The organism is Corynebacterium sp. TAE3-ERU12 (assembly GCF_019209905.1).
GTDB lineage: Bacteria > Actinomycetota > Actinomycetes > Mycobacteriales > Mycobacteriaceae > Corynebacterium.
This window is the reverse complement of record NZ_JAHUTM010000004.1, coordinates 1-57,671: the sequence shown is the minus strand read 5'-3', so window position 1 is coordinate 57,671 and position 57,671 is coordinate 1. Positions and strand designations below refer to the sequence as shown.

The following is a 57,671-nucleotide window of genomic DNA, read 5'->3' as shown; positions in this document are numbered from 1 at the left end:
TCAGGGCAAGCTCCTGCGGAATCTCCGGATTCGGGTTCGCCAAGGAGAACAAGAACGGGTCCTTATCCATAACCCGGATATCCTCCTCACCCAGGTGGCCGGCGGACACACCAATGAAGGTATCCGCGCCCTCCAAGGCGGTACGGATCTCGCCCTTCAGGCCCTTCGGATTCGTGATCTCGGCGATGGCCTGCTTCGACTCATTCATCGGGGAACGGCCCTGGTGAATAATGCCGCGCGAATCGCACAAGACGATATTGCGCACACCAGCGGCCAACAACATCCGGGCAGTAGCCATACCAGCGGCACCGGCACCAGAGATCACAACCTTGAGATCCTCCAGGTGCTTACCAGTCAACTTGCAGGCATTACGCAGCCCAGCGGTGATCACAATGGCAGTGCCGTGCTGGTCATCATGGAAAATCGGGATATCAAGCATCTCGTCGAGACGACGCTCAATCTCGAAGCAGCGCGGAGCAGCAATATCTTCGAGGTTGATGCCACCAAACGAAGGAGCCAGACGAGCAATAGTTTCAACCAACTCGTCAGTATCAGTAGTGTCCAAAGCCAGCGGGATGGCGTTAATACCAGCGAAGCGACCAAAGAGCTGCGCTTTACCCTCCATGACCGGCATACCGGCCTTCGGGCCGATATCGCCCAGACCCAGCACAGCAGTGCCATCAGTAATGATGGCCACGTTATGCCCAGTCCAGGTGTACTTACGGGCCAGCGACTCATCCTCATGGATGGCCTCACACACCCGGGCAACACCAGGGGTATAGGCAATGGAGAGGTCCCGCGTCGAATCCAGCGGCAAAGTGGAGGCAGTAATGAGCTTGCCGCCCTCATGTGCGCGGAAGATCTCCTCGTCGGTGATGGCGCCTGCCTTGGCGGTAGTCATTCGTATGCTCCGATTCCAGCCAACCGCTGACCCAATAGGGCCTTAGCCCAGACCCCAGGCAAACAGCGGCGGCGAGATAAAAGTTGATGAGTAGTTATAACTGTTGCACACCATCGTAGCGGCCCACAGACAACCGCCAGGTGGGGCTTAATCGAACGGCCACCACGGGATGTCATCACCCGGGAACGGTGGTGGCAGCAACGGCGGCGGGTTATCACCGTCAGGAGCCGGCGGCGGCGCAGGCTGCGGGTTGGGCTGCGGAGCCGGATTCGGGGCCGGGTTCGGGGCCGGCTGCGGATTACCGTCGGCAGGCCCATTACTACCCGCACCCGGCTGAGCGGGTTGCGGCACACGCGCCCTGCCACCAGAGGACCGTGCCGGAGACGTAGGTGTAGAGGTCGATACCGTCGTAGTCGTCGTAGTGGCCGTTGAAGTGCGCGTCACCGTCTTCCGCTTAGGATCAGCCGAATCCGACGACTGCGAGCTATCCGTGCCGGAGGCGTCATCGTCGGCAAGCGCAAACCAGCCGATACCAATCCCGCCAGCAACAACCAATGCCGCACACACCGGGATGATGATGCCCCAATGTCGGTGCAAAATTGCCGCTGGCGCATCCGGATCACGCTGCGCCCGGACCTCACGGAACTGATGACGCAGCCACCATAACGGCGGAACCAACAAACCCACCGTCACAAACACCGCAGGCAGCCACACCTTCGCCCCCATCACCAGGGGCAACGCCAAAGCCAGCACACCGAGAATAAGACTCAACCCGACAGCAATCTTCTTCTGCGGACGCACACGCTCACGATAAGCGCCCACATTATTCGGCAACTCAACCTTCGGCGTCACCAGCGGGCGGCCCTCAGCGTCGGTAAGCACACCAGGAGCATGCTTCGCGGCAGCGTGGCGGCCAGTCGAACGTGGCTTCGCCGACCGGTGCTGAAAAAGCTTGCGCAGACGATTCGCCACCTGGTTACGCCTCCCTGGATCTATATTCCCCAGTGATCATAAGCGGTTATTAGTTGGTTCGGGCCAACATGGGGCAGATAACGAAAAGCCCTGTTGAGAGGGGGATGGCGACGAGTTGGCGGCGGGTGTGTGGGGCTTTGGCGGCTTCGGTGGCGGTGGGTGTGGACGGCGGGTGCGGGGCTTCGGTGGTGTGCGCGCAAACCCGTACCAATTGCGCAGATCCGTGCGAAATTTCGTACGGATCTGCGCAATTGGTACGGATCTGCCAGAGGAGGCGGTTATGACAGATGAAGCGGAGGAGGCGAAGAGCAGTCCAATTACCCCGCCCACATGAGCTAAGCCCTCCCAGCTCCAAGCGCGCGGCCGGCAACAAGGCGTAGGCCTACCGCATACAGCACAGTTTCAACGACACCTACGGGAACCGCCCGGCCACATCGGCAGTCGGGGCGGATGTGCGGGAATTTAGGGCTAAGAGCGCCTCATGCGACCATAGGGGCGGCGCTGCGCAGACCATTGTCTGACCTGTTTGGCAGGCCAAACGCTAAGACTGCCGAACTTCACAGTCGAAGCTGGTGCTTGTCCACGGGAGACATACGAGCTCCAGCTGCTTTTCGTGATCTGGCAATACTCAGCGCACTGAGTGGCTGTCCAGTATGTATCGCCGGTATCGGAGTCGATGATTTCCAGATTCATCGACGCTCCCGACGGTCTCGGCTGTACCCAGCTATCAGTAACGCGGGAATCCATATCGGGGATGCCCCGAAGGCGGCTACCGCCAGCCCGACGGTGCCTAGTATGGCTGTCCAACGCATGTGTTTTCCTTTCATTTGTGTGAGTTGTGGAGTTACCCTGGGGAGGGCTCTTCCCGGCCAATTGGGATGGTCGGGAAGGGCTTTCCATTATTCCTTATCGTCCTTGTTCTTAGCCCTACGCACCACGTCTGCCCGTACCTAATAATTCCAGGTCGGGGGCAACGGCGTCCGCTCCACCACGCCACCCGTGCCGTCTACACCGCAACTGGAAGCTGAACCAGCCCGCGGCATAAGGCATGGATGCGCGGCGATCCCAGTGAACCAGCGGAGCAACGCGACTACCCCGGGCATGGACTGGCTACCGCGTCCGGGTGGCTGCTCGGGCAGGGTACGTAGCCGGGTTGTCGGTGGTGGAAACGTCCGTGGTCTTCCGTTTCACTTCGGGCAACGGAAGGCCACGAAGGTTTGTCAACATCGGGCATCGTTGCGTGCCTGTCGCATGCCCAGCGGTCCCATTTGGTGGCGACGAAAGCTCATCGCCGCAGAAAACGCCAAAAACCCCAACTACCAGGTGTTTCGCCAGGTAGTTGGGGGTTTGTATTTGGTGCCCCTGGTGAGCCTCGAACTCACCAATCGCAAAGCCCTGAACAGGGAAAACCTAGGAAATTCGGCGTATTTGGCTCACTTTTGGCTCACCTAGTTCTGAGTGCAGGTTGTCCATCGTGTCCGCAACGCAGTCCAGATCGTCGTCGAACAGGTCCGCGTACACGTCCAACGTCATCGCGGCACTGGAGTGCCCCAACTGTCGCTGCACCACCTTCACGTTCGCCCCTGAACCGACGAGCAGGCCCGCGGCGACGTGCCGCAAACCGTGCGGCGTGATTGCGGGGAAATCGGGCTCACGCGCCTGCATCCTGTTCCGCGCTTCGAAGAACCATGAACCGGTGGTAGGCGGCGGTAGTGGTGTGCCGTCGGGGCGGTGCCAGACCCATTCCGTCCTGTCGCGGTCCTCGAGAAGCGGGCGCAGCATGTTGCACACGAACCGTGGCATAGCCACGCTGCGGCGCTCATGCGTCTTGGGTGTGCCTACTTCGATGCGTGAACCGACCTGGACAGCGGCCCGGTTGACGTGGATTCTACGGGCGTCGAGGTCGATGTCCTCTACGCGCAGGCCTGCGAGCTCGCTCCACCGCAACCCGGTGGTGGCAAGAACCCACACGATTTCCCCGTAGTGTGAGCATTCCTCGGTGAAGCTTCGGACTTGGTCCATGGAGAGGTAGACGTGCTTCGGCCGGGGCTTGCGTGGTAGCCGCACGCCGCGGGCGGGGTTGAGGGCGATGCGTTTGTCCGCGACTGCTGCATCAAGGACTTGTGCGAGCACCTGGTGGTTCCTGCGCACGGTTGATGCAGACCCTGGCTGGAGGGCGACCCATTCTTGAACGTCAGTCTGGGTGATGTCGTCAAGGCGGCGGTCACCCCACGCTGGGCGGACGTGGTTGTTCCAGGCGATGCGTGTGACCCGCAGGCTTGACGGCTTGAGGTGGGTTTGCGCGGCCAGCCACCGTTCTCCGATTTCGCCGACGGTGGCGCGGCCGTCTGCCGGGTCGACCCATGCGCCATGCCGGCGCGCATGGCCCTGTTCCTCGACCCACGCTTGCGCTTCAGCTTTGGTGCGGAACCCTCGGGTGCGGGTGCGCCTCCCGTCGGGCCTGGTCCATTGCGCCTGCCACCTGCGGCCGGACTTGGTTGTGTACGCCGTGATGCTAGCCATTGGGGGTCCTCACACTGCCCAGAAGTCATGGGGGCTTGCAATAACTGGGGGCGTTACTGCTGTCATTTGTTCCAAGAAACGTTTATGGCGCGGGTGCATGAAATCTCGAGCCGCGCTCCATGCAAGCATTCGAGTGAAGCCTAGGCCCCCAGGTGAGGGGCTTAAGTACCAGTTTTCCAGTAAGGTCTTTTCGTTGCTTAATGTGCGGAATACCGTATAGGTCACGTCCTGAAATCCAGTTCTAAGGAGATCTATATGTTTTCAGATACCGTTAGGCGAAAACGATGGGCGCTTCCAGTTGCAGCATCCATCGCGGCTTCGATGCTTGTCGCCAACCCTGTTGAAGCAGAAGCGGCGTCTATTGCTCATTGTGCAGGCAACTTGGATCAACCACACAAGTCGCACCATGTCCCAGGAACCGCTAATGCACAGTCCGTGGTAAAGTGCAATGTTCCGATGACAAAGATTTGGGGGACTGTCACTCTCACTCGCGATGATGGTGTTCAGAACAAGTCCAATGTCCATGTTGTGCGCGGAAAGCGCATCTGGAAAACCAATGCAGCTCTACGGTGCGATGGTAGGAAGCACTCTTATACGTCGCGCGTCGTGGTGAATTGGGTATCGCCTCCGACATATATCCCTGCCAACGGCAATAGGGCGTTTAGCAAGCACGCAGAGTTCATTTGCTAAATCGCCGGTGGTGCATTGTCTGGGCGGTACATCGTCCACCCGAACAGCCCATCTGGGTCTGTTTCGGACCCCGCTGGATACGTCCCATGAAGAACGAAAAGCATATCGGATTTTCCGTCTTCTGAGAGGACAGGGATCAGAGTTGCAGCTTCCCTTCCATTAGCGTTGCTTTTTTCCCACTCGATTGCCTCTTCCACCGAAGCGCAGCCGGATAACCTATAGGCAAGGCGAAGTCTGTATTCAGTCTCAGGATCTCCGTCGTCTAGTAGCGTCCGTTTTTCCCAGAAGATGACGTAGTAGTCGGGGTCCGTGTATTCCTTCACGTAAGGGGTTTGTGCGGGACGGGTGAAGCCTTCGGTTACTTCTATCATGACACCACTACTACACCACTTTTCACACCTCGAGAAGGGCTCCATCCGCCAACAGGCCAGTACTGCTCGACACGGCATGCAGTGGCGTCGAGTCCTGCTCCGCGCGGGCCGTTCTATATACGAGTAGACCCCAGCCGTCGGCGCTCTCCGTATTGGTGGAGGGTCAACGGCTGGGGTCGATGCGCCCGACAGTAATCGCACTGGGCCTGGGAGTCAACAGAGCCTGAAGACTACAAGAAAACCACAGGGACCCAACGCATCAGCGTTGGGTCCCTGGAGTTGCTGCCCGGGGTGTTCTTGCTGACGCTCAACCCTGGCTCACATCTAGGATTATAGCAGTGTTGTCCCGTGTTGGTACCGGGGTGAGCATCTCATGCGGTTGCGACATCTATTCCCCATCAGGGGAGTTCTTAGGTCGCTCCGGACTGCGGCGCAGGTTCTCGGTTTGGCGGGAGCTGGTGGGCCAGGTGGTGATGTCGTGCCAGTCGGCGTACCTGCCCAGGGTTTTATCAGGGTCAAGCCAGGGCCCGTGGTGGCGGCGGAATGGAACGCTCACGAGTTGATGCTGGAGTTGTCGCGGGCGATTCACGCGCTGCAGGCCGTGCTGGTGTGGATAGACGCGGGCGCGAAGCCGCCGCCGCCGGAGGTGAAACCGGTTTTGGTGCAGCTTCAGAAGGTTGTGGAAGCAACTGGCCCTCATCCGCGTGAACCCCCGGCCCAGTAACGAATAGCGCCCCTCTGCCTGAACGGCGAAGGGGCGCTTTTTTCGTGTTCAGGGGTCGGTTTTTGTGGCTCATTTTTGGCTCACTTTTGGCTCAGAACCGCGCAGAAACCGGCATAAATAGGCGTAAAGCTCATCGCCCCCGACAACGCCAAAACCCCCAACTACCAGGTGTTTCGCCAGGTAGTTGGGGGTTTGTATTTGGTGCCCCTGGTGAGACTCGAACTCACACTGGACGGGTTTTGAATCCGTTGCCTCTGCCAATTGGGCTACAGGGGCGCACCCACTCAGCACGGTATCGCGCTGAGCGGAGTCTATCTTACGACGTTTCTACCGTAGGAGAAAAACGCCGCTGGGCAATGACCACAAATCCCACCACAATGGCACCAACAAGAGCCAAAAGTAGAGCCATCGGCCAGTCGCTGCCGGGGGCGAGTGCACCGCCGGTTCCATCCTGCCAAGGCCACAGCGCGCGCAATGAGCCCAGCAGTAGGCCACTCATTGCTGCCAGCGTCATTGCGTGGTGGGTTTCCAGCAGTCGCTCGAGCAGACGCACGAACAGCACCAGCCCGGTGGCAGCACCGGCTGCGAAGGTGAGCAGGTAGGCAAGGTTGAGGTCGTCTACCGCACTCATGGTTGGCGCGTAGAGGCCAATGACCAGCAGGAAAAACGAGCCTGAAACGCCAGGCAGAACGAGGGCACAGATGGCCACCATGGCGGCCGGGAAGACCACCCATAGCGGCGGGTTGGTGAGTTCGGATTTGGGGATCGCTGTCACTATCAGCATCGCCACAGCGAAAAACACGCTGATCAGGATTGCTTTATTGCGGTCCTTCTTTGAGTTCAGCTCGCCGGGGCGGATCTCTAGGAATGGGATCGCCACGGAGACCGCAATCATGCCGAAGAATAAGGATTTCGATGCCACTGGATGGTCGGTGACGAAGGACTCCATGGTGCCGGCGATGGTGAACACGATCGCTACCATGCCCAGGCCAAGGGGGATGAGCATGCGCCAGTCGACGGCGCGCATGCCTTCTTTGGCCTGCCCGCCGAGGATCGCCTTGGGTAGGCGAGTCAGTGCGGTAGCTGAGGCGATCAGGCGTTCGTAGATGCCTGTGATGAGCGCTAGCGTGCCGCCGGAGACGCCGGGGATGGACTCGGCAATGCCGATGAGCGCACCGCGGACCAGGTTCGCGGCTACGGCCGGCGGGGTTGCGGCGGGAAAGTGCTCGGTTTCAGCGAGTGGGGCGTTGGTGGCTGTATGGCCAATATCGGAACCACCCGGTACCTGAACGTTGTCATCAGTAGTCACGGGCGGGAATGCTACCGCAGTTGTTGTGAGATTGAGCTAGTCGGAGATATCGCCAATCGGCGAGTCGAGAACGCACTGGATGTGTGAGCCGTAGGACTGCACCGCTTTATTGCCTTCGATGGGGATTCCGCGGGTGTAGTTGATCATCACGGTTGCTAGGCCGGTGTACATGGCCAGTGCGTATTGGCAACGCTGTTCGGCGTCGTCGTCGCAGGCCACTCCTGGCGCTTCGTCGCGGATGCGTTCGAAGAGGGCGCCGCCGATGGTGTCTTGGAATTTATCGGTCACGGTGCGCACTGCTGATTGGCTGCCGGCGGTGGCCATGAGTAGGGCGATGAGTGATGATGGGCCGGTGCGGTCGCCGTTGATGGCGTTGTCGGCCAGTGATTCACCGAGTGAGTCGAACGGCACATCGCACACGATGGTGCGGAGCGGTTCGAAGTCGATGAGGCTTTCTAGCAGCCCTTCCTTTGTGCGGAAGTACTTGATGATCAGGGGAGCGCTTACACCGGCTTCTTCGGCGATCTCCTTAAGTGAGATCGTCGAAAACGGCTTCCGCGTGAAGTACTCCGTGGCGACCTCTACGATGCGCGCACGGGTCTCAGCGGAACTGGGCCTACGCTGGCCATGTGTGCTCATAGGACTAAATATACGGTAGGGGGTGTGCGCGGTCACAGCCGGGTAGTCCGGGGGTAGCAATTCTGCTGCGTATCCGCGGTGGTCTCTTTGGCGGGGCCTCTAGACTAGGGGCCATGAAGCCAACTTTGATGCTTGTCGACGGTCATTCCATGGCGTTTCGGGCCTTTTTCGCCCTGCCTGCGGAGAATTTCTCCACATCTTCTGGGCAGTGCACCAACGCCGTGTATGGGTTCCTTTCGATGTTGTCGTCGCTGGTTGAAGAGGAGCAGCCGTCACATATCGCGGTTGCTTTCGATATTTCTCGGCAGACTTTCCGTTCCGAGATGTTCCCGGAGTATAAGGCGCAGCGGGCGAAGACCCCGGAGGAATTCGGTGGCCAGGTGGAGCTTATCCGCGAGGTGCTGAGCGAGATGGGCATCGTGACCCTCGATAAGGATAATTACGAGGCTGATGATGTTATCGCCACTCTTGCCACTCAGGCCTGTGACGAGGGTTTTCGTACTCTTATTGTCACTGGTGACCGTGATTCGTTGCAGTTGGTCAATGATGACACCACGGTGCTGTACCCGATGCGTGGGGTGAGTAATCTGCACCGGTTTACGCCGGAGGCGGTGGAGAAGAAATATGGGCTCACTCCTGCCCAGTACCCGGATTTCGCGGCGTTGCGCGGTGACCCGTCGGATAATTTGCCGGGGGTGCCTGGGGTCGGGGAGAAGACCGCCACGAAGTGGATTGTTAACTATGGTTCTCTCGCCGAGTTGATTAAGCACGCTGATGATATTGGCGGCAAGGTGGGCGGCAATTTCCGGGAGCGTATCGATGCCGTGGAGCTCAATCGCACTCTCACTGAGATGATCCGGGATCTTGACTTGCCGTATGGGCCCGGTGAGTTGGAGCTGCGTCCGGCGAATGCTGAGGGGATCGCGAAGTTTTTCGACAAGGTCGAGTTCGGTTCGAATTTGCGGGACAAGGTGTTGCGCACGCTGCGTGCTGGTGATGCGGGTTTTGCTGAGGCGGCCCCGTCGGATACCGCTACTGAGGTGCAGGTGGTGCAGCTTTCCGACGGTCAGCTCGGTGCTTGGCTTGCCGACGATGACGCCAGTGGCAGCGGGGACAGTGAGCTCAGCGCCATTGATATCGACGGTGAGGTCATGGCTATTGCCCGGCTGGCTGCCGATGAGGACAGTGTCGCGCACGTCGTCGTGTTGCATACCGACGAACTGAGCCCGGATGACGATAAGGCCCTTGGGGATTGGCTTGCCGACGCTGATAAGCCCAAGGCGCTGCATGATGCGAAGACCGCGATGCACGCGCTGCAGGCCGGCCCGGACTACGCCTTGGCCGGTGTTGTGCACGACACGTTGCTGGCGTCGTACTTACTGCAGCCCAGCCAGCGCAGTTATGGCTTATCCGATGTGATCCAGCGGCACCTGGACCGGTCGATTGATGCCAACGCCACCGGGCAGATTGACCTCCTCGACCAGGATGGGCCTTCGGGGGAGAGGGCTGTGGCGGTGCTGGATCTCGTCGCGGCGGTGACCGAAGCGCTCGATGAGGCAGGGCTGTACTCGGTTTATGCCGATATTGAGGTGCCGTTGATGCCGGTGCTTGCGGAAATGGAGAGCGTCGGCATTGCGGTGGACGTCGGGCAGCTAGAAAACCTGCGTGATGAGTTCACCACCAAGCTGGCTGATGCCGAACAGTCCGCCCGGGACCTCGTCGACCAGCCCGGGCTCAATATCGGTTCGCCGAAGCAGCTGCAGGAGGTTCTTTTCGAGCAGCTGGATATGCCGAAGACGAAGAAGACCAAGACTGGTTATTCGACTGCTGCGAAGGAATTGGAATGGTTGGCGAAGTCTTCGCCGCACCCGTTTTTGGAGAAGGTGCTGCAGTACCGGGAATTCCAGAAGATGAAATCCACGGTGGAGGGCCTGCTCAAGGCCGTGGGTGAGGACGGGCGTATCCACACCACGTTCAACCAGGTCGCCACCGCTACTGGTCGCCTGTCCTCGACGTCGCCGAACCTGCAGAACATCCCGGTGCGCAACGATGTCGGGCGCGCTATCCGGCGGGCGTTTGTCCCCGGTGATGGCTACGCCACTTTGGTCACCGCGGATTATTCGCAGATTGAGATGCGTGTGATGGCGCACCTGTCGGAGGACGAGGGGCTCATTGAGGCCTACCGCAAGGGCGAGGACCTGCACGACTATGTCGGCGCCAAGGTCTTTGAGGTGCCTATCGACGGTGTCACCCCGGACTTGCGTCGCCGGGTGAAGGCGATGAGCTACGGCCTGGCCTATGGTCTGTCGGCCTATGGGCTCAGCCAGCAGCTTGATATCCCCGCCGGGGAAGCGAAGAAACTCATGGATGACTACTTCACCCGGTTTGGTGGGGTGCGCGACTATTTGCAGGCCGTGGTGGAGCAGGCCCGCAAGGATGGCTACACCGCAACCCTGTATGACCGGCGTCGGTACCTTCCGGAGCTGAACTCCACCAACCGGATTGCCCGGGAGAACGCGGAGCGCGCTGCGCTGAATTCACCGATTCAGGGCACCGCCGCCGACATTATTAAGGTGGCGATGCTGCGCGTAGATGACGCTTTGAAACGCGGCGGGGCGGCCGCCGATGAGGCAGTCAGGCAACCGTTGAAGTCACGGGTGCTGCTCCAGGTGCACGATGAACTTGTTGTGGAGGTCGCCAAGGGGGAGGAGGACATCGTCATTGAGTTGCTGCGCCGCGAAATGGACGCCGCCATTGACCTCCGGGTCCCCTTGGATATCTCTGTGGGTTCAGGGCAGAACTGGGATGCCGCCGCGCATTAGTCCTTGACAGTGACCACCAGGCCTTTCAACGGCAGGTGAACCTGGATGGCGTCGACACGCTCACCCATCATGAGCAGCGCGTCGGCGTAGGCAAAAAGCTGGCCGAGGAAGCTGTGCCGAATTTTGTCCTCGTGGTCTGCGCCGGCGAATGTCTTGTGATCGACGACCACAAGTGAGCCATCGGGCTTTTTCACCAGCGCATCGATCCAGCCTTCGGAAAGCTGATTGGACGCGTTGGTCCAGGTGATCGGGACCTCGGTGTGCACGGTGGCATCAGGGTAGGTGCGGTTGAGCCACTCGATCCAGCGCCTGCCGACCTCGAGCATCTGCTCGGTGCTGATGCGGTTGGTGACACCCCAGGCTTCCCGGAGGCGATCAGCGGCGCTGCGTTGCCGCTGCTCGGGCAGGATATGCAGGGGCAGGGCGAGGAATGAGTGCACGCAGTCACCCATCGCATCCCAGTGCTTACCACTATCGGTGAATAGGGGATCGCCCAGCATGGCGGTGGTGGTGATCGTGGTTGACTGTCTCCGCTGCCGGCCGGCTGGAACACTGCTCGGCGCGACGCGGGCCGGCACGAAATCACTTGCTGGCTCGTTGCCCACCAGGGCGTCCGAACCGAAGCCTGGCACGCGGTACCCGGCGGGGTCATCGCGCATAATCTCGTCATTTTTCGGCGGCCACTCCAACCGCGCCGGAACCGTGAACGTTTCCTCTGGGGTGCGCACAGTCAGCGCGTTGAGATCAATGCTGAGGTCAATATCAGACGATGGGGATGCAACGACCCGGTCCAAGGTGCAACCTTCAGTGGTCACCATCTGGTCATGGCAGATCACACAATTTCGGGCCGCACGGGTGAGCGCCACGTAGGCCAAACGCTGTTCTTCCTCGATCTCGGAGAGGTAGCGCCGCTGCTGAATTGCGCTCTCCTGCGCCCACCGGTCAAGGTCCTTGCCTGGATTCGCGGGCCAAAAATACGGCACTCGGCCTGCCAGCGGGTCCGCGAGCCTCGGTGTGGCCGCAGATTCCACCCACACCCCGTCGGTAGTGAACTTATCCCGGAACGGCTTGGTGTAGGTGATGACGGTGTCCCATTCCAGTCCCTTCGCCGCGTGCATGGTGCCCACGAACACCGCATCATCATCGGTGCCGGTGATACTCGGTTCTGCACTGTCTAACCAGGTCAAGAACCCGCCTATCGTGCACGCCGCGCTGGAACGGCCATTGCCGGCGGCATAGGAATCAGCCAAGTCGGTGAGGATTTCAATGGTCTGCGCACGAGTTCGAGGATTCGTCCAGCCACCAATGCGCCGCCTAAGCTGCACGGCCGCGGCCACAGCCTGCACCGCCTCCGCCGGGGTCAATAACGATACTTGGGGCCGCAAGTGTTCCAGCTTCGCCAAACACGGGTCAGTGGCCCATTGATGCAGTGTGGCAAAACGGGTATCCAGGTCTGGCAGCGCGGTGAGTTCGGTGAGCCAATCATCGTGATGTTCATGATCGTCGAGCAAGGTGATCAACTCGACGATTGCTTGGGTATCGGATCTATCGGCCAACCATGCCAAGCCCGCACGAATGATCTGGCCTTCCCGGGTGGACAGGGGATCACCGGAGCCGCTCGTGGTCTTGATACCCATGGCACCAAGAGCATGAGTGACTTGTTCAACATGGGCGGTGGTGCGCGCCAACACCGCGATATCCGATGCCGCAGTACCGCCCTGGATCAGCGAATACACCCCATGCGCCACGGTTGCTTGGTGTTTGGTGCCAAGCTCGGCGTCGATCACCCGGCCCCACAGCACAACCGATCCATCGCGTCGATGCGCCGCGATTTGCTCAGGGACGGTGAGTGCAACATCCATATCGGGCATGAGCGCGCCGAAAAGAGCATTGGTAAACGCCAGCGGCTGCTCATGGGAACGCCAAGATTGGTCCAACCGTCGCACAGTGGTGTTGTCCTGGTCTTGCAGGTCGGCCAGGACTTGGCGCATGAGATTCGCGTCGGCACCGCGGAAGCCGTAGATGGACTGCTTCGGGTCACCCACCCAAATAATTTCGTCCACAAGCTCGGCTAATTCACTGAATATGGCCAACTGGATGGGGTTGGTGTCTTGGAATTCGTCGACGACAAGGACGTCATAACTATCCCGAATAGCCTGGCGGACTTTCTCATTGGAACGCAGCGTGGACAGCGCCAATACTTCCTGGTCAACAAAGTCCAGCAGCCCGAATCGCCGCTTATAGGCGGTGTAGGTGTCGATACTTTCGGCGGCGGCGGTAAAAACCAGCCGAATGAGGTCCTCAGCATCAGCACGAAACGCAGGATTGGCCGCGATATCGACCTGGATGTCCTGAAATTGCTCCAGAACATCACGGTGCCGCTTCGTTGCGGAACCCTCCGGAATTGCCAAGGTTGCCCAGTCGCTCCACGGCACCTCAGCAGGATCGCGGCTGAGACTATTGATGAGCTTGGTGAACTTCTCGACGCGCTTCGTCGCAGCACCAGATGTTTTGCCCGCATCCAGGTTGATGCATTCACTCAACCGGGACGCAGCCGTGTTCTGCCACACATCGCGGTCATCACGGTTTTTCACCGGCGTGACCTCGGTGAGCATTTCCAGGTAGCTGTGTACCGAGGCATCTGCAGCAGCCCGCAACTCATCGGGGGAAACAAGATTGCCGCGGGCTGTCTCAGCGAGCCGACGCACTTCGTCTGCCCATGATTTGGTGCGGTCGTACTTAAACGTCTGCTCCCGACGGTCGTAGCCCATCCGGTGCAATAGCTTGGCGTGGGCACGCTCATAGGTGCTCAGCGTTTCATTGACCGCCGCGCCAAAAGCCAGGTCCGCGGAGTCCTCAGAGATCGTCTCCAAAGTGGGGGAGACGCCAGTATCGATGGCGAAATCCTCCGTCAGACGCGCCGAGATCGCATTGACTGTGCCGACGAGGGCAGCTGAAACGCCCCTGGCTTCGCTGAGTAGGCCGCGGGAGAGCAGTTTGCCGCGAATCCGGTCCGACAACTCCTTCGCTGCCTTAACCGTGAAGGTGGTGGCGATAATGCGTTCCGGGGCGAGGCCGTCGGCTATGCGATCGGCGATCTCGGAAGTAATGGTGTAGGTCTTGCCTGAGCCTGCGCTGGCGGTGATGATGGTCGATTTCATGACAGGTCAGCCTCCACACCAGTGATAACGGGGAAATTGGGGTACATCAGTGCCTTATTGGGAAGGAACGAACCCGCCTGGCGGGCCTCAGCGGCGAGCGCGTCAGCGCTTTTGCTCGGGTCGCGTTCATAAGCAACAAGGCTGCCGGGGCTGGTAATAACGCCACGGTTTAACAGCTGGTCAAAAACATCTTCCAGCGCCGTGGCTGTGCGCTCCCACAACTCCGCGTGACTCATCGGCGGGTGTATCGCCGCATCCATGCCCGCCAACCCCGGTTCACAGCTCGCCGCGGAACCATCGCGCAGACTGTAAAAACCGGTGCTGATATCGACGTCCGGGTCATCCTGCTGCTGCGCCCACTCATACAACGCCAACTGCAGGTCTTCGCCCTGGCTGACGGACTCGGTGTACCGCTTGAAGCTGTTGGTGTATTTCAAGTCCACGGTCACACAGCGTCCCTCCGGGCCCCGGGCCTCAAGATCTCGGTAGCCGGTAATAGTGACCGGTTGGGTATAAGACTCCAGCGGGTCGGTGTGGTCACCAATGTTGAAATTCGTGATCACACTGAAGAACTGCTCCGCAGCTACTGGCACCACCGACATCCAATCCAGCACCTCAAATAGCCGCGGGATGGAATACCTCGCCTCGCCGAGCACCTGATTTCGCCACCGGGAAAACTGCGGCTGCTCTAAAGCGGCCGCGTATTGCGGAGCTAACTCAATAAACAGTCGCTCAACCTCATCGGCACTCGGCTGCACCGGATTGTCGTGGGCATCATCAACAATGCGTTCGACAATTGCGTGCAAGAAGGTACCCACCATGCGGTTGCCATCAGAAACGTCGTAGCGCCAGCCCGGGCGAACCCCAATCTGGTAACTCAACAGCCACTCCAATGGATGCGCCAGCAGCCTCTCAATCTGACTGAACGACAACCGCATAGGCAAAAGCTGCGGCCCAGGGGTTACCGCACGTGTTACCGCCGCCATCCGCACCTGGTCCGGATCGGGTCGCCAGACCGCACCGTCGGCAAGCTCCACCTGCTTGTCATCAAAGGACCACACCCCGGTTGCGGTGAACTGAGTATCTGGGGTGCTGATATAGCTCAGAATCATGTCGCTGGAGTCCAGACTGGCAAGCTCCCGCTCAGGCACCCCGTCGTGTAGGAGCTTGCTGTAAGCAGCAAAAACCAAGGCCGGGTCGGGTTGCACAGCCTGGTTATGCACAGTCTTCGGCAGCACCGCGATCACTCGCTGAGCCCGCGCCAAACCCCGCAGCCGCGAAGCGAAAACCAGCTCGAGCTGGGCACTGCGTGGGGTGATATCGATGCCATGATTGGCAAGAGCCTCAGTCTCAGCCTGTGTCCACGGATGCGATGGCCGCCCGGCAGTATCAAACGCGCCCCACCACAGCACACAGCCGCCCCGAATATGCGAAGGGTTCGTCACCCGCGGCGCCGGCGCGGCCTGTGCCCGGGCAAACGGGGAATCCGCGTACACCCGGCACTGGGCCAGCACGCGGCCTAACTCCGCACTGCTGATGCGGTCAAACTCGTCGAGAACGAGACATAGGGTGTCCAACTGGCGCCGCACAGCACTATCCGCACTGACGTCAGAACACCGAGGGTGCCGAGCAAGAAGCTCACCGAGCCACTTCAGCCGGCAGGTGAGTTCCGCTGCGGACATCGTGCCCGCCTCATCACAACACAGGGGAGAAGTGACGAACTGGTTGAGCTGACCGGCAATACGGGCGGCAGTGTCGTTGTCGGACAGGCGCTCTAGAGCCTCCTGCCACACCGGCCCACCAATACCCGGCAACTCCCGCAACGCCCGCAGCAACTCCCAACGCATCTTTCTTGGAAACAGGGAGACATCGCGTTTGCAACGAGCAATCGGATCGACACACGGCAGCGTCGTATCCAGAAGCTCCGTCAGGGCAGTGATGTCGATAGGCTCCGAAACCGCCTGGAGGAAGACCTCGGCAAGCAGGTGTAGGTGGTGTTGCGTCGAGATCGTGGTGTGGCCAACCTGCGGGCACCCCCGTGCGGAGAGCTCATAATCGAGCAACTCAGTGCCGGCAGTGGCCAGGATATGGAAGTCCGGGTGCGTCGCGGCTACCCGGGCGGTGAATTCGGCTGCATCCCACTCCGTCGTGCACGTCACCACTTCAAGATTCGGTGCTTCCGCGTCGGCTGGGCGCGACTCCACAGCGACTCCCCAACGCTGCAGGTTGTCGATAATGGCCGGCCACGGGGAGGGGAAGTCCGTAAACGACCCATCAATGATGATGCGTTCAATATCCAACGGCCAGGTCTGTGTGCCTTCAAGCGTGGTGGCAATCTCATGTAGGAGGTCCGCCGCGCCGGGCGCGTGAAACGCGGTCTCAATCTCGGCTAATGCGGCCAGCCGGTCGCCGCCGTCGGTAAGCGAACCATCCCACCCGGCGCTGACGAGTTCATCGCGCAGGGCCAGCAACGTGCCCGCGGTCGACCATGCGTCGGTGGCGAAGGACGCACGACACCATGACGGGTCGGTGGTGGCGATGGCGGTGCGGTACGCGGCGATGCGCATTGGTTCGGCGGGCTGGGCGGCGCTGAGGCCTAGCCGGGTGGCGAGAATGTCACGTAAACCATGCGGGCCGACGGTGGTGACGCCATACGAGAAGCTCTCACTCCACCGCGCACCATCGAGGTCCCAACCGAAATGGATTTTCATACTGCAAAGTTTAAGGAATGGTTGGACATAAGCACGGTGTAGCGCACCCCTAGGTGCGAACAGGTGTTCGATAGTCGCGTGGTGCGTTATGGTGCCGGGTATAGGTGAACCGCGTTATAAGAGGATATATCCGACGCTAGATTGTCGCTCTAATCACTTGTGCCACATCCGTCACAAGGTGGCGAAATACTGTGCGTGGCCATTTGCTCGATTGCTTATTGCGCGGTAACCTGACCTGCACGTGTGTTTCGTGCGCGCTCATCCTTTTGGTTCAGCCGAGGGGATAGTCGCGGGGCACACGATGATTCTGTCCGTTTTTCGATTCCTATCCGCTCCGGAGCACATTACATATGCCCACCTCCAACACCCCTCAGGTTGCCATCAACGATATTGGCACCGCTGAGGACTTCCTTGCCGCAGTCGACGCGACGATCAAGTACTTCAATGATGGCGACATCGTTGAAGGCACCGTCGTCAAGGTTGATCGCGATGAGGTCCTGCTCGACATCGGCTACAAGACTGAGGGCGTCATCCCCTCTCGTGAGCTGTCCATCAAGCACGATGTCGACCCCGATGAGGTGGTCGAGGTCGGAGACGCCATTGATGCCCTCGTCCTCACCAAGGAGGACAAGGAAGGCCGCCTCATCCTGTCCAAGAAGCGTGCCCAGTACGAGCGCGCTTGGGGCACCATCGAGGACCTCAAGGAGAAGGACGAGCCGGTCACCGGTACCGTCATCGAGGTCGTCAAGGGCGGCCTGATTCTCGATATCGGCCTGCGCGGCTTCCTGCCCGCCTCCCTCGTCGAGATGCGTCGCGTCCGCGACCTGCAGCCCTACATCGGCCAGGAGCTCGAGGCCAAGATCATCGAGCTGGACAAGAACCGCAACAACGTGGTCCTGTCCCGCCGTGCATGGCTCGAGCAGACCCAGTCCGAGGTCCGTTCCGACTTCCTGCAGCAGCTGCAGAAGGGTCAGGTCCGCAAGGGCGTTGTTTCCTCCATCGTCAACTTCGGCGCCTTCGTCGATCTCGGCGGTGTTGACGGCCTGGTGCACGTCTCCGAGCTGTCCTGGAAGCACATCGACCACCCGAGCGAGGTCGTTCAGGTTGGCGACGAGGTCACCGTCGAGGTGCTCGAGGTCGACCTCAACCGCGAGCGTGTCTCCCTGTCGCTGAAGGCGACCCAGGAAGACCCGTGGCGCGTCTTCGCCCGCACCCGTGCCATCGGCCAGATTGTGCCCGGCAAGGTCACCAAGCTGGTGCCCTTCGGTGCATTCGTTCGCGTCGAAGAGGGCATCGAGGGCCTGGTCCACATCTCCGAGCTGGCCGAGCGCCACGTCGATGTGCCGGACCAGATCGTCACCGTTGGCGAAGAGGTCATGGTCAAGGTCATCGACATCGACCTGGACCGTCGTCGTATCTCCCTGTCCCTCAAGCAGGCTGATGAGGACTTCACCGACGAGTTCGACCCGACCAAGTACGGTATGGCCGACTCCTACGACGAGCAGGGTAACTACATCTTCCCCGAGGGCTTCGACCCGGAGACCAACGAGTGGATGGAAGGCTACGAAACCCAGCGCGCCGAGTGGGAGGCCCGCTACGCCGAGGCCGAGCGGCACCACCAGCTGCACGCCGCCCAGATCGAGCGTCACCGCGCCCAGGCCGCCGAGGCTTCCGCTGCACCGTCCAACTACTCCTCGGACTCCGACGCTGAGGCTGCCCCGGCAGCCGAGCAGCCGGCCGAGACCGGTGGCACCCTTGCCTCCGATGAGCAGCTGGCCGCTCTGCGTGCCCGCCTCTCCGGCAACTGATAGCACCGCGCTAGCGACCAGCTAGCCCGCATAAGCGCCCGCACTTCGTCCCACTAGGGACGGGTAGCGGGCGCTTCGCTATGGTTGCACCATGATTAAAGTCGGACTCACAGGTGGAATGGGCAGCGGCAAGTCCTCGGTCGCCAGCCGCCTACGCGAGCGTGGCGCCCTTATCGTCGACGCAGACGCCATCGCCCGCGAAATCGTCTCGCCTGGGCAGCCGGCATTAGCTGAGCTTGCCGACGCATTCGGCGCCGATATTCTCAATGCCGATGGCACCCTGAACCGGGCTGAACTCGCCCGCCGTGCCTTCGCTGATAACGCCTCCCGGGAGAAGCTCAACGCCATCACCCACCCGCGCATTGCGCAGCGGACGCAGGCCTGCTTCGCGGCGGCGGGGGAGAACGACATCGTTATCCACGACATGCCCTTGCTGGTCGAAAATGACTTGGCGGCCGATAATCACCTGGTCATCGTGGTGCACGCCCCGGTGGAGACCCGAATTGAGCGACTGTGTACGAGCCGGGGCGTAGACGCCGAGGACGCCCGTCGTCGGATTGCGTCTCAAAGTGATGATGCGACGCGGCTTAAACATGCCGACGTCATCGTCGATAATTCCCGCACCCGGGAGGCCCTGCGGGAGCAAGTGGACCTGTTGTGGACTCGGCGCATCCTTCCGATGCGAAGCCCACAGCAGCCCGGGGTGGCCAATTGCCCGGAAGAGATTGCGGCGCCGGCCCGTGGGCGGTTGGACCGGGAACGCGAAAGAATTGAGCGGATTTTTGATGTGTCGGTGATTGATATCGCCATCGACGGTGGGGTGGTTTGCGCTCAGGTGGATGCTCCGCTTGATGTGAATGGCCATCCGTGGGATGTCGTGGGGGACACGTGGACCAACCGTGACCTGGGGAATCCGGTTGTTGTAACCCTCTAGTTGAAATACATTTCCATTAAGGGTTAATGTGTTCGGCATGACGAACACCACTAACTCCCGTATTGCCCTTGCTGTGCTGGGCACCTCTGCGCTGATGCTCGGCGCATGTAGCTCCGATGAAGACACCAAGGCGGCCGAGACCGCCACCGACGCCGTTGATCAGGAAGACCACGACCACGAGGGTCACGATCACGACGGCGATGACCACGAGGGGCACGACCACGAGGATGGTGTCGGCGAAGGCGCCTCGCTGCCCGAGGTTTCCGCTCCCGAGCCGCGCGTGGCTATCTCCTACGACGGTGGTGTGCTCGTCCTCGATGGCGGCGACCTCCAGGAAGGCGAAAACCCCGAGGTTCTTGACGAGTTCGACGCTGACGGTTTCCTCCGCCTGAACCCCGCCGGTGATGGTCGCCACGTCTTCGTCAGCACCGAAGATAAGTTCAAGGTGCTCGATATCGGTTCCTACCGCCGCGCCCACGGTGACCACTTCCACCACTACGCCGGTGACCCGAGCTTCACCGACTTCGAAGTCGACGCCAAAGAGCCCGGCCACGTCGTTGGCGGTAAGCGCTACGCCACCCTCTTCGATGACAAGTCCGGCCAGGTCACGGATGTGCGCCTGACGGGTATGGCTGTCACCGACCAGTTCGAGGTCCCCGCTCACCACGGCATTGCGGTGCGCGGTGAAGACGACACCTACATGGTCACCCTGTCCGATGATGAAGGCGACCGCATCGGTGTTGCCCAGTACGACGCCGAGGGCAAGGAACTTAAGCGCTTCGAAGAGTGCGAAGGTGCCCACGGTGCCGCTGAGGCCGGTAAGACCGTCCTGGTGGGTTGCGTCGACGGTGCCCTGCTGTACAAGGACGGCGAAGTCACCAAGGTGAAGTCCCCCGATGAGTACGGCCGGATTGCCTCTGAGTTCACCAATGAAGACGGCCGCTTCGTGCTGACCGACTACGACAACGACAAGGAAGCCGCGGACAAGGACGAGCGCGCCCTGCCGAATAAGGTCGCCATCGTCGACGTCAAGGACGAGAAGATGAACATCATCGACCTGGGTGATGTCAACTACTCCTTCCGCTCCCTGGCAATGGCGGAGGACAACACCGCTGTGGTGCTCGGTACTGACGGCAAGCTGCACCTGATCGACCCTGAGGAAGGCGAGATCACCAAGTCCATCGACGTCCTCGACAAGTGGGAGGTCCCCGAGGACTGGCAGGAAGGCCGCCCCGCGGTCTCCGTTGCCGGCATGACCGCCTACGTCACTGACCCGGAGAACAAGAAGCTCTACGTCATCGACCTGACCGGTAAGGATGACACCCTCAGCGTTGAGCTGCCCGAAACCCCGAGCGAAATCATCGCCACCCAGGGCTAATTCGCTCTAGCTTCGCTCACCGATAATGGCCGTGCCTCCTAGTGAGGCCCGGCCATTTTTGGTCTGAGTAGGGTGGTGCCATGGCGTTTGCAGCTGAGTACCCCGTTCTCGCACAGTCGGAATTTCGCCCCGTCGGCGAGATTGAGCGTTCCACCGCCCCCTTCGAGGTCGTCAGCGACTACGAGCCCGCCGGCGACCAGCCCCAGGCGATTAAGGAACTCACCGAGCGCCTGCAACGCGGTGAGCGTGAGGTGGTGCTCATGGGCGCCACCGGTACCGGCAAGTCCGCTACTGCCGCCTGGTTGATCGAAAAAATGCAGCGCCCGACGCTGGTGATGGCGCCGAATAAGACCCTGGCCGCCCAGCTGGCCAATGAACTGCGGTCCCTGCTGCCCAATAATGCGGTGGAGTACTTCGTCAGTTACTACGACTACTACCAACCAGAGGCGTATATCGCGCAGACCGATACCTATATCGAGAAGGACTCCTCCATTAATGAGGACGTTGAGCGGCTGCGCCACGCGGCCACCTCGAACCTGCTCTCGCGGCGTGATGTGGTGGTGGTCAGCTCTGTTTCCTGCATCTATGGCCTGGGCACGCCGCAGTCGTATCTTGACCGTTCGGTGGTGCTCAAAGAAGGCGAGGAGGTGGAGCGGGATGCGTTCCTCCGTTTGTTGGTGGATATCCAGTACGCCCGCAATGATGTTGCCTTCACCCGGGGTACTTTCCGCGTCAAGGGCGACGTCGTTGACATCATCCCCGCCTATGAGGAGTTGGCGGTGCGGGTCGAGTTCTTCGGCGACGAGATTGACTGTCTTTACTACCTCAACCCCGTTACCGGGGATGTGGTGCGCCAGGTCGACCAGCTGCGTATTTTCCCCGCCACGCACTATGTGGCCGGGCCGGAGCGCATGGAACGCGCCATTGCCGATATCCGCGAGGAACTCGATGAGCGTCTTGCGGAATTGGAAAACCGCGGCAAGCTGCTGGAAGCCCAGCGGCTGCGCATGCGTACCGAGTTTGACCTGGAGATGATCGAACAGGTCGGTTTCTGTACCGGCATTGAGAACTATTCGAAGCATATCGACGGCCGCGCCGCCGGTTCTGCGCCAGCAACACTGATCGATTATTTCCCCGAGGATTTCCTCACCATCATTGATGAGTCCCACGTGACGGTGCCGCAGATTGGTGGCATGTTCAACGGTGATGCGGCCCGGAAACGTAACCTCGTCGATTTCGGTTTCCGGCTGCCTTCGGCGCTGGATAACCGCCCGTTGACGTTTGAGGAATTCGACAGTCGCGTCGGCCAGGTTGTGTTCATGTCGGCAACCCCCGGCGACTACGAGCTGCAGAAAACCGGCGGCGAGTACGTTGAGCAGGTCATTCGACCCACCGGCCTGGTCGACCCAAAGGTCGTCGTCAAGCCCACCAAGGGACAAATTGATGACCTTATCCACGAGATTCGGCAGCGCACCGATAAAGACGAACGCGTGCTGGTTACGACGCTGACGAAGAAAATGGCCGAGGATCTCACCGACTACCTGCTCGAATCCGGTATTCGGGTGCGCTATATGCATTCCGACGTCGATACCCTGCGCCGCGTGGAATTGCTGCGCCAACTCCGCCTCGGCGATTACGACGTGTTAGTCGGCATCAACCTGCTGCGTGAGGGCCTTGACCTGCCTGAAGTGTCGCTGGTGTCGATCCTGGATGCGGATAAGGAAGGTTTTTTGCGGTCGACGAAGTCCCTTATTCAGACCATTGGTCGTGCCGCCCGAAATGTCTCCGGTGAGGTGCATATGTATGCCGACACCATCACCGATTCCATGGCGCAGGCTATTGAAGAAACAGAGCGCCGCCGCGAAAAGCAGATTGCCTACAACACTGAACACGGGGTGGACCCGCAGCCGCTGCGGAAAAAAATCGCCGATATTCTCGACCAGGTTCACGAGATGGCTGGCGAAGAGGCCGAAGACGCTGCCGGCGACGCCGCGGTGGCCGCTGGTGTGGACCCGTCGACCATGCCGCGGGCGCAGCTGAAGAAGCTCATCGACGAACTCACCGACCAGATGGGTGCTGCTGCCAGGGAGCTGAAATTCGAGCTCGCTGGGCGTTTGCGTGATGAGATCGCGGAACTGAAGAAGGAATACCGCGGTATGGAGGAAGCAGGAATTGACTAACCCCTCTGCCGCTACCGGCAATAGTTTTGGTACCCTTCAGACATATCGCGGTTCGCCCGTGAATACGTGATAACCAGCACATACCGCACCTTAGGGAAGGCATTTTTATGAGCGCGTACCAGACCATTGCTGTGGGCACCGATGGATCCAAGTCCTCCTTGCTGGCTGTCGAACGCGCAGCGGGAATCGCCGCCGCTTTCGACGCAACCCTGATCATTGGCTGTGCCTTCTACGACTCGGAGAATGACGCATCCTCGACGCTGCGCCAGGATTCCGTCATCGTCGTGGGTGACGACACCGCTGCTAAGAACCTCGCCTCCGCCACGGAGGCAGCCAAGAAGGTTGGTGCCACCAAGATTGAAACCGAGGTCCGCGCCGGCGCGCCGGTGCAGGTCCTCATGGACATCGTGAACAACCACAACGCAGACCTGCTCGTCGTCGGCAACCGCGGTATCAACTCGCTGACCGGCCGCCTGCTCGGTTCGGTGCCTGCCGACGTCGCCCGTCAGTCCGACTGCGACGTGATGATTGTGCACACCGTCTAAACAGCCACTACATACCGAGGAACCATATGGCCCAGCGCGTCGCCAAGCCCGCAAAAGTATCGGGGAAGTCGGCCACCGAAACCCACCGCGTTGCGGTGTGGGTCGGCTGGTTACTGATCCTGGTCGGCCTGGCATTCGCGGCATCGACAGTGCTGCTGCCGACGTATGCAGGATTGTCGATGCCGCTCATCGTGGTCATCCCGATGGTGCTGCTCTGCGCAGCTACCGCCTTAGGCATTGCGCTGGTAACCCGGCATTTCCTGCTCTTTATCGCCGCGTTCCTCACCGCTGCCTCGCCATGGTGGATCACGGTGCTAGCGATGCTCCTGGTCTTCTAATGAGCAGCTAGTTTTCCTCATCGAGCACCGTCGCTGGCCCAATAATGGTCAGCGACTGGGTTGCTCGCGTCATCGCCACATATAAATCCTGCAGTCCCTGCGGGGACGCATCGGCGATCGCGTCCGGGTGCACCACAACCACGTGATCAAACTCCAGGCCCTTGCAGGCAGTGACGGTCTGCGGGGAAATGACCTCCACGAGGCGATCCGGGTGGGTGGCGCGCAGTTGGTCGGCGACATCGTCGGCACGCCGAGCAAGCTCGGCACTATCAGTGACAGCACCGGCTAACCGACGCACCGGCTGGCCGGTGGACCGAATCGACCGTGGCGCAACAATATCCGGCGATATCTTCGCCAATACCCGTGCCGCCACAGCCATCACCTCCGCGGGAGTGCGGTAATTCACCGTCATCTCATGCACCCGCCAACGGCTAGCCAAAATCGGCTCCAGGGCATCAGCCCAGCTCTCCGCACCAGCCGGGGAACTGGTCTGGGCGATATCGCCCACCACCGTCATCCACCCATTAGGGCTGCGCCGACGCACCATACGCCACGCCATGGCCGAAAGCTCCTGGGCCTCATCCACGACGACATGGCCAAAGGCCCACCGCATATCAGAAGCAGCGCGCTGCGCAGTGGTGCGATGCTCCCGATGCTGCTGTCGCTCCGCAAGCGCCTCAGCGTCAATCAAGTCATAGGCCATCAGAATCTCCGGGGCGAAACCATCATCAAGATCCTGGGAAGCAGAACCGGTCAGCACATCCAGCGCGTCTTGGGCTTCCTCAATCTGCGCCAACCACTGCTGCCGATTTTCCTCATCAGCATCGCCGCCGGTATCGCCCAGAACGTCGGCAAGCTCATCAAGCAAAGGCGGATCGGAGGGGCCAAACATCGCGCCATCAGCGCGGAACAGCGCCTCCTGGGTTTCCTCGTCATACTCATATGCGGCCGCGGCAATCCGATCCTCATCGGAGAACAAATCAGCCAACACCTGCTGCGGGGTCAGCAGTGGCCACAGCTCGTCCAAGACCTCTGAGACGGCAGGCTCCTCAGCCAACTCATCACGCAAATCCGCGATATCAGTAGCCGACAGCAGATTCTCCCCACCAAGCGGATCGGACCCAATCTGGGCCGCAATATCCTGGGCCACCGACTCAATAAGATGCTCCCGGAACACCGGGCGGGCAATATTATGCGGCTTCTGGGACCGCCGGGCCCGAGTGCGCGCAGCCTTGACCATCTTCGGCGTAATGCGAATCGTCAACTGATCCCAGGTGAGCGCAATGGGCTCATCCGGCACAAGCTGGCGATCCCGGACCGCCTGCCGCAGAATATCGACCATCGCAACAGAGCCCTTGACCTCCTGGGTCAACAACGACTCCACGCCACGGCCCTGCACTCCCGGGTAGAGATCCGCGATAGTGGACAACACCACGCCGGTCTCACCGAGGCTGGGCAGCACGCGCGAAATGTAGTCCAAAAACTCCGGGTTAGGGCCCAAAATGAGCACCCCGGTTTTTTCCAGGCGAGCGCGGTGCGTGTAGAGCAACCACGCTACCCGGTGCAGCGCAACCGCAGTCTTACCGGTACCAGGACCGCCCTGGACAACCATGGTCTGCTGGGTCTGGTCGCGAATAACCAGGTCCTGCTCCCGCTGGATGGTCTCCACAATCCCACGCATCTGGCCGGTGCGGGCCGAATCCAGTACCTCCCGCAGCACGGCCTCACCGCCGACCCCAGAATCCGGACTCGACTCGGGACGACAGCGCGCCCCATCAGGTGCTTGCAACCACTCATCATCCAAGGCACGTACCCGGCGGCTGCGGGTACGAACATGCCGACGCAGGCTCACCCCCTCCGGGTGCGCAGTGGTCGCCAGATAAAACGCGCGGGCCTGCGGGGCACGCCAATCCATAAGGACACTGCGGTAGTCATCCTCAGCATCGGAAAGCCCTAACCTGCCGATATACCGGCGATCCTGCTGCTCGGCGCCGGGGACAGGATTATCCGGGTCCTCATCGTCGATATCAATGCGCCCGAAAACCAGGCCCACCTCTGCCGCACGCAACTGCTCTAGCCGCTGCTGCAACCGGTGGTACTCCACCTCGCGTTCCACCCGGGCCTGCGGCAACGGGTCATCATCCAACTGGACCGCACGCAGGCTGCGCTCATCACGAACGCGCTCAGCATCAAGGTGCGCGTAAATCCGGTCGAGCATCGCCTGCTCAGCGCGGAAGTCCGGATGTGCGTCGGTCACGGCAACCTTTCACGGCGTCGGGTACGGGCCTGGGGAGTTAAAGAGCATAAGTATAGACGCGACAAACCCCCACCGGCTGTGGATAGCCAGCGGGGGTTCGTCAGCTCACGGTAACGGAGCTAGCAAGGGGCTTTAGCGGGAAAGCAGGCCCTTATTCTGGCGCTTGCGGATGTCCTTAGCGCGCTTCTTGGCGCGCTTGACGGCCTCACCGCGTGCCTTATTGATCTGCTTCTTCTGCTTACGGGACAGCTTCAGGTTCTTCTGCTGCTTCTTGGCCTGCTTACGAGCGGACTTGAGCTGCTTCTCGCCTTCCTTACGGGCGGTCTGGATGCCCTTATCGGCATTGGCGCGCACATCCTTGACGGTGTTCTCCAGGTCAAGGTCATCGGCGACATCAGCGGCCTTTTCGCGAGCTTCCTCGACAACCTTGGAGACAGTCTCGCGAGCTTCCTCGGCGAAGGAAGAAACGGTGTCCTTCCAGTCGTCCTTATTGTCATCGACATAAGCTGCGGCGGCGGCAGTGCCGGCGGTGGCGGCACCGGCGAGCTGACCGGCGCGCTCCTTAGCCACACCAGTGAACTCCTGGGTGCGCTCCTGCAGCTTCTCGCGGGTCTTCTCAGCCTCAGACTTCGTCGGCAGAGCAGCCTGGACCTTCTTATTGACCTGCTTACCGGCATGCTCGGCGCGCCAGGCCAGGCCCGGCTTGCCCTCGGTATCGGCAGTGGCGAGTACAAGCCCGCCCAAAAGACCCAAGTCGGTAACGAAGCCGGAACGCTTCTCCTTCTTCTCCTCACCGTTCTTGGCGGCCCAGAAGTCATGGCGGGCCATCAGTGCGGCGACCTGGGTGACAGCGAGGGCACCAGCGGAAACCCGCGGGAACTTGCCCAGGGCGAAGAGGGAACCGGCGGCAACGCGGGTGCCGGCAGAAGCGGTCACCGCGCTCTTCGGGGAATCGGGGATAAAGGAAGAGTACTGCGGCGGGACGACCTTGCGGGCCTTGCCGAGAACGGTACGGGCGCCGTCGACGTAATCGTCCTTGTTTTTAAGGGTTTCAATGCCATCGGCGATAAACACCGTGGCAAGCATCGGGCGGGCGAGCTTACGGATCATTGACGGTCAACTCCTGAGTGTTGGGATGGTGGCCTAATAGCCACCGGGTAATGCACCCTGTCGGTCGAACCAACAGGGAATACGGTGTTAGAGGATATTCATTTCGACAGTCTAATGCTGCGAGGAATCCCACACCGTAGTTGTTTCCACGATTATACGGGGTTCACCAACCTCGCTGGCGCCACTCGGGCAGATGCGGCCGCTCAGCTCCGACGGTGGTATCAGCGCCGTGCCCAGGGTGAACCTGGGTGGAATCGGGGTAAACGGCGAAGACACGCTCCTCAACATCATCCATGAGCTGGCCAAATGCCTCATTAGTGGTGGTCTTGCCGACACCGCCGGGGAATAGTGAGTCGCCCACAAACAGGTGCGCGGCATCATCTTCGTGGTCTTCCCGGGCCGGGTCCAGGGCTAGGCACAGCCCACCCCTGGTGTGGCCACGCAGGATGAAACACACCACATCAACGCCAGGACCGAAGAACAACACGTCGCCGTGATCCATGGTCATATCGGTCGGGCAGGGCAGTTCCGGCGCGTCCAGGGTGGAGGCGATATGGGCGGCGCCGGTGGTCCGCAGCACCTCATCGAGAGCCTGGAAATGGTCGAAGTGGGCGTGGGTGGTCACCACGTACTTCACCGTTTTCCCGACGTGTTCCATCAGCGCGAGCAGGTGATCAGCCTCGTCGGCAGCGTCGATGAGCACAGCTTCGTCGCCAGCGGCGAGAAGGTAGGCGTTATTCGACATCTCGCCGACAGCCGTCTTGTACACATCGATTTCGCCGACGCGGACGTGTTGCACCTCGCCGCGGGCGGGGTCGCCGTTATACGAGTCGGAGATAGTAATCGAGTCAGACATGGAGACCACAATATGATCGTATGGGTCCGCTCGCTGAGAAAATTTTCACGCTAGGGGAGTAGTTCGCGGCCCGTAATCGAACACCTGTATTATGACCACCGCTCACCCCCTCTAGGAAAGGCACCGACTGTGGCCGAACGCCTCGTCGTCCGCGGCGCCCGCGAACACAACCTCAAGGGCGTCGATATTGATCTGCCCCGCGATCAGTTCATTGTCTTCACGGGCCTGTCCGGTTCCGGTAAATCCTCCCTGGCCTTTGACACCATCTTCGCCGAAGGTCAGCGTCGTTATGTTGAGTCGCTGTCCTCGTATGCGCGGATGTTCCTCGGGCAGATGCAAAAACCCGAAGTGGAGATGATTGAGGGGCTCTCCCCGGCGGTGTCGATTGACCAGAAGTCGACCAACCGCAACCCGCGCTCCACCGTCGGCACGATTACTGAAGTCCACGACTACCTGCGTCTTCTCTACGCCCGCACCGGCACTCCGCACTGTCCGGAGTGTGGCGAGGTGGTGCGTTCGCAAACCCCGCAGCAGATCGTTGACCAGGTGCTCGCTTTGCCGGAGGGCACGAAATTCCAGGTGCTCGCCCCGGTGGTGCGTACCCGCAAGGGCGAGTTCGTTGACCTGTTTGAGCAACTCGCGGCCAGTGGTTATGCCCGCGTCGTGGTCGATGGGCAGATGCACCGGCTGTCAAGCCCGCCGAAGCTGGAGAAGCAGGTCAAGCACGATATCGACGTTATCGTGGACCGACTGCAGGCTAAGGACACTCAGAAGCAGCGCCTCACCGATTCCGTCGAGACCGCGCTTAAGCTTGCCGACGGCGTGGTCGTCCTCGATTGCGTCGACCTGGCTGATAGTGACCCCAACCGGCGGATGCGCTTCAGTGAGAAAATGGCCTGCGCCAACGGCCACCGCCTCACCGTTGATGAGCTGGAACCACGCTCGTTCTCCTTCAACTCGCCCTATGGTGCCTGCCCGGCCTGCGATGGTTTGGGTACCCGACTTGAGGTTGATGTTGACCTAGTGGTGCCGGACCCGACGAAACCGGCCGCCGAGGCTTTTGCGCCCTGGACCTCGACGCATAATTCCAAGTACTTCATTCGCTTAATTGAGTCCTTGGCGGGGGAGTTGGGCTTCGATGCGTACACCCCGTTTGCGGAGTTGCCGGCCAAGATCCGGAAGGCGCTGCTCAATGGCTCCTCGACGAAGGTGCACGTCAAGTACAAGAACCGCTTTGGTCGGCACCGTTCTTATAACGCCCCGTTTGAAGGTGTGTTGCCGTACCTGCACCGAAAACTGGAGTGGGCGGAGAGCGATTCGCAGAAGGAACGCTTCCGCGGTTATATGCGTGAAGTGCCGTGCCCGACCTGTGGTGGCGCACGCCTGAAGCCGGAGATCCTGGCGGTAACCCTGGCGTCATCGCATTTCGGTGAGCTGTCCATTGCCGAGGTCAACGAGCTGTCCGTGGCTGAGGCCTCCCAGTTCCTCAATGAGCTCACCCTGGGCAAGCGTGAAGAGATGATCGCCGGCCGGGTGTTGCGTGAGGTCCAGGCCCGGCTGCGGTTCTTGCTTGATGTCGGCCTGGACTACCTCTCGCTGGCGCGCTCTGCGGGCACCCTGTCTGGTGGTGAGGCGCAGCGAATCCGGCTGGCCACCCAGATCGGTTCTGGCCTAGCCGGTGTGCTCTATGTGCTCGATGAGCCGTCCATTGGTCTGCACCAGCGGGATAATCACCGCCTTATTGAGACGCTGAAAAAACTGCGTGACCTCGGCAATACCCTGATTGTCGTTGAGCACGATGAAGACACCATCCGCGCTGCGGACTGGCTAGTCGATATTGGCCCACGTGCCGGTGAATACGGCGGCGAGATCGTCTACCAAGGCAAGCCCGACGGTGTGCTGGAGCTCGAGGACTCGCTGACCGGCGCCTACCTGTCCGGTCGACGGGTGCTGGCCGTGCCAGAGACTCGTCGGCCAGTAGATTTCGACCGCATGGTCACCGTCGTCGGTGGGCGGGAAAATAACCTCAAGGACGTCACCGTGTCCTTCCCGCTGGGTGTACTCACCTGCATTACTGGCGTGTCCGGTTCGGGTAAATCCACACTGGTCAACGACATTATGGCCAAGGTGATGGCCAATGAACTCAACGGTTCGCGCCAGGTACCGGGTCGCCATACCCGCGTCGACGGCCTGGATCAGCTGGACAAGCTCGTGCAGGTCGACCAGTCACCGATTGGCCGCACCCCGCGGTCTAACCCGGCGACATACACCGGCGTGTTCGACAAGATCCGCAACCTCTTCGCCGAAACGCAGGAAGCGAAGGTGCGCGGATATAAGGCCGGCCGGTTCAGCTTTAACGTCAAGGGTGGCCGCTGTGAGGCCTGTAAGGGCGACGGCACCATCAAGATTGAGATGAACTTCCTGCCGGATGTGTACGTGCCCTGCGAGGTATGTGGCGGCGCGCGCTATAACCGGGAAACCCTTGAGGTGAAATACAAGGGCAAGACCATCGCCGAGGTACTGGATATGCCCATCTCGGAGGCGGCGAGGTTCTTCGAACCGATCACCTCTATCGCGCGTTATTTAGACACGCTTGTCGACGTGGGTCTGGGGTATGTGCGCCTCGGCCAGTCGGCGACGACGCTATCCGGCGGTGAGGCGCAGCGCGTGAAGCTCGCAGCGGAGTTGCAGAAACGCTCCAATGGCCGCACCGCCTATATTCTCGACGAGCCGACCACTGGCCTGCACTTCGAGGACGTGCGCCGGTTGATGATGGTGCTGCAAGGCCTGGTGGATAAGGGCAACACAATCATGGTGATCGAGCACAACCTTGACGTGATCAAGGCCGCGGACTGGATTGTGGACATGGGCCCCGAGGGTGGTGCTGGCGGTGGCACGGTTGTCGCCGAGGGCACTCCGGACGATGTCGCCGCTGTTGAGGCCAGCCACACGGGACAGTTCCTCAAGGACATGCTGCCGGGGAGCCGTAGCGCGGCAGCAAAACAGTGACCGTCAGGGCGGATGTCAGTAGGCGTAGTTGTTGTGTCAGGGTTCGCCGTTAAGGTGCCTTAAATACAGGACAACGCCGGCGCACAAGAAGGACATGATCTTCTTGCGCGCCGGCACATCATGCTGTGGGGGAACTAGCCCTTCACCACAGTGATGGTCCATTCCGCGTCGCCTGTTGCGCGGAAGTCTTTGACGCCGTGGCCTTCAGAGGCGGCCCAGCGGGGGATAGCTTCAGTGCCCTGGGTGCAGTCGAACCCGATGACGAGCTCATCACCCTGGTTGAGTTCCTTAATGGCAGCCTTGGCTTCCAGCAGGGGGAAGGGGCACACAGCGCCGTTGGTCTCGAGAACTTTCGTAGCCATGATTAGTCCTTTCGTGGACAGAGGAATTATGCGTTGACCTTCACCGAGGTGGTCTCAGCGTCGGCAGTGTCGGGCTTGGTGGAGCGGGTGCGGGCCGGCAGTAGCGGCTTGTTGAGCAGGTAGATACGTGCTGCCACACCGCAACCGAGGAACATTGCGAACAGGGAAATCCAGCCCTGCCAGGCGAAGAGGCCCGTGGCGACCATGCCATTGCCGACGGTGCAACCACCGGCAAGGACGGCGCCTACGCCCATGGCCACGCCGCCGCGGACCGAGCGCCAGGAAGTGGTCGCATCAGGAACGCGGATGCGGAATTCGCCGGAGAGCTTCGCGGCGAGGTAGGAACCAACGATGATGCCGAGAATGAGCAGGGTGCCCCAGTTGAGGTACTCCGAGTCGCCCGAACCGATCCAACCCACCAGGTGGGCCGATGGGGTGGTGATGCCCAGGCCCTTATTACGGCCGGTGGCTTCCGATAGTGGCCAGGCGAGGATGCCGATAATGCCCACGATGGTGGCCGTGGTGTAGAGGCCCCACGGTTTTTCGGCGAGGATGTGGGCCAGGCCGGTTTTTTGTGGCGGCAGGGTGGGGATAGCGAGTTTCGGCTTGGACAGCTCGCGGTAGAGCAGCAATCCGGTGATGCCGACGAGGGCGACGAGCAGTACTACGACCGGGATGCCGAAATCGTCGTAAATGGTGCCGGAGCCGACGGTTTGGCCACGCAGTGCTTCGGTGAAACCGCTGGCCGGGCCGATTTTGAAGAATGCGGAGCTAAGGGCGTAGGCCACCAGTGCCAGCCACGATCCGACGAGTCCTTCGCCTGCGCGGTAGTAGGTGCCGGTGGCGCAACCGCCGGCGATGACAATGCCGTAGCCGAAGATGAAGCCGCCGACGATGGTGGCGATGGGGGAGAAGCCGAGTTCGCGTAGTTCGATGACGCCGGTGGCACCGAGGGCCCAGACACCGACGGCGTGGACGGCGATAACCAGCATGAGGGCGGTGAACCCGCGCAGTGTGCGGGTGAGCCAGATATCGCGGAGAAAGCCCGTAACGCAGAAGCGTCCGCGTTGGAGCACGTAGCCAAGTGCGACTCCTAGAGCCGCGCCGGTGAGGATCATGCGGATGCACCGTCCTTGAAGAATCGAAGTGTCAGTAAGGTGTCAGTTAATGGACCGATCGGTCTAAACTGTGGCGCTAACCGTACATTAGACGGACTGGTCTGTCTAGTTGCGGTGGTGGCGTGTCCGCCGAGTATGTGAATCCGCAGGTGGTGCCGGGTTTATGCGCTACCGCCTGCGGTGTGCGCGGTGTGCGATCTGGGGCAGGAGGAGCTGCAGTGACGTGAAAAGCGACATAAAAGGCATCTTTTAGCTGCCCGGCAATGCGACAATCCTGCCGCCGCCACGCCCAGGCCGGCATATGTTTTTTACCTGCGCGAACCACGTGCTACTATTGCCGTCACGACCGCCGGATAGCGGCCGCGCAGATATGCGTGGCTTCTGTCAGGCAACGAAGAGGATGAAGATCCCACCCTGGGTGCGCCAAAGAATTAGGGTTGCGCCGGGGTTCCACCAACTTCCTGGTCGGGAGTGGGCCTCACGCCTGCCCTGGCTATGAAGTTGAGTTAGCGGGCGCTGCCCGCCGGCACTGACCCAGGTCAGCGTCGGCACTCATGCGCGCCCCTTGGTGGCCTTCCTCCTTTTCCGACCCGCGGTGGTCAGGACAGCATCAGTCAGTTCGACTTAGGAGGCCACATCAGCGCTGAAACTCGCATCAATGATCGTATTCGGGTTCCCGAGGTCCGCCTCGTCGGTCCCGGTGGAGAGCAGGTGGGTATCGTCCGCACGGACGAAGCCCGCAAGATCGCCTATGAGGCAGATCTTGACCTCGTAGAGGTTGCGCCCAACGCAAAGCCGCCGGTCTGCAAGATCATGGACTACGGGAAGTTCAAGTACGAGCAGGCCCAGAAGGCCCGCGAGTCCCGCAAGAACCAGCAGCAGACCGTGGTGAAGGAACAGAAGTTCCGTCCCAAGATCGACGACCACGACTACGAGACGAAGAAGAACAACGTCGTCCGGTTCCTGGATAAGGGGTCCAAGGTCAAGGTCACCATCATGTTCCGCGGTCGTGAGCAGTCACGTCCGGAACTCGGCTTCCGGCTTTTGCAGCGGCTCGCCGATGACGTCGCCGACCATGGTGTCGTCGAGTCCCGCCCGAAGCAGGACGGCCGCAATATGACGGTGGTTCTGTCCCCGGTCCGTAAGGGCAAGAAGTAACAGCCGTTAGCGGGCACACCACCGGTTCCCCGGAACCCTCCGGTGCGCCGTGCCCCTAACTGCCCGCCAACCCAGGCATCCCGCAGCACAGTCGGGGTGCGTCTCAAGGCAGCGCCAGTAGGCGTTTGCACTTGTGACACTGACAACGAAAGACGTGGACACACCATGAAGCAGAAGACCCATAAGGGCACCGCCAAGCGAATCAAGACCACCGGCTCCGGCAAGTTCCGCCGCGAGCAGGCCAACCGCCGGCACCTCCTGGAGGGCAAGCCGTCCACCCGCACCCGTCGCCTGAAGGGTGACACCGAGGTCGCCAAGGCCGATGTGAAGCGCGTCAAGCGCCTGCTCGGCAAGGGCTAACCCACTTTTTGCAGCATCTGGCGTTTTCCGCCAGTTGTGTACAGCATGCGGACCCACCCATTGGGCACCGTACTTAGCGGCCCATCTGGTCCGCACCCCCAGGACGTACCAACCAAGTAAGGAAGTATCACCGTGGCACGTGTGAAGCGCTCCGTAAACGCCAAGAAGAAGCGCCGCGAGGTCCTTAACTCTGCAAAGGGTTACCGAGGCCAGCGCTCCCGCCTGTACCGCAAGGCGAAGGAGCAGATGCTCCACTCGAAGACCTACGAGTTCCGGGACCGTCGCGCCCGTAAGTCGCAGTTCCGCCGCCTGTGGATTACCCGCATCAATGCCGCAGCCCGCGCTAATGACATGCCCTACAACCGGTTCATGCAGGGCCTGGCTGCCGCTGGTATCGAGGTTGACCGTAAGAACCTCGCCGAGATTGCCGTCACCGACCCGCAGGCTTTCACCGCCCTGGTCGAGGCTGCTCGCGCCGCTCTGCCGGCCGACGTTAACGCCAAGAAGGCCAGCTAGTTTCCTAAGCCTATTAAGGCTGTTGTAGCTAGCGCATCCACCTAGCCGCCCTTTGCTGAGTTCGCTCGGCAAGGGCGGCTTGTGGGATCTCTGGGGCAGCTATCGGCTAGCGTCGCTGTTATGTCCCATTGTGATGAGTCGGCCTATTTCACCCAGCGCACCCCGCGCATTGTGAATGCGGCGAAGCTGAACCGGGCGGCTACCCGCCGCAAGACAGGGCGTTTCCTCGCCGAGGGCCCAAACTGTGTCGAAGGCGCAATCCGCACCAAGAATGTCATCGAGATCTATGCCACCGACGCAGCCGAGCAGCATCATGAACAGTTGCTTGCCGACGCTCGCGCCGCGGGCCTCCCGGTGCACCCGATTAATCAGCGTGCCGCGGATCATTTGGCGGATACGGTGACCACAACGGGGCTGTTCGCGCTGTGTCATACCGACCGGGCTTTAGTAGCTGCCGACGAGATTATCGCCGCCGCGGCCAGTGCGGGCTCGCGGGGCCTAGTCGCCGTGGCCGTCGATATCGCCGATCCCGGCAATGCCGGCACCATCATCCGCATGGCTGATGCGCTAGGTGCCGCCGGGGTGATTTTCGCAGGGCAGTGCGTGGACCCCCTTGGCGGCAAAGTACTGCGGTCGACGGCCGGGTCCTTATTTAATATCCCGGTGGCGCGGCATCGCGACACCACGGAGGTAATCGCCGCTTTGCAGGACCATAACGTCGTCACGCTGGCGACCACTATGACTGCTGAGCTGACCCTTGGTGCTGATGAGCTTCCGGCAGCACCGACTGCCTGGCTATTCGGAAATGAAGCCCACGGGCTTGACCAGAAGGTGCTTGGGCAGGCCGACCACACTGTGGCAATCCCCATCGTGGGAGCTGCAGAATCACTGAATCTGGCCACCGCGGCAGCAATGTGCCTATGGGAGTCCGCCCGCGGACATACCCACCCACTATGATGAGTGCGTCTTCAACCCACACTTCAGCTACCGACGAAGAAATGGTCCACCTGTGAGCGACACCCCCACCACCCCTGACCTCTCCGAGCAGGCGCTGGATACAGCAGCCGAGCAGGCGCTGGCAGCCTTCGCGCACTCCGCTGACTTAGCCGAGCTAGCCGAGGCACGCCGCGCACACCTCGGCGATGATGCCCCGCTGCCGCAGGCCCGCCGCGCGCTTGGCTCCATCCCGAAGGCCGAACGCAAAGACGCCGGGCGCAGGGTCAATATGGCCCGCGGCAAGGTGGAAAAAGCCTATAACCAACGCCACGCGGTGCTGGAAGAAGAAGAAAACGCCCGGCGCTTAGAAGCCGAGCGCATTGACGTCACCGTGGACACCACCCGCGGCCAGCGTGGCGGAATGCACCCCATCACCATCCTGTCCGAGCAGATCGCGGACATTTTCGTCGGCATGGGCTGGGAAGTCGCCGAAGGCCCCGAGGTGGAGGCCGAGTACTTCAACTTCGACGCCCTGAACTTCCTGCCGGACCACCCGGCCCGCACCCTGCAGGACACGTTCCATATCGCCCCCGAAGGCTCCCTGCAGGTGCTGCGTACGCATACCTCCCCGGTGCAGGTACGCACCATGCTCGAGCGGGAGCTGCCGATTTACGTCATCTGCCCGGGCCGTACTTTCCGCACCGATGAACTCGATGCCACGCACACCCCGGTCTTCCACCAGGTGGAGGGACTGGCCGTGGCTAAGGGCCTGACCATGGGTCACCTGCGCGGCACCCTGGACCACCTGGCTAAGGCCCTGTTCGGTCCGGAAACCCGCACCCGCATGCGTGCCAACTACTTCCCATTCACCGAACCCTCGGCCGAGGTGGATGTGTGGTTCGCCGATAAGAAGGGCGGCGCCGGCTGGATTGAGTGGGGTGGCTGCGGCATGGTCAACCCCAACGTGCTGCGCGCCGCTGGCATCGACCCCGAGGAATACTCCGGCTTCGCTTTCGGCATGGGCCTCGAACGCACCTTGCAGTTCCGCAATGGCCTGCCCGATATGCGCGACATGGTCGAAGGCGACGTGCGTTTTACTCAGCCCTTCGGCATCAGCGGCTAGCGGCCGCGCCCGATACCGGTACCACGAACTTTCTTCAGTACTAAAGGAACCCCTTTTATGTTCATTCCCCAGTCTTGGGTCACCGACATCGTCGCCGCCGCGCAGCCTGGTTGGTCCGTCAGCCCCGACGAACTCGACAGCGGCTTCGTCCGCGTCGGATTTGAAACCGAAGGACACGAACCACTGCCCGTCATTGACGGCCCCCTGGTCATTGGCCATGTTGATGCCATCGAGGAGCTTGAGGGCTTCAAGAAGCCCATCCGCTACTGCCAGGTCAGCGTCGGCAACGCCAATGAGACCGGCGAGCCGCAGAATATTATCTGTGGTGCCCGCAACTTCGCCGAGGGCGACACCGTCGTCGTTGCCCTGCCTGGCTGCGTACTGCCCGGCGGTTTCGCAATTTCGGCCCGCAAAACCTACGGCAAGGTCTCTGAAGGCATGATTTGCTCCGCCGCGGAGCTGGGCCTGACTGATTCCTCCAGCGGCATCATGACGCTGTCGGAGCAGGATCTTGCCGACGCCGCCGAGCGCGGGGTGCAGACCAGCCTCGGCGCTGATGCCCGCCCGGTACTTGGCCTTGACGACGAGGTCTTCGAGGTCAATATCACCCCAGACCGTGGCTACGCCCTGTCTGGCCGTGGTCTTGGCCGCGAGATCGCCTCCGCCTTCAACCTCGACTTCGTCGACCCCGCCGATATTGAGCCCATCGCCACCGACGGTGACACCATTGGTGTCGAACTGCGCCCGGAGACCGAGGCCACCCGCTTCGGCCTGCGCCGCGTTACCGGCGTGGATGCCAGCGCGCCCACCCCGTACTGGATGCAGCGTCGCCTGATGCTAGCCGGTCAGCGCTGCGTCAACCTGCCCACCGACATCACCAATTACGTGATGCTGCTGCTGGGCCAGCCGATGCACGCCTTCGACGCCGCTGCCATCACCGGTGACCTCACCGTGCGCCGCGCCGAGAAGGGGGAGAAGCTCACCACGCTTGACCACGTGGAACGCACCCTGGACCCCGAGGACGTCGTCATCTGTGATGAGTCGGGCATCCAGTCCCTGGCCGGGGTGATGGGCGGGCTGACCAGTGAGGTCTCCGAGACCACCACCGATGTGCTGCTCGAAGCCGCCAACTGGTCGCCGCTGTACACCTTCCGCACCGGCCGTCGGCACAAGCTGTCTTCGGAGGCGTCCCGACGCTTCGAGCGTGGCGTCGACCCGGCTCTGGTGGAACCCGCCCTGGACTTGGCCTGCCAGCTGCTGGCCACCTACGGCGGCGGCGAGATTGACTCTGGCCGCACCCTGGTAGGTGAGGTACCCACCCCGAAGCCGATCGATATGGCCGCCACGAAGCCCAGCAAGGTCGCCGGCGTGGAATACGCCGAAGCCACCGTTGTGGCGCGCCTGGAAGAGGTCGGCTGCACTGTGGAATCCACCGCCGGTGCGGTGCTCACCATCACCCCGCCGACGTGGCGCCCGGACCTGACCATGCCGGAGGACCTCGTCGAAGAGGTGCTTCGCCTGGAGGGGCTGGAGGATATCCCGGTTGTGCTGCCGGTTGCCCCGGCTGGCCGTGGCTTGTCGCCGCGCCAGCAATTGCGCCGCCGCGTGGGCCACGCCCTGGCCCACGCTGGGTACTTGGAGATCCTGCCGACCCCGTTTACCGCTAATGATGTCTTTGATTCCTGGGGTCTGGCTCAGGATGACCCGCGCCGCAATACGGTGAAGGTCATCAACCCGCTGGAGTCCGACCGTGCCCAGCTGGGCACCACGCTGCTGCCGGCGATGCTGGATTCACTGCGCCGCAATGTTGCCCGCGGCCAGGTTGACCTGGCGCTCTATGGTGTTGAGCAGGTCACCCACGCCCAGGGTGACGGGCGCAGCCCGATGTTGGATACCTCGGCGCGTCCTGCTGATTCCGAGGTTGATGCGCTCATCGCCTCCCTGCCGAAGCAGCCGCTGCATGTCGCCTCGGTGGCTTGTGGTCGTGTTGAGCTGGACACCCCGTGGGGCAAGGGCCGTGCCTACAGCGTCGCCGATGCTATTGATGCGGCGCGTATTGTCGGCCGCGCCGCCGGTGTGGAGCTGGAAATCTCTGCTGCTGAGGAGTTGCCGTGGCACCCGGGTCGGTGCGCGAAGTTCACTGTTGGTGACACCGTTGTGGGGTTTGCCGGCGAGTTGCATCCGCAGGTGTGTCGTGAGGCCAATCTGCCGGAGCGCACCTGCGCGATGGAATTGAACCTGGATGCGCTGCCCGTGGTGGAAAACCGCCCGGCGCCTAAGCTCAGCCCGTTCCCGGCTGTGCTGCAGGACGTGGCCCTGGTGGTGGCTGATGAGGTGCCGGCGGCTGCTGTGCAGCAGACCTTGGCTGAAGGTGCCGGTGAGCTGCTGGAGGATATCCGGATCTTCGATGTGTACCGGTCTGCGGCGTTGGGTGAGGGCCGGCGTTCGTTGACGTTCGCATTGCGGTTCCGCGCCCCGGATCGCACGTTGACTGAGGAAGAGGCCTCGCAGGCGCGTCGTAGTGCGGTGGAACTCGCAGCTGAGCGGCACCAGGCTGAACTACGCGGTTAGGGCGGTCCGGCCGCTAGCTGAGCTAGGGCAGTGGGCCTCCGACCCGCCACGGCAGTGAATATCTTGCATAACAATGAATAAGAGTGCTTGAATGGTCGGCATGACTATTTCAGTGGCAGTAGCTGGCGCAAGCGGTTATGCCGGCGGCGAGGTCCTCCGCCTCCTGCTGGCCCACCCGGCCTACCAGCGCGGCGAGCTCACCATCGGTGCGCTCACCGGCGCTAGCAACGCCGGGCAGCGCGTCGGCGACATCATGCCGCACCTTGCGCCGCTGGCTGACCGGGTCATCGAAGACACCACCGCCGAGGTCCTCGCCGGCCACGACGCTGTCTTCCTCGGCCTGCCACATGGCCATTCCGCAGCGATCGCACAGCAGCTTGCCGACGCCGGCAGCAGCCCGGCGATCCTCGACTGTGGCGCTGATTTCCGTCTGCAGGACGCAGGGGAGTGGGAGCACTATTACGGCTCCACCCACGCCGGCACGTGGACCTATGGCATCCCGGAGCTGCCCGATAACCGGGAACGTATCCGCACCAGCCGCACAATTGCGGTGCCCGGTTGTTTCCCGACTGGCGGCACAATTGCGGCCCTGCCGGCCCTTATTGATGGGTTGGTGGAACCCCAGCTCAGCATTGTTTCCATCACCGGAACATCTGGGGCAGGCAAAAAGCCGGCCGTCGGGCTGCTGGGCAGCGAAGTCATGGGCAACCTGCGTGCCTACAACACCTCCGGCAAGCACCGGCACACCGCCGAATTCCTGCAGAACCTCACCCCCTATGCCGCGGATTTAAGCGTGAGCTTCACCCCGGTGTTGGCCCCGACCTCCCGCGGTATTTTGACCGTACTTACCGCACCACTGGCCCAGGGCACCACCGCCGAATCCGCCCACGCGGCGTACACCACCTTCTACGCCGATGAGCCTTTCGTGCAGGTCCTAGCGCCTGGCAATCAGCCGCAAACCCAGTCTGTAGTCGGGTCCAATATGGTCCAACTGCAGGTCGAGGTGGATGAGCGCGCCGGCCGCCTGCTGGTCACCGGCGCCATCGATAACCTCACCAAGGGCACCGCCGGTGCTGCGGTGCAGTGCATGAACCTCATCCTCGGCCTGCCCGAGACCGACGGTTTGCCGATGGCGGGCGTGGCGCCCTAAACGTCGGCAAGCCCCACCCACCTTTAGTGATCGAGTAACGAGAGCCCCGATATGACTGATTCCACCACCAACCAGCAACCCACCGGCGTCACCGCCCCCAAGGGATTCCGTGCGGCTGGTGTGACCGCTGGTATCAAGGTCTCCGGTAACCCGGACCTCGCCCTGGTTGTCAACGACGGGCCAAGCAAGGCCGCAGCGGCCCTATTCACCCTGAACCGGGTGCAGGCAGCCCCGGTCATCGTCACCCGCGACAATATTTCCGATGGCCAGCTGCGTGCAGTACTGCTCAACTCCGGCAACGCCAATGCGTGCACAGGCAGCGCGGGCATCGCTGATGCCCTACAAAGCTGCAGCACCGTGGCCGAAGCACTCGACTTCGACCCCAGCGAAGTGGGGGTGGCATCTACTGGCCTCATCGGAGACCGCCTGCCAATGGATATCCTCCTTGGCGGCATCACCCCGCTCATCAGTGCGCTCGAGGACGACCAAGCAGGTGCCGACGCAGCCGCTGATGCGATCCGCACCACCGACCTGGTGCCCAAGCAAGCCGTCGCCCACGGCTCGGGCTACACCGTCGGCGCGATGGGCAAGGGCGTCGGCATGATCAGCCCCGCCCTGGCCACCATGCTTGTTGTCATCACCACCGATGCCGATGTCACCCCCGGCCAGGCCCATGAGGCACTGGCCCGGGCCACCGGCCTCACCTTCGACCGCCTCGATATCGACGGCTCGACCTCCACCAACGACACCTGCCTGATCATGGCCTCCGGTGCGTCCGGGGTGCAGCCCGACCAGGACGAATTCGACCGCGTGGTGCGCGAAGTCTGCGAAGACATCGCCGAACAGATGCAAAGCGACGCCGAAGGTGTGACCAAACGCGTTGCGATTACCGTGCGCGGCACCGGCGGCGAAGAGCAGGCCCTTACCGCCGCGCGCATCCTGGGCCGGGACAACCTGTTCAAATGCGCCATGTTCGGCTCGGACCCGAACTGGGGCCGGGTGCTGGCCGCAGTCGGCGTCGCCCCAGTCGAGATGGACCCGGACAATATCACCGTCACCTTCAACGGCCACACCGTGTGCGAACACACCTCCGGCACCCCTGATGCCCGCGACGTGGACCTGTCTGGCCGCGATATTCACGTTGAAGTTGACCTCGGTACCGGTGACGCCGGTGCGGCCACCATCCGCACCACGGACCTGTCGCACGAGTACGTGCACATCAACTCCGCGTACTCCAGCTAACCCACCGGCACCAAGGACGGCGACTTTTTATGACCGACAGCAATGACCAGGCAATCCCTGCATTAGACCTCACCGGCGACCTCACCCCGCGCCAACGCGCGCATGTGCTGGCCGAGGCGCTGCCCTGGCTGCAGCATTACCGCGACCGCATTGTGGTGGTGAAATACGGCGGCAATGCCATGACCGACGACTCCCTCAAGGCGGCATTCGCCCAAGACATGGTGTTCTTGCGCACTGTTGGCGTCAAGCCGGTGGTGGTGCACGGCGGTGGCCCGCAGATCTCTGCGATGCTGCGCCGGCTCGGCATGGACGGTGAATTCCGGGGTGGGTTCCGGGTGACCACCGAAGAGGTCATGGAAGTTGTCCGCATGGTGCTTTTCGGCCAGGTGGGCCGCGAGCTGGTTGGACTCATCAACCAGTACGGCCCCTATGCGGTGGGTACCTCCGGTGAGGACGGTGGCCTGTTCCACGCCGAGAAGCGCATGGTCAATGTTTCTGGGGTGCCCACTGATATCGGCTTCGTGGGCGATATCACCGCAGTGCGTGCCGACGGGCTGCTCGATTTGATTGATGCGGGCCGTATCCCGGTGGTCTCCACTATCGCCCCGGGCGCCAATGGCGAGGTCTACAACATCAACGCCGATACCGCAGCATCGGCGCTGGCCACCGCTTTGGACGCGGAGCGCCTGGTGGTGTTAACCAACGTGGAAGGCCTCTACACGGACTGGCCCAATAAGGACTCGTTGGTCTCCCGGATTTCGGTTTCGGCGCTGCGTAAGACACTGCCCACGCTTGATTCGGGCATGGTGCCGAAGATGGAGGCCTGCCTGCGTGCGGTTGATGCCGGGGTGAACGCGGCCCACGTGATCGATGGCCGGGTCGCCCATGCGGTGCTGCTGGAGCTGCTGACCTCTGGTGGTATCGGCACTATGGTGCTGCCCACCGAAGATTCGCCTGACCTGGGCCACCACGATGGCGGCACAGTTTTCCGCGTGCCCCGTTAGCCACGCGGTAGGAAATCGCCTACCCTGCAGTTCCCTTTTTCTTTTCACACTGTTGCCCAGTGGCACCACAGGAGGACCGTTATGACCGGTTTCGCACAGCGATATGGCTCGCTGATGATGAACAATTACGGCACGCCCCGCATTGAACTCGTCGGCGGCGAGGGTGCGTATGTCATCGATGCTGATGGCAAGCGCTACTTGGATATGCTCGCCGGCATTGCTGTCAATGCCGTCGGGTACAGCCACCCCAAGGTCGTTGAGGCCGTCTCCAAGCAGATCGGTGAGCTGGCGCATGTGTCCAATATCTTCGCCTCCGAGCCGCCGCTGCAGCTTGCTGAGAAGCTCGTCGAATACACCGGCTGGGATGCCGACGAGACCCGGGTGATGTTCTGCAACTCCGGCACCGAAGCTAATGAGGCCGCCTTCAAGCTGGCTCGCCTGACTGGGCGGCGCCGCATTATTGCCGCCCACCACGGCTTCCACGGCCGCACTATGGGTGCGCTAGCGATGACCGGCCAGCCCGATAAGCGCGCCCCCTTCGACCCGATGCCCGCTGGTGTGGAATTCGTGCCCTACGGCGATATTGACTTCCTCACCAAGACCATCGAGTCCGACCCGCTGCATACCGCCGCGGTCATCCTGGAGCCCATCCAGGGCGAAACCGGCGTTGTGATGCCGCCCGAGGGTTACTTCAAGCAGGTCCGGGAGCTGACGAAGCGCTATAACGTGATGCTCATCGTCGACGAGGTGCAGTCCGGCATTGGCCGCTCTGGTGCCTGGTTCGCCCACCAGCACGACGATATTGAGCCCGATGTGATGACCCTGGCTAAGGGCCTGGGCGGCGGGCTTCCCCTGGGGGCTGTCGTTGCCCGTGGTGAGGCCGCCAAGCTCTTCACACCCGGCTCCCACGGCACCACCTTCGGCGGCAACCCCGTCTGCTGTGCGGCTGGTCTTGCTGTGCTCGACGTGCTTGATAGCGAAGGCCTGGTCGATCGCGTGTCCTATATGGGCCGCGTTTTTGCCCGCAAGCTCGCCGCACAAAAGCACATCGACCATGTTCGCGGCCGTGGTTTCATGCTCGGCGCGGTCCTCGACGGGCCCCTGGCTAAGGGCGCGGTCGATGCTGGTTATGAGCGCGGCATCATCCTTAATGCCCCGCAGGCCAATGTTTTGCGCCTCGTGCCGCCGCTGACGCTAACCGACGCGGAAATGGACCAGGCCGTGCGCCTGATCTCCGAATGCCTCGACGACGCTGCCCGCGCCAACGAGACCCCCGCACAAAATTAAGCCCCACCAGGACCGCTTGTCCACCGACGAAGGAACCCACCATGGCCCGACATTTCCTCGCTGATGACGACCTGACTCCCGCCGAGCAGGCCGAAGTGCTCCAGCTGGCTGCCCAGCTCAAGCGGGAGCCGTACTCGCGAGACACCTTCGCGGGCCCGCAGTCGGTGGCGGTGCTGTTCGACAAGAACTCCACCCGCACCCGGTTTTCTTTCCACGCGGCCATCGCGGCGCTGGGTGGTAACCCGATTGTGGTGGACTCGGGCAGTTCCCAGATGGGCAAGGGGGAGACCTTCCAGGACACCGGTGCGGTGCTGTCCCGGTTTACCTCCACGATTGTGTGGCGCACCTTCGCCCATTCCAATCTTGAGCAGATGGCTGAGACCGCCACGGTCCCGATTATCAATGCCCTCTCCGATGATTTGCACCCCTGCCAGATTCTGGCGGATTTGCAGACCATCATCGAAAAGCTCTGCCCGCAGCAGGGGCCGGCTGGACTCAAGGGCCGCCACGCCGTGTACCTAGGTGATGGCAATAACAATATGGCGAACAGCTACCTCATTGGTTTCGCCACTGCTGGCCTGGATATCACCATCTGCGCCCCGGAGGGTTTCCAGCCGGAGCAGCGCTTCGTCGAACGCGCCCAAGCCGTCGGCAAGCACACCGGAGCCACGGTGGCGGTGACAGATAACACTGAGTGTGTGGCTGGCGCCGACGTGCTCATCACCGACACTTGGGTGTCGATGGGCATGGAGGATGATGGCCTGGACCGACGTACCCCGTTCCTGCCGTACCAGGTCAATGCGGAGCTTATGGCCAAGGCCGCCGACCACGCTATTTTCCTGCACTGCCTGCCGGCTTACCGAGGCAATGAGGTCACCGCGGAGGTTATTGACGGCCCCCAGTCGGTGGTTTTCGACGAGGCGGAAAATCGCCTGCACGCCCAGAAAGCCCTGATGGTGTGGCTGGCTGAGCATCAGGACAACCAGGGTGGTGCCGCATGACCACCGTGACGGGATCGCGCGCATCGCGTCAGGCCCGCATCGCTGACTTATTGGAGCGCCACACCATCACCAGCCAGGTGCAACTCATTGAGTTGCTTGCCGACGATGGCATCGACGTGGCCCAGGCAACACTGTCCCGCGACCTCGACGAGCTCGGCGCCCGGAAGGTACGCACCGCGGACGGGGCTAGCCGCTACAGCGTGGATATCGATGGCGCCGCTGTTGGTGTCGCCGGCGGCGGGGGAGCGATGACCCGGATGCGCAGGGTGATTGATGAACTGCTGATCAGTGCCGACGCGTCCGGCCAGATCGCGGTGCTGCGCACTCCACCTGGGGCGGCGCAGTACCTGGCCGGGATCATTGACCGGGCGGGACTGGCGGAAATCGCCGGCACAATCGCCGGTGATGACACCATCATGTGCCTGGCCCGAGAACCCCTCACCGGCGCACAACTGGCCGAACGCCTGGCACGTCCAGACGGGCAGTAGAATTGGCCCCCGAATCACGGGGCCAGAGCACTCGTACCGAAAAACTTCCCGCACCCACCAGTGCGGAAAACCCAATACAAGGAGAACACCTCATGACCGATCGCGTGATCCTCGCCTACTCCGGCGGCCTCGATACCTCTGTTGCCATCGAGTGGATGAAGCAGGAAACCGGAGCCGAGGTTGTTGCCGTGTCCATCGACGTTGGACAGGGCGGCGAAGACCTCGAAACCATCCGCCAGCGTGCCCTGGACTGCGGCGCGGTCGAGTCCGTTGTCGTCGATGCCCGCGATGAGTTCGCTGAGGACTACTGCCTGCCGGCGATTAAGGCCAATGGCCTCTACATGAAGCAGTACCCCCTGGTTTCTGCGCTGTCGCGCCCGCTGATTGTCAAGCACATGGCCCAGGCCGCTGCCGAGCACGGCGGCACCCACGTCGCCCACGGCTGCACCGGTAAGGGCAATGACCAGGTCCGCTTCGAGGTTGGTTTCGCCAACACCGCCCCGGATCTCAAGATCATCGCCCCGGCCCGCGACTACGCCTGGACCCGCGATAAGGCGATCGCGTTCGCCGAGAAGAACGACCTGCCCATTGAGCAGTCGAAGTCCTCGCCGTTCTCCATTGACCAGAACCTCTTCGGCCGTGCCATTGAAACCGGCTACCTCGAGGACCTGTGGAACGCCCCGACCAAGGACGTCTTCGCCTACACCGAGGACCCCACCTTGAACTTCTCCACCCCGGATGAGGTCATCATCTCCTTCGAAGACGGTGTGCCCACCGCCATTGATGGCCAGAAGATGTCCATGCTGCAGATCATCGAAGAGATGAACCGCCGCGCCGGCGCCCAGGGCGTGGGCCGCCTCGACATGGTTGAGGACCGCCTGGTGGGCATTAAGTCCCGCGAGATCTACGAAGCCCCCGGCGCCATCGCCCTCATCACCGCCCACGAGGGCCTCGAAGACGTCACCGTGGAGCGCGAGCTGGCCCGCCACAAGCGCGGCGTCGAAGGCAAGTGGTCCGAGCTGGTCTACGACGGCCTGTGGTACTCCCCGCTCAAGCGCGCCCTGGACGTGTTCATTGACGAGACCCAGAAGAACGTCTCCGGTGATGTCCGCATGGTCATGCACGGCGGTAATTGCTGGGTCAATGGTCGCCGTTCCTCGAAGTCGCTGTACGACTTCAACCTGGCCACCTACGACGAGGGCGACACCTTCGACCAGACTCTGGCCCGCGGTTTCGTGGAGCTGCACGGCCTGTCCTCGAAGATCGCCGCCAAGCGCGACTTCAACCTCTAAGTCGCACCCCGCGCACCGCACCCGTTTAGCCCAAGGAGCAGCACATTATGGCAGTCGAGCAGCACGGCACCAATGAAGGGTCCCTGTGGGGTGGTCGCTTCGCCGGCGGCCCTACCGAGGCCATGGCCGCCCTGTCGAAGTCCACGCATTTCGACTGGGTGCTCGCACCCTATGATGTGCTGGCCTCTAAGGCACATGCCCGGGTGCTGCACGCCCGTGGTCTGCTTTCCGACGAGGATTTCGACACCATGCTGGCCGGGCTGGATCAGCTAGGTGCCGACGTTGCTTCCGGTGCCTTCGGGCCCGAGGAAGCCGACGAGGATGTCCACGGTGCGATGGAGCGCGGTCTGATTGACCGGGTCGGCCCGGAGGTGGGTGGCCGCCTGCGCGCCGGTCGTTCCCGGAATGACCAGGTTGCTACGTTGTTCCGGATGTGGGTGCGTGATGCCATCCGCGGTATCGCCGGTGGCGTGGTGGAGCTTGTCGACGCCCTGGCCGCCCAGGCCGAGGCCCACCCGGGGGCCATCATGCCCGGTAAAACCCACTTCCAGGCCGCCCAGCCGGTGCTGCTGGGCCACCAGCTGTTGGCGCATGCGCACCCGCTGCTGCGCGATATTGACCGTTTGCAGGACTTGGACCGCCGCCTGGCGGTGAGCCCTTATGGCTCCGGTGCCCTGGCTGGTTCGTCGTTGCACCTGGACCCGGAAGCTATTGCCGCCGAACTGGGCTTCGACAGCGCCGCCGATAATTCCATTGACGCGACCAGCTCCCGTGACTTCGCAGCCGAAGCTGCTTATGTGTTGGCCCAGATCGCGGTGGACATGTCGCGTCTGGCTGAGGAGATCATCGCCTGGTCCACGCCGGAATTCGGCTATGTCACGCTTGCCGACGAGTGGTCTACCGGTTCGTCGATCATGCCGCAGAAGAAGAACCCGGACGTTGCCGAGCTGACCCGCGGTAAGACCGGACGTCTGATCGGCAATGTCGCCGGACTACTGGCTACTCTGAAGGCCCAGCCGCTGGCTTATAACCGTGACTTGCAGGAAGACAAGGAGCCCATTGTGGATTCCGTCGAGCAACTCACCCTGCTGCTGCCGGCCCTGACCGGCCTGGTCGCCACTTTGACTTTCCATGAGGACCGGATGCGTGAGATCGCCCCGGCCGGCTACACCCTGGCCACCGACTTGGCCGAGTGGTTGGTGCGCGAAGGAGTGCCGTTCCGAGTGGCACACGAGGCCTCGGGGCAGTGCGTGCGCATCGCTGAATCCCGTGGTGTGGGTCTCGATGAGCTCACCGACGACGAACTCGCTGGCGTGCACGAAGCGCTGACCCCGAAGGTGCGCGATGTGCTCACCGTCGATGGTGCGGTGGCTTCCCGTGACACCCGTGGCGGCACCGCCGGAGTGCGTGTGGCCGAGCAGCTGGGCCGCGTGAAAGAATCCGCTGCCACGGCGCGCGAGTGGGCAACTACGCCGGTTCGCGGCGAGTAGCTGGATAGGATTAACCCCATGAGCCTCGACCCGACCTTGCTGGAAATCCTGGCCTGCCCCCGCGACCGGGGTCCGCTGGAATACCGTGAGCAGGACCAGGTGCTGGTTAACCCGCGCCTGAATATCGCCTACCGCATTGACGACGGTATCCCCGTGCTGCTGCCGGATGAAGCGATCGATTGGTCCTAACGGCTACGTGACGTCGACCCCGGTGCCGCAGTACCGGGCGACCAGTCGTGGGGGCTTTCCGATAGGCCAGGCGTGGTTGGTCAGCGTTTAATCGCGCTGATCCACGAGTTCTCGGATCTCCTCGTCAGCGATATAGATATTGCCGCCAGCTTCTCGGAATTCCCGGGATTTTTGGGCCATCCCCGCCTCGGCGTCCCCGATGGTTGCCGCAGATTCGGTGAAGTCTTCAGACATATCTGGGGCGCCGATTCCAGGCATCCCCAGATCTGCGCCGAAGGTATCGCGGATATCTTGGCTGATTCGCATGGAGCAGAATTTCGGCCCACACATGGAACAAAAATGAGCTGTTTTCGCCGGTTCGGCAGGCAGTGTTTCATCGTGGTAGGCCTGGGCGGTTTCTGGGTCTAGCGATAGCGCGAATTGATCGTGCCAGCGGAACTCAAACCGGGCCTTGCTCATCGCGTCGTCCCAGTCTTTGGCACCAGGGTGCCCCTTGGCGACGTCGGCGGCATGTGCAGCGATTTTGTACGTAATCACACCGGTTTTCACATCGTCCTTATTGGGCAGCCCCAGGTGTTCTTTCGGGGTGACGTAACACAGCATTGCTGTGCCGCCCATGGCGATATTTGCCGCCCCGATAGCAGAGGTGATGTGGTCATAACCAGGTGCGATATCAGTTGTTAGGGGGCCAAGGGTGTAGAACGGTGCGTCACTGCACCACTGCTGTTCTTTCTCATTATTGATCTGCACCATATTCAGTGGCACATGGCCAGGGCCTTCTACCATCACCTGGACGTCGTATTCCCACGCCCGTCGGGTGAGCTCGCCGATGGTCTTTAGTTCGGCGAATTGCGCAGCATCGTTGGCGTCGGCAATAGATCCCGGGCGTAGTCCATCGCCTAATGAGAAGGCCACATCGTAGGCGGCGAAGATCTCACATAATTCGTCGTAGTTCTCGTAGAGGAAGGACTCCTTGTGGTGCGCTAGGCACCATCCCGCCATGATCGATCCGCCACGGGAGACAATCCCGGTTACCCGCCGGGTGGTCAACGGGACAAAAGGCAGCCGAACTCCGGCGTGCACAGTCATATAGTCCACGCCCTGTTCGCATTGCTCTATGACGGTGTCCCGGAACACTTCCCACGTCAGATCTTCTGCGACGCCATTGACCTTCTCTAATGCCTGGTAAATCGGCACTGTTCCGATAGGTACCGGTGAGTTTCGGATGACCCATTCCCGCGTGGTGTGAATATCGTTACCGGTGGACAGATCCATGACGGTATCTGCACCCCAGCGTGTGGCCCAGCGCAGCTTATCGACTTCTTCCCGGATGGAGGAGGTCACCGCCGAATTTCCGATATTGGCGTTAATCTTGGTCAAGAAGGCATTACCGATGATCATCGGTTCGGATTCCGGGTGATTGATGTTATTCGGGATGATCGCCCGGCCGGCAGCTAGTTCTGAGCGCACTTTTTCTACATCACAGTGCTCCCGCAGCGCGACGAACTCCATCTCCGATGTGACCTCACCTCTACGGGCGTAGTGCATCTGGGTGACGCGCTTGCCTGCGCGAGCACGCAGTGGTGCACGACGAGTGCCCCGCCACTCTTCGCTGGCAGCGCCGCGTTTTACCGCCCGATTTCCATCGTCGAGAAGGTTGCGGTTGCGGCCGGGGTATTCCTCGACGTCGCCACGCTGCATGATCCAATCCGAGCGCAGCCCCGGCAGGCCTTCGGTGGGGTCCACCGCGGGGCCTCGGGTGCGGTAGACCTTCAGCGGTTCATTTGGCCCGGTGGGGGAATCATCAAGTTCGATGGCGGTTTCGGGAACCGTGAAACCGTTGCGTTCAATGGGGGCAAAACTGTGCTTGGGGTGGATTTCCTGAGCGTATTCGTCCACGGCGAAATTCTCCTGACACTTCCTTCGCTGGTGCTAACCAGACAGGTTCTAACGGTTTATGCGCAGGCTTCAGCGCAGGTCTCAGCTTGTTGCCACAAGCTCCCGTGTTCGGCTGCAAAAGAGTATAGTCCGTCGGCTGAGCCACGGCTGTGTTGGGTCGAATATGGCCGGGACGTCACATGGGCTCTGGGGGCTGAACAGCGGTGCGGCGACTGTTCTTCGGGGGCAGGTGTGTGGGCAGTTCCAGCGGAGGTGAACGTAGGGGAGTATGCGGCCTCAGCGACTATGGTCCTGCTAAGACGGGATGCCCACCTCACTTCGCAAGAACGCGCACGGCGCGGCACATCAGGCAGCTGTGGCGTGGGCTTATTGCTCAGTCGACCGACCTTGACGCACTCCGAGAGGAAGCGGCGGCCGGCCAGGTGACCGCTTATGTTGGCTTCGACCCGACGGCGGATTCGTTGCACGCTGGCCACTTGGTGCCGCTGGTGATGCTGAAGCGTTTCCAAGAGATGGGCCATCGCCCTATTGCTGTTGCAGGTGGCGCTACTGGCATGATCGGTGACCCTCGCGACGTCGGCGAGCGTTCCATGCTTACCGACGAGGAGGCCGAGGCCAATGTCGCCGCTATCAAGAAGCAGCTCGAGCGATTTATCGAGTTCGATGAGGGGCGTGGGACGCCATTCCGCAGGCGGCATTTCGGCTGGCCCGCGTGTGGGACTGCAGAAAACTTCGGCACGACCCTGGGGGTTCTGGTTAGCCGATGAGCAGGTATCTAACTACCGGGCGCATCAGCGGGGCGACGGGAAGACCTAGCACCGCCAAGAACGCTAAACGTCACTCTGCTACGTACCAGATCGAGGAATCTATCTGTTTACCAAGCTCAAAACACTATGGCCAGCAGCTCGATCGATCCCAGCAAGATTAATCGTCACCACTTTAAGTGGCCGTTATGCCTCCGGGACCCGTCGAAAACGTTCTGGATACCGCTCATAGTGTTTTACTTATTTTATAGCAAAACATATAATTCATCAACCCGCGTGCTGTGAGAACTTACTGCGGGGTGAACTGAACGCGAATGGTGTGCGGATTCCGTTTATTTTACTCGTCATCCCACCCAACCAACTGTCAGCATCTTCGATCGGGCCGAAAAACCCCAGTCCGCCGCCACTCGTCGATGACTATGCTTCATTGCCTTAAATAACGACGTCACAGCAGCATTGACATAGCTGACCCGCGGTCGGGTAAACGACTACTCAATTCTATGAGTCTGATGCATGGCAGCTATAGCCGAACTCTTTTTGGCCGACCCCTTTCTCGGAATGCAAAACGAAGACCGGACGGTCGATGTCAGAGATGATCTCCTCAAGCATTCACGCTGCCGCCTACGGGTGCTCACTGCCACGCACTGCGCAATCAACGATCTTCTGCGCCACTGAGATGTACCGGGTTTTGTGGAGGCTGAATTCGTGACTGCGAGCTATGTCCATTGGCGCAACCATCAGCGGCGACATAGCCAGCTTAGAGATCACAGTCCTGAGGTTTACGAGGCGGTTTAACGTGCCGACGAAGGCTTATAGGTACCTACCAAGCACCAATTACAGCTAACCTGCTTCCCTTAAAATCAGGACCGATCTGCGGCATTTGTTACCGGGGATCGATCACCTCACTGTTCGGCAACCACAGCAAGTCCGGCCGGACACCGACAAGCGTCACCACTCCAGTAGTAGGAAGCTTTTTGTTGTTGGGGACCTCGACAACTCGGACAGCGGGGTGGCATGTGGTTAACAGCTGCATAAAGTTTTCACACAAGGTCACTAATTGCGTGAAGTCCACTTCCTGTGGGCAATCGGCAGTGGTGTAGATGACGATACTGCCATGATCTATCCCCACGCCCAGCCACGACCCCGTCTGTGTCTGCGGTGCTGACCGTAGTGCTAGGCAGACGATTCCACTAGCCAGCGCTAGCGGCCACTGGTATGTCGGCCCTACTGCTAGACAGGTTGCCGCCAACTGCTGCTCCCACTGCTTGGCCCAGCTGTCGGTTGCCGATAGGCCAAAGTCATATTGGGGTTGCGAATTGCTAAAAATGATAAAAGGCAACCAGCTGACGGCAGTGGGATCTTCTGAGAGTGACGCATCCACAACATCAAAAGATCCGGTACCAGAAGCATATTCCAATGCCTGATTGAGGGCATTAAGTTTGGTATCGGTGCCATAGTTCGCCTGGCTCAGCCATACTCGCCGATCGGCCCATTGTGGAGCCACCCCACGACGTGTGATCGATGGCCGATGAGCATATGACGCTACCCCGGGGTTGCGCGCAGTATTAACCGGTCCCTGAAGTAAGGAGTAGGCAAACCAACGCAAATACGGATGCACGCGCCCGAACATGGAGTCATCACCAAGCTGGTCACATTTGATGCCATACGACGGCAGGCTCGGTGTGACAATAGAGGAACCACCGATTCGGCGAAAATCAGCTGAGTCGTTATGAAATTCCAGTAAACGCCACTGCTTAGTGGTCCCGAATAAGATGTCATCACCATGCGTGTGTTTGGCCAACGTCGGCTGTGATATAGCACCAGTAGGGCAAGAGGTTTCATCTGGATTAACAGATAGCCATACCAGCGAGCCCACCACCCCTTCGGCTACGTGCAAAGTGTTATCCGGGATAGTTGCGAGAGTATTGTCCCACCGCAAGACCGGTCGGGTGAGGCCCAACTCGTCGGCAAACCACATCACCCGGTTGCAAAGTTCTTCCAAGCGGGCAGCGTCGTAGACAGGATCATCTCGGCCCGCCACCAGGGTAATCGGTCCCCCTAATGTGTCCTGACGATATGCTAGGCGACCTCCGCGAGAGTCTTTCCAGCCGCGTAGGCTCATGTGGATTAGCCCGAAAGCTTCTAAGTCCGGGTAGGGGACTACCCACTGGCTAAGAAATCTCAGTTGTTTCGCCCACTGTTGGCACCGCGCGGGCGAATACAACTCTTTGCCTAGTCTCTCCGGGGTGTTATCGATGACGACAAAGGGCTCCCACTCGGCGGCAGCGGTATCTGTTAAAAACCTACTTTGGTAAAGCTGGCACTCGCCAGATTCTCTAAATGGTTTTTCTCGCTGGTCTGCCGACAAGAGTAGATAGGTAAACCAAGAGGAAAACTCTTTCGCATACTGGATGGCATCGAGAATGTCCCGGCCGGGGTGTTTGGCCCAGGCCTGTACTGATACCGGAAAGGTTTGTCCGGCCAGGTGGTGCTTTGGATCGGTAACGGGGCGTATCCCGAGGACTTCGCCACCACTAGTAATGCCTTTAGCACCCATCCATCCAGCGATCCCCATCCACTGAGCATATGCGAGACAAGGATTGCCAACTGTCGTCATCTATCCGCGCTCCTAAACCGGTTCGCACGTCAGCGTTTGAATATTATAGGCTCTGTCAGCAGCATCCCAATGGTCGAGAACATCAACGTCCACAACACTTCGCCAACTCACTGGTTCGTTCGTATCGTTGCAACTTGCGCGAGCAACTGCTCGATTACCTCTTCCCGTACCTGGCGGCAAGACACGGGAATCGCTATCTTGTTTCACCCAAATACCTCGGCCAGTCTTCTTGTTGCCATAGAAAGCGTACAGCTCAACACGAACCGTTGCATCACTATACCCACAAGGATCATCTTTCCTGTGCGATAGCCTCCAAGATCCATGAGCCGAAACCTCACCCCAAGATAGATGCGGATTTTCTGCCACTGTAATGGGACGGCAAAGTCCCCAGCTACGCTCTTTATTTACGTTCTCTGAAGGGGTAATTGAGGGGAAAGACTCGTTATCGGGAGCGATCATAGGTTCAAAACCAGGGGGCAGCTCCGACAAAGATGAAATCTCGGATGGCGCAAGTGAACCATCGGCGGTTTCAGTGGTTAATATTTGAGCCGAAGCTGGAAACGTCGCCTGAGTGGAAAATAATGTAGAGACACAAACCAAAAACGTGGTTACACTGCGCCGTGACATCGTTACACCACTCCCTTCGTAGGTATTTATGTTTTGTTGTAAACCGTCAACCCCGAAGTCTCAAGTTCAAACCTTGTGAGCTGTCTATCGCTCGTTATCAGGCTGTATCAGATGGCAACCGATCGTCACGTCGGCATGACGCCGCTAGGGGTTTCGAGGAAATTGTGAGTTTACTCTCTGGACGAATAGAAACTGCTGTCGTTGTTCTGGGATTTGTTGCGCCACTGTACCATTCCCAATTCCGGATGCGCAACACCTACAATAGAATCTGTACTTGTCTTGATTAGAGCCGGTTTCTCCATTCATCTCCAAGTCGGTACCGAAAGCGTCTCGGAATTCCTGGCTATTCCGTATCGCACAGAATCCGAGGCCACACGGAGAAACAATGAGTAGTTTCTGCTTTTTCGGTGCGCAGAATTTCGTCACGATAGGCCTGGGCGGTACCGGATCGGGGGAAAAAATTTGATGACGCAAACGGAATTCGAACCGGGCCTTATTCATCGCGTTGTCTTATTCTTTAGCTCCAGGATGCCTCTTAGCGGCGTCGGCTGCATGATTTGCGATTTTCCATAGCTATGCGAATTTTCACATCATCTTTCATCGGTAACCCCGGGTGCTCTACGGCGTCAGGTATCACAACATCGATGTATCGCCCCGCCGCCCCGATAGCGGAGGAGATGTGGTCATAACCGGGCGCGATTTCAGTCGTGAGCGGGCCGAAAGGGTAAAACTACGCGCCGGCACACCTCTGCTGTTCTTTGTCATTATTTTCTGGACCATATTCAAGGACACACGATCAAATTCAAGGGCTTCGAACTCCATCTTCCGCCCTATCTCACCCCGGTGCGTGTCGTGCATCTGGGTCACGCGCTTGCCCTCCCAGGTACGCAGAGGCGCACGTCGTGTGCCCTGCCACTCTTAGCTGACGCACCGCGTTTCACCGCGCAGTTCCCATTATCGAAAAGCTTGCGGTTGTGGCCACCGTATTCGGCTACATCCCCGCGTTGGTCGATTCATTTCGTACGCACACCTGGTAGCCCTTGCGTGGGGTTCACAGCGGGACCCCGGGTGCGGTGGGCCTTCACGGGCGCATTGGGCGGGGTGGGGGCATCGTGGGCAATGGCAGCCTCCGGGACCGAGAAACCCTTGTGCTCGATCGGGGGCGGCGCAGGAAAATGGGCCGATAATCGGCACCATGATGACTAGTTCTAGCGTGGCGAGATGTCGGCTACTACCGGTGCGTGGGGCCAAGCGATCGTAGGGCTTGCAGCGGAGGTTAACGTAAGACGGAACGATGCTTCACTCACCATAAGGTCGCGGCAACGGGTAGAGAGCTCGCAATCATGGTTAGGTGGGTCCTTTCTCATCGATACCGTGGAGCAGGGCGACCGACGGCCAACACGAACAGATGCAGTGTCTGGCAGCATCATTACCGGTATCAACCACAGACGATAAACAACGAAGAGAAGCGAAAACAGCCGTGAACAATAATCCGGAAAACATCATCGATGAATTGCTGTGGCGTGGGCTTATTGCTCAGTCGACCGACCTTGACGCACTCCGAGAGGAAGCGGCGGCCGGCCAGGTGACCGCTTATGTTGGCTTCGACCCGACGGCGGATTCGTTGCACGCTGGCCACTTGGTGCCGCTGGTGATGCTGAAGCGTTTCCAAGAGATGGGCCATCGCCCTATTGCTGTTGCAGGTGGCGCTACTGGCATGATCGGTGACCCTCGCGACGTCGGCGAGCGTTCCATGCTTACCGACGAGGAGGCCGAGGCCAATGTTGCCGCTATCAAGAAGCAGCTCGAGCGATTTATCGAGTTCGATGAGGGGCGTGGCCTGCTGGTCAATAACGCAGACTGGACTCTGCAGATGTCGGTCATCGATTTTCTGCGTGACCTAGGCAAGAACTTCTCGATCAACACCATGCTGGATCGGGAGACGGTCAAGCGCCGCCTAGATAACGATGGCATGTCCTACACCGAGTTCTCGTACATGCTGCTGCAGGCCAATGACTTCGTGCACCTGCGCCGCGAGTACAACTGCACGCTGCAGATCGGTGGCTCCGACCAGTGGGGCAATATCGTCTCCGGTGTTGACCTCAACCGCCGCCTCGATGGTGAACGTGTGCACGGCCTGACCGTGCCGCTAGTGACCGATGCGGAAGGCAAGAAGTTCGGTAAGTCCACCGGTGGTGGAAAGTTGTGGCTTGATCCTGAACTGACCAGCCCGTACGCCTGGTACCAGTACTTCGTCAACGCTGGCGACACCGTTGTCATTGACTACCTCAAATGGTTCACGTTCCTGACTCAGGACGAAATTGCTGAATACGAGGAAGCTGTCGCCGAGCGCCCGTTTAAGCGCGAAGCGCAGAAGCGCCTGGCCCAGGAAATGACCGACCTGGTGCACGGTGTGGAGGCCCGCAAGGCTGTGGAGCTCGCCGCGCAGGCCCTATTCGGCCGTGGTGAACTCACCGATCTTGATGAGAAAACCCTGGCAGCTGCCGTGACCGAGACCTCTGGCGGTGAGATTGTCGATATCGCGGCCGACGAGCCGCGCACTATTGTCGACCTGCTTATTGCCTCCGGCTTGGCTGAGTCGAAGGGGGCGGCGCGGCGCACCATCAAGGAAGGCGGCGCCTACGCCAATAACGAGCGCGTCTCCGATGCTGAATGGGAGCCTGGCGAGGATGATCTGCTGCACGGCAGCTGGTTGGTGCTGCGCCGCGGCAAGAAGAACTTCGCGGGTGTACGCCTGCTGAAGTAGGTGGGCTCTAGCTCATTAACGCGAGGATTACCTGGCTAACTGCCCAGTTAGTCCTCGCTTTTGCGTATTTCAGCGCGGTTGAACGAACGGGGCGCATGCCGTGGCTGCGGGGAGTGGCCAGTGCAGCGGATATCGCAGGTGACCGGTATTGGATTGAGCTGCATGAGTCGCGAGCAATAAAGCGTTCATAGTGCAGTTGTGGCAACGAGATTTAAGCCCCATACGCTGGGGATTTGGTGTGGTGTGGCGTGTGTGTGTAGTGTTTCCGGAGTCAGCGAGACAGACAGCCGGTGGCCGAGAGGTTACGGATTGTTGGTTTTGCTGGTGTGGGGGAGAGCGAGAAAATTTTTTTCGGTGGTTGATTTGACTGCTGTGGAGAAGATGTTCTAAGCTTTCCTGTTGCTGCTGAAAAACGGCCTGTGGTGGTTGTTGGTCAGTGTGCGCGTGTTGTGTGAGAACTCGATAGTGTGCC

Annotated in this window: 40 protein-coding genes, 1 tRNA gene, 3 pseudogenes and 1 riboswitch (1 of these 45 running past the window's edge); of the genes and pseudogenes, 27 read left to right on the top strand and 17 right to left on the bottom strand. The window is 60.9% G+C overall.

Features of this window, described 5'->3' with window-relative positions; genetic code table 11:
• From KRX51_RS09530 to KRX51_RS09510, 5 genes are all read right to left on the bottom strand, one after another.
• On the bottom strand, window positions 1–901 hold the 5' portion of the coding sequence (locus KRX51_RS09530) for an NADP-dependent malic enzyme (RefSeq protein WP_218362917.1). It extends 302 nt beyond the left edge of the window; 901 of the gene's 1,203 nt are visible here — the first part of the coding sequence; the start codon lies at window positions 899–901; its stop codon lies off the left edge, out of view.
• A gap of 147 nt (window positions 902–1,048) precedes the next feature.
• Window positions 1,049–1,873 (bottom strand): hypothetical protein, encoded by an 825-nt coding sequence (locus KRX51_RS09525; RefSeq protein WP_218362916.1) that lies wholly within the window; start codon window positions 1,871–1,873, stop codon window positions 1,049–1,051.
• Between the two features lie 1,410 nt (window positions 1,874–3,283).
• Window positions 3,284–4,396, bottom strand: a complete 1,113-nt coding sequence (locus tag KRX51_RS09520; RefSeq protein WP_218362915.1) for a site-specific integrase — start codon at window positions 4,394–4,396, stop codon at window positions 3,284–3,286.
• Window positions 4,397–5,082: 686 nt separating this feature from the next.
• Window positions 5,083–5,409, bottom strand: coding sequence for a hypothetical protein (locus KRX51_RS09515; protein ID WP_218362914.1), 327 nt, complete (start codon window positions 5,407–5,409; stop codon window positions 5,083–5,085).
• 436 nt (window positions 5,410–5,845) lie between these two features.
• Window positions 5,846–6,013 (bottom strand): hypothetical protein, encoded by a 168-nt coding sequence (locus KRX51_RS09510; RefSeq protein ID WP_218362913.1) that lies wholly within the window; start codon window positions 6,011–6,013, stop codon window positions 5,846–5,848.
• Between the two features lie 6 nt (window positions 6,014–6,019).
• Between KRX51_RS09510 and KRX51_RS09505 the strand changes: the two genes are divergently transcribed.
• Entirely contained in the window at window positions 6,020–6,181 is a 162-nt protein-coding gene (locus KRX51_RS09505; RefSeq protein WP_218362912.1) for a hypothetical protein, read from the top strand.
• Window positions 6,182–6,380: 199 nt separating this feature from the next.
• On the opposite strand, the gene KRX51_RS09500 is transcribed toward KRX51_RS09505, so the two are convergent.
• The 3 genes from KRX51_RS09500 to KRX51_RS09490 form a co-directional block, all read right to left on the bottom strand.
• Window positions 6,381–6,457: transfer RNA gene (locus tag KRX51_RS09500), tRNA-Leu, on the bottom strand.
• Window positions 6,458–6,497: 40 nt separating this feature from the next.
• Window positions 6,498–7,490, bottom strand: a complete 993-nt coding sequence (locus KRX51_RS09495) for a DUF368 domain-containing protein (RefSeq protein ID WP_370625093.1) — start codon at window positions 7,488–7,490, stop codon at window positions 6,498–6,500.
• A 36-nt stretch (window positions 7,491–7,526) separates the two neighbouring features.
• Complete coding sequence (locus tag KRX51_RS09490) at window positions 7,527–8,129, bottom strand: TetR/AcrR family transcriptional regulator (protein WP_218362911.1); 603 nt, start codon at window positions 8,127–8,129, stop codon at window positions 7,527–7,529.
• Between the two features lie 113 nt (window positions 8,130–8,242).
• Here KRX51_RS09490 and polA point away from each other — a divergent pair, with 113 nt between their 5' ends.
• Window positions 8,243–10,951: a DNA polymerase I gene (polA, locus tag KRX51_RS09485; RefSeq protein WP_255549614.1), complete on the top strand. Its 2,709-nt coding sequence runs from the start codon at window positions 8,243–8,245 to the stop codon at window positions 10,949–10,951.
• Here polA and KRX51_RS09480 read toward each other — a convergent pair.
• Together KRX51_RS09480 and KRX51_RS09475 are read right to left on the bottom strand one after the other, a co-directional pair.
• Window positions 10,948–14,112: an exodeoxyribonuclease V subunit beta gene (locus KRX51_RS09480; protein ID WP_218362910.1), complete on the bottom strand. Its 3,165-nt coding sequence runs from the start codon at window positions 14,110–14,112 to the stop codon at window positions 10,948–10,950. The genes polA and KRX51_RS09480 overlap by 4 nt on opposite strands.
• Complete coding sequence (locus KRX51_RS09475) at window positions 14,109–16,823, bottom strand: PD-(D/E)XK nuclease family protein (protein WP_218362909.1); 2,715 nt, start codon at window positions 16,821–16,823, stop codon at window positions 14,109–14,111. The genes KRX51_RS09480 and KRX51_RS09475 overlap by 4 nt, the downstream gene beginning before the upstream one ends.
• A gap of 350 nt (window positions 16,824–17,173) precedes the next feature.
• Here KRX51_RS09475 and rpsA point away from each other — a divergent pair, with 350 nt between their 5' ends.
• From rpsA to KRX51_RS09445, 6 genes are all read left to right on the top strand, one after another.
• On the top strand, window positions 17,174–18,631 hold the full coding sequence (gene rpsA / locus KRX51_RS09470; protein ID WP_218362908.1) for a 30S ribosomal protein S1: 1,458 nt from the start codon (window positions 17,174–17,176) through the stop codon (window positions 18,629–18,631).
• A 91-nt stretch (window positions 18,632–18,722) separates the two neighbouring features.
• Entirely contained in the window at window positions 18,723–19,565 is an 843-nt protein-coding gene (gene coaE / locus KRX51_RS09465; RefSeq protein ID WP_218362907.1) for a dephospho-CoA kinase, read from the top strand.
• A 37-nt stretch (window positions 19,566–19,602) separates the two neighbouring features.
• Window positions 19,603–20,943 carry a hypothetical protein gene (locus tag KRX51_RS09460; protein WP_218362906.1) on the top strand — a complete coding sequence of 447 codons (1,341 nt, stop codon included), beginning with the start codon at window positions 19,603–19,605 and terminating at the stop codon, window positions 20,941–20,943.
• 80 nt (window positions 20,944–21,023) lie between these two features.
• Window positions 21,024–23,123 (top strand): excinuclease ABC subunit UvrB, encoded by a 2,100-nt coding sequence (gene uvrB / locus KRX51_RS09455; RefSeq protein WP_218362905.1) that lies wholly within the window; start codon window positions 21,024–21,026, stop codon window positions 23,121–23,123.
• Between the two features lie 107 nt (window positions 23,124–23,230).
• Window positions 23,231–23,668 (top strand): universal stress protein, encoded by a 438-nt coding sequence (locus tag KRX51_RS09450; RefSeq protein WP_218362904.1) that lies wholly within the window; start codon window positions 23,231–23,233, stop codon window positions 23,666–23,668.
• Window positions 23,669–23,694: 26 nt separating this feature from the next.
• Window positions 23,695–24,006 (top strand): hypothetical protein, encoded by a 312-nt coding sequence (locus KRX51_RS09445; RefSeq protein WP_218362903.1) that lies wholly within the window; start codon window positions 23,695–23,697, stop codon window positions 24,004–24,006.
• Between the two features lie 7 nt (window positions 24,007–24,013).
• Here KRX51_RS09445 and KRX51_RS09440 read toward each other — a convergent pair whose 3' ends face one another.
• From KRX51_RS09440 to KRX51_RS09430, 3 genes are all read right to left on the bottom strand, one after another.
• Window positions 24,014–26,263: an AAA family ATPase gene (locus KRX51_RS09440; RefSeq protein ID WP_370625092.1), complete on the bottom strand. Its 2,250-nt coding sequence runs from the start codon at window positions 26,261–26,263 to the stop codon at window positions 24,014–24,016.
• Between the two features lie 132 nt (window positions 26,264–26,395).
• Complete coding sequence (locus tag KRX51_RS09435) at window positions 26,396–27,373, bottom strand: DoxX family protein (protein ID WP_218362902.1); 978 nt, start codon at window positions 27,371–27,373, stop codon at window positions 26,396–26,398.
• 163 nt (window positions 27,374–27,536) lie between these two features.
• Window positions 27,537–28,229, bottom strand: a complete 693-nt coding sequence (locus KRX51_RS09430; RefSeq protein ID WP_218362901.1) for an MBL fold metallo-hydrolase — start codon at window positions 28,227–28,229, stop codon at window positions 27,537–27,539.
• A gap of 129 nt (window positions 28,230–28,358) precedes the next feature.
• On the opposite strand from KRX51_RS09430, the gene uvrA reads away from it, so the two are divergent.
• The gene (gene uvrA / locus KRX51_RS09425) at window positions 28,359–31,238 is read left to right on the top strand and encodes an excinuclease ABC subunit UvrA (RefSeq protein WP_218362900.1); all 2,880 of its coding nucleotides are present in this window, start codon (window positions 28,359–28,361) and stop codon (window positions 31,236–31,238) included.
• Between the two features lie 134 nt (window positions 31,239–31,372).
• Here uvrA and KRX51_RS09420 read toward each other — a convergent pair.
• Window positions 31,373–32,718 (bottom strand): annotated as a pseudogene (locus tag KRX51_RS09420) (YeeE/YedE thiosulfate transporter family protein).
• Window positions 32,719–33,327: 609 nt separating this feature from the next.
• On the opposite strand from KRX51_RS09420, the gene infC reads away from it, so the two are divergent.
• From infC to KRX51_RS09345, 15 genes are all read left to right on the top strand, one after another.
• Window positions 33,328–33,876, top strand: coding sequence for a translation initiation factor IF-3 (gene infC / locus KRX51_RS09415; RefSeq protein ID WP_218363024.1), 549 nt, complete (start codon window positions 33,328–33,330; stop codon window positions 33,874–33,876).
• A gap of 165 nt (window positions 33,877–34,041) precedes the next feature.
• Window positions 34,042–34,236, top strand: coding sequence for a 50S ribosomal protein L35 (gene rpmI / locus KRX51_RS09410; RefSeq protein WP_218362899.1), 195 nt, complete (start codon window positions 34,042–34,044; stop codon window positions 34,234–34,236).
• 132 nt (window positions 34,237–34,368) lie between these two features.
• On the top strand, window positions 34,369–34,752 hold the full coding sequence (rplT, locus tag KRX51_RS09405; RefSeq protein WP_218362898.1) for a 50S ribosomal protein L20: 384 nt from the start codon (window positions 34,369–34,371) through the stop codon (window positions 34,750–34,752).
• 120 nt (window positions 34,753–34,872) lie between these two features.
• The gene (locus KRX51_RS09400) at window positions 34,873–35,709 is read left to right on the top strand and encodes an RNA methyltransferase (protein ID WP_218362897.1); all 837 of its coding nucleotides are present in this window, start codon (window positions 34,873–34,875) and stop codon (window positions 35,707–35,709) included.
• Window positions 35,710–35,761: 52 nt separating this feature from the next.
• A complete protein-coding gene (pheS, locus tag KRX51_RS09395; RefSeq protein WP_218362896.1) occupies window positions 35,762–36,811 on the top strand; it encodes a phenylalanine--tRNA ligase subunit alpha in 1,050 nt (349 codons plus the stop codon).
• A gap of 57 nt (window positions 36,812–36,868) precedes the next feature.
• Window positions 36,869–39,382: a phenylalanine--tRNA ligase subunit beta gene (gene pheT, locus KRX51_RS09390; protein WP_218362895.1), complete on the top strand. Its 2,514-nt coding sequence runs from the start codon at window positions 36,869–36,871 to the stop codon at window positions 39,380–39,382.
• A 100-nt stretch (window positions 39,383–39,482) separates the two neighbouring features.
• Complete coding sequence (argC, locus tag KRX51_RS09385) at window positions 39,483–40,532, top strand: N-acetyl-gamma-glutamyl-phosphate reductase (RefSeq protein WP_218362894.1); 1,050 nt, start codon at window positions 39,483–39,485, stop codon at window positions 40,530–40,532.
• A 51-nt stretch (window positions 40,533–40,583) separates the two neighbouring features.
• The gene (gene argJ, locus KRX51_RS09380) at window positions 40,584–41,774 is read left to right on the top strand and encodes a bifunctional glutamate N-acetyltransferase/amino-acid acetyltransferase ArgJ (RefSeq protein ID WP_218362893.1); all 1,191 of its coding nucleotides are present in this window, start codon (window positions 40,584–40,586) and stop codon (window positions 41,772–41,774) included.
• 29 nt (window positions 41,775–41,803) lie between these two features.
• Window positions 41,804–42,778: an acetylglutamate kinase gene (gene argB / locus KRX51_RS09375; RefSeq protein WP_218362892.1), complete on the top strand. Its 975-nt coding sequence runs from the start codon at window positions 41,804–41,806 to the stop codon at window positions 42,776–42,778.
• A gap of 81 nt (window positions 42,779–42,859) precedes the next feature.
• Complete coding sequence (locus KRX51_RS09370) at window positions 42,860–44,065, top strand: acetylornithine transaminase (RefSeq protein WP_218362891.1); 1,206 nt, start codon at window positions 42,860–42,862, stop codon at window positions 44,063–44,065.
• A gap of 41 nt (window positions 44,066–44,106) precedes the next feature.
• Window positions 44,107–45,066: an ornithine carbamoyltransferase gene (gene argF / locus KRX51_RS09365; RefSeq protein ID WP_218362890.1), complete on the top strand. Its 960-nt coding sequence runs from the start codon at window positions 44,107–44,109 to the stop codon at window positions 45,064–45,066.
• Window positions 45,063–45,554, top strand: a complete 492-nt coding sequence (locus KRX51_RS09360; RefSeq protein ID WP_218362889.1) for an arginine repressor — start codon at window positions 45,063–45,065, stop codon at window positions 45,552–45,554. The genes argF and KRX51_RS09360 overlap by 4 nt, the downstream gene beginning before the upstream one ends.
• A 92-nt stretch (window positions 45,555–45,646) precedes the next feature.
• Window positions 45,647–46,846 (top strand): argininosuccinate synthase, encoded by a 1,200-nt coding sequence (locus KRX51_RS09355; RefSeq protein WP_218362888.1) that lies wholly within the window; start codon window positions 45,647–45,649, stop codon window positions 46,844–46,846.
• Between the two features lie 47 nt (window positions 46,847–46,893).
• Complete coding sequence (gene argH, locus KRX51_RS09350; protein WP_218362887.1) at window positions 46,894–48,336, top strand: argininosuccinate lyase; 1,443 nt, start codon at window positions 46,894–46,896, stop codon at window positions 48,334–48,336.
• A gap of 18 nt (window positions 48,337–48,354) precedes the next feature.
• Window positions 48,355–48,525: a Trm112 family protein gene (locus KRX51_RS09345; RefSeq protein ID WP_218362886.1), complete on the top strand. Its 171-nt coding sequence runs from the start codon at window positions 48,355–48,357 to the stop codon at window positions 48,523–48,525.
• A gap of 87 nt (window positions 48,526–48,612) precedes the next feature.
• Here the strand turns inward: KRX51_RS09345 and thiC are convergent, their stop codons facing one another.
• Complete coding sequence (thiC, locus tag KRX51_RS09340) at window positions 48,613–50,424, bottom strand: phosphomethylpyrimidine synthase ThiC (protein WP_218362885.1); 1,812 nt, start codon at window positions 50,422–50,424, stop codon at window positions 48,613–48,615.
• Between the two features lie 2 nt (window positions 50,425–50,426).
• Window positions 50,427–50,540: riboswitch (TPP riboswitch) on the bottom strand.
• 228 nt (window positions 50,541–50,768) lie between these two features.
• Here thiC and KRX51_RS09335 point away from each other — a divergent pair.
• Both KRX51_RS09335 and KRX51_RS10385 read left to right on the top strand, forming a co-directional pair.
• Window positions 50,769–51,098, top strand: a pseudogene (locus tag KRX51_RS09335) (tyrosine--tRNA ligase); the annotation flags it as partial.
• Between the two features lie 780 nt (window positions 51,099–51,878).
• Window positions 51,879–51,983, top strand: coding sequence for an IS3 family transposase (locus tag KRX51_RS10385; protein WP_370625091.1), 105 nt, complete (start codon window positions 51,879–51,881; stop codon window positions 51,981–51,983).
• Between the two features lie 88 nt (window positions 51,984–52,071).
• Here the strand turns inward: KRX51_RS10385 and KRX51_RS09330 are convergent, their stop codons facing one another.
• Both KRX51_RS09330 and KRX51_RS10380 read right to left on the bottom strand, forming a co-directional pair.
• Window positions 52,072–53,805, bottom strand: a complete 1,734-nt coding sequence (locus tag KRX51_RS09330; RefSeq protein ID WP_218362884.1) for a hypothetical protein — start codon at window positions 53,803–53,805, stop codon at window positions 52,072–52,074.
• A gap of 1,162 nt (window positions 53,806–54,967) precedes the next feature.
• Window positions 54,968–55,150 (bottom strand): annotated as a pseudogene (locus KRX51_RS10380) (phosphomethylpyrimidine synthase ThiC); the annotation flags it as partial.
• 762 nt (window positions 55,151–55,912) lie between these two features.
• Between KRX51_RS10380 and tyrS the strand changes: the two are divergent.
• On the top strand, window positions 55,913–57,199 hold the full coding sequence (gene tyrS, locus KRX51_RS09320) for a tyrosine--tRNA ligase (RefSeq protein ID WP_370625090.1): 1,287 nt from the start codon (window positions 55,913–55,915) through the stop codon (window positions 57,197–57,199).
• Window positions 57,200–57,671 lie beyond the last annotated feature (472 nt).

Coding starts and splice junctions, on each gene's coding strand:
- KRX51_RS09505 (WP_218362912.1), top strand. CDS start 6,020: ATGCTGGAGTTGTCGCGGGCGATTCACGCGCTGCAGGCCGTGCTGGTG.
- rpmI (WP_218362899.1), top strand. CDS start 34,042: ATGAAGCAGAAGACCCATAAGGGCACCGCCAAGCGAATCAAGACCACC.
- KRX51_RS09430 (WP_218362901.1), bottom strand. CDS start 28,229: ATGTCTGACTCGATTACTATCTCCGACTCGTATAACGGCGACCCCGCC.
- KRX51_RS09370 (WP_218362891.1), top strand. CDS start 42,860: ATGACCGGTTTCGCACAGCGATATGGCTCGCTGATGATGAACAATTAC.
- KRX51_RS09400 (WP_218362897.1), top strand. CDS start 34,873: ATGTCCCATTGTGATGAGTCGGCCTATTTCACCCAGCGCACCCCGCGC.
- KRX51_RS09345 (WP_218362886.1), top strand. CDS start 48,355: ATGAGCCTCGACCCGACCTTGCTGGAAATCCTGGCCTGCCCCCGCGAC.
- KRX51_RS09480 (WP_218362910.1), bottom strand. CDS start 14,112: ATGAAATCGACCATCATCACCGCCAGCGCAGGCTCAGGCAAGACCTAC.
- KRX51_RS09445 (WP_218362903.1), top strand. CDS start 23,695: ATGGCCCAGCGCGTCGCCAAGCCCGCAAAAGTATCGGGGAAGTCGGCC.
- KRX51_RS09360 (WP_218362889.1), top strand. CDS start 45,063: ATGACCACCGTGACGGGATCGCGCGCATCGCGTCAGGCCCGCATCGCT.
- coaE (WP_218362907.1), top strand. CDS start 18,723: ATGATTAAAGTCGGACTCACAGGTGGAATGGGCAGCGGCAAGTCCTCG.
- KRX51_RS09475 (WP_218362909.1), bottom strand. CDS start 16,823: ATGAAAATCCATTTCGGTTGGGACCTCGATGGTGCGCGGTGGAGTGAG.
- argB (WP_218362892.1), top strand. CDS start 41,804: ATGACCGACAGCAATGACCAGGCAATCCCTGCATTAGACCTCACCGGC.
- KRX51_RS09460 (WP_218362906.1), top strand. CDS start 19,603: ATGACGAACACCACTAACTCCCGTATTGCCCTTGCTGTGCTGGGCACC.
- KRX51_RS09330 (WP_218362884.1), bottom strand. CDS start 53,805: ATGACGACAGTTGGCAATCCTTGTCTCGCATATGCTCAGTGGATGGGG.
- argC (WP_218362894.1), top strand. CDS start 39,483: ATGACTATTTCAGTGGCAGTAGCTGGCGCAAGCGGTTATGCCGGCGGC.
- rpsA (WP_218362908.1), top strand. CDS start 17,174: ATGCCCACCTCCAACACCCCTCAGGTTGCCATCAACGATATTGGCACC.
- polA (WP_255549614.1), top strand. CDS start 8,243: ATGAAGCCAACTTTGATGCTTGTCGACGGTCATTCCATGGCGTTTCGG.
- argH (WP_218362887.1), top strand. CDS start 46,894: ATGGCAGTCGAGCAGCACGGCACCAATGAAGGGTCCCTGTGGGGTGGT.
- KRX51_RS09355 (WP_218362888.1), top strand. CDS start 45,647: ATGACCGATCGCGTGATCCTCGCCTACTCCGGCGGCCTCGATACCTCT.
- argF (WP_218362890.1), top strand. CDS start 44,107: ATGGCCCGACATTTCCTCGCTGATGACGACCTGACTCCCGCCGAGCAG.
- KRX51_RS09520 (WP_218362915.1), bottom strand. CDS start 4,396: ATGGCTAGCATCACGGCGTACACAACCAAGTCCGGCCGCAGGTGGCAG.
- KRX51_RS09435 (WP_218362902.1), bottom strand. CDS start 27,373: ATGATCCGTAAGCTCGCCCGCCCGATGCTTGCCACGGTGTTTATCGCC.
- uvrB (WP_218362905.1), top strand. CDS start 21,024: ATGGCGTTTGCAGCTGAGTACCCCGTTCTCGCACAGTCGGAATTTCGC.
- KRX51_RS09450 (WP_218362904.1), top strand. CDS start 23,231: ATGAGCGCGTACCAGACCATTGCTGTGGGCACCGATGGATCCAAGTCC.
- argJ (WP_218362893.1), top strand. CDS start 40,584: ATGACTGATTCCACCACCAACCAGCAACCCACCGGCGTCACCGCCCCC.
- KRX51_RS09490 (WP_218362911.1), bottom strand. CDS start 8,129: ATGAGCACACATGGCCAGCGTAGGCCCAGTTCCGCTGAGACCCGTGCG.
- pheT (WP_218362895.1), top strand. CDS start 36,869: ATGTTCATTCCCCAGTCTTGGGTCACCGACATCGTCGCCGCCGCGCAG.